Source organism: Bradyrhizobium sp. P5_C12 (genome assembly GCF_054049735.1).
This window is the reverse complement of the sequence record NZ_JBFULU010000005.1, coordinates 171,752-228,770: the sequence shown is the minus strand read 5'-3', so window position 1 is coordinate 228,770 and position 57,019 is coordinate 171,752. Positions and strand designations below refer to the sequence as shown.

52 protein-coding genes (2 of these 52 cut by a window edge) are annotated in these 57,019 nt (G+C 65.6%); 11 read left to right on the top strand and 41 right to left on the bottom strand.

Going from position 1 to position 57,019, the window contains the following annotated elements; genetic code table 11:
- The 6 genes from tsaE to ubiE form a co-directional block, all read right to left on the bottom strand.
- On the bottom strand, positions 1-396 hold the beginning of the coding sequence (gene tsaE / locus ACXJMY_RS06790) for a tRNA (adenosine(37)-N6)-threonylcarbamoyltransferase complex ATPase subunit type 1 TsaE (RefSeq protein ID WP_456618538.1). 1,137 nt of this gene lie to the left of the window's left edge; only the first 396 of its 1,533 coding nucleotides appear in the window; it begins with the start codon at positions 394-396; the stop codon falls past the left edge of the window.
- A complete protein-coding gene (locus ACXJMY_RS06785; protein WP_456618537.1) occupies positions 393-2,897 on the bottom strand; it encodes an ATP-binding protein in 2,505 nt (834 codons plus the stop codon). Before ACXJMY_RS06785 ends, tsaE begins: the two co-directional genes overlap by 4 nt.
- 374 nt (positions 2,898-3,271) lie before the next feature.
- Entirely contained in the window at positions 3,272-3,730 is a 459-nt protein-coding gene (dut, locus tag ACXJMY_RS06780; protein WP_456618536.1) for a dUTP diphosphatase, read from the bottom strand.
- Positions 3,727-5,178 (bottom strand): bifunctional phosphopantothenoylcysteine decarboxylase/phosphopantothenate--cysteine ligase CoaBC, encoded by a 1,452-nt coding sequence (coaBC, locus tag ACXJMY_RS06775; protein WP_456618535.1) that lies wholly within the window; start codon positions 5,176-5,178, stop codon positions 3,727-3,729. The genes dut and coaBC overlap by 4 nt, the downstream gene beginning before the upstream one ends.
- Positions 5,179-5,234: 56 nt before the next feature.
- Positions 5,235-6,809 carry a 2-polyprenylphenol 6-hydroxylase gene (ubiB, locus tag ACXJMY_RS06770; protein ID WP_456618534.1) on the bottom strand — a complete coding sequence of 525 codons (1,575 nt, stop codon included), beginning with the start codon at positions 6,807-6,809 and terminating at the stop codon, positions 5,235-5,237.
- On the bottom strand, positions 6,806-7,567 hold the full coding sequence (ubiE, locus tag ACXJMY_RS06765; protein WP_456618533.1) for a bifunctional demethylmenaquinone methyltransferase/2-methoxy-6-polyprenyl-1,4-benzoquinol methylase UbiE: 762 nt from the start codon (positions 7,565-7,567) through the stop codon (positions 6,806-6,808). The genes ubiB and ubiE overlap by 4 nt, the downstream gene beginning before the upstream one ends.
- A gap of 80 nt (positions 7,568-7,647) precedes the next feature.
- Between ubiE and mutM the strand changes: the two genes are divergently transcribed.
- A complete protein-coding gene (mutM, locus tag ACXJMY_RS06760; RefSeq protein ID WP_456618532.1) occupies positions 7,648-8,529 on the top strand; it encodes a bifunctional DNA-formamidopyrimidine glycosylase/DNA-(apurinic or apyrimidinic site) lyase in 882 nt (293 codons plus the stop codon).
- Between the two features lie 220 nt (positions 8,530-8,749).
- Here mutM and ACXJMY_RS06755 read toward each other — a convergent pair whose 3' ends face one another.
- A complete protein-coding gene (locus ACXJMY_RS06755) occupies positions 8,750-9,490 on the bottom strand; it encodes a nucleotide-binding protein (protein ID WP_456618531.1) in 741 nt (246 codons plus the stop codon).
- Between the two features lie 241 nt (positions 9,491-9,731).
- On the opposite strand from ACXJMY_RS06755, the gene ggt reads away from it, so the two are divergent.
- The gene (gene ggt, locus ACXJMY_RS06750) at positions 9,732-11,411 is read left to right on the top strand and encodes a gamma-glutamyltransferase (protein ID WP_456618530.1); all 1,680 of its coding nucleotides are present in this window, start codon (positions 9,732-9,734) and stop codon (positions 11,409-11,411) included.
- Positions 11,412-11,486: 75 nt separating this feature from the next.
- Here ggt and ACXJMY_RS06745 read toward each other — a convergent pair whose 3' ends face one another.
- Complete coding sequence (locus tag ACXJMY_RS06745; RefSeq protein WP_456618529.1) at positions 11,487-12,848, bottom strand: serine protease; 1,362 nt, start codon at positions 12,846-12,848, stop codon at positions 11,487-11,489.
- Between the two features lie 264 nt (positions 12,849-13,112).
- Between ACXJMY_RS06745 and ACXJMY_RS06740 the strand changes: the two genes are divergently transcribed.
- Entirely contained in the window at positions 13,113-13,916 is an 804-nt protein-coding gene (locus tag ACXJMY_RS06740; protein WP_456618528.1) for a HesA/MoeB/ThiF family protein, read from the top strand.
- 9 nt (positions 13,917-13,925) lie between these two features.
- On the opposite strand, the gene ACXJMY_RS06735 is transcribed toward ACXJMY_RS06740, so the two are convergent.
- Entirely contained in the window at positions 13,926-14,933 is a 1,008-nt protein-coding gene (locus tag ACXJMY_RS06735) for an aldo/keto reductase (protein ID WP_456618527.1), read from the bottom strand.
- 119 nt (positions 14,934-15,052) lie between these two features.
- Here ACXJMY_RS06735 and ACXJMY_RS06730 point away from each other — a divergent pair, with 119 nt between their 5' ends.
- On the top strand, positions 15,053-15,964 hold the full coding sequence (locus tag ACXJMY_RS06730; RefSeq protein ID WP_456618526.1) for a LysR family transcriptional regulator: 912 nt from the start codon (positions 15,053-15,055) through the stop codon (positions 15,962-15,964).
- Between the two features lie 3 nt (positions 15,965-15,967).
- Here the strand turns inward: ACXJMY_RS06730 and ACXJMY_RS06725 are convergent, their stop codons facing one another.
- Positions 15,968-16,969 carry a 2-hydroxyacid dehydrogenase gene (locus ACXJMY_RS06725; RefSeq protein ID WP_456618525.1) on the bottom strand — a complete coding sequence of 334 codons (1,002 nt, stop codon included), beginning with the start codon at positions 16,967-16,969 and terminating at the stop codon, positions 15,968-15,970.
- Positions 16,970-17,290: 321 nt separating this feature from the next.
- Here ACXJMY_RS06725 and ACXJMY_RS06720 point away from each other — a divergent pair, with 321 nt between their 5' ends.
- A complete protein-coding gene (locus ACXJMY_RS06720; protein WP_456618524.1) occupies positions 17,291-17,821 on the top strand; it encodes an SH3 domain-containing protein in 531 nt (176 codons plus the stop codon).
- Between the two features lie 157 nt (positions 17,822-17,978).
- Here the strand turns inward: ACXJMY_RS06720 and irrA are convergent, their stop codons facing one another.
- A complete protein-coding gene (irrA, locus tag ACXJMY_RS06715; RefSeq protein ID WP_456618523.1) occupies positions 17,979-18,470 on the bottom strand; it encodes an iron response transcriptional regulator IrrA in 492 nt (163 codons plus the stop codon).
- 354 nt (positions 18,471-18,824) lie between these two features.
- Between irrA and fabA the strand changes: the two genes are divergently transcribed.
- The 3 genes from fabA to fabI all read left to right on the top strand — a co-directional run bounded on the left by fabA (position 18,825) and on the right by fabI (position 21,546).
- Complete coding sequence (fabA, locus tag ACXJMY_RS06710; protein WP_456618522.1) at positions 18,825-19,346, top strand: bifunctional 3-hydroxydecanoyl-ACP dehydratase/trans-2-decenoyl-ACP isomerase; 522 nt, start codon at positions 18,825-18,827, stop codon at positions 19,344-19,346.
- A 40-nt stretch (positions 19,347-19,386) separates the two neighbouring features.
- Complete coding sequence (gene fabB / locus ACXJMY_RS06705) at positions 19,387-20,610, top strand: beta-ketoacyl-ACP synthase I (RefSeq protein ID WP_456618521.1); 1,224 nt, start codon at positions 19,387-19,389, stop codon at positions 20,608-20,610.
- 135 nt (positions 20,611-20,745) lie between these two features.
- Positions 20,746-21,546 (top strand): enoyl-ACP reductase FabI, encoded by an 801-nt coding sequence (gene fabI, locus ACXJMY_RS06700; protein WP_456618520.1) that lies wholly within the window; start codon positions 20,746-20,748, stop codon positions 21,544-21,546.
- 117 nt (positions 21,547-21,663) lie between these two features.
- On the opposite strand, the gene ACXJMY_RS06695 is transcribed toward fabI, so the two are convergent.
- From ACXJMY_RS06695 to ACXJMY_RS06675, 5 genes are all read right to left on the bottom strand, one after another.
- Positions 21,664-22,260, bottom strand: coding sequence for a glutathione S-transferase family protein (locus ACXJMY_RS06695; RefSeq protein WP_456618519.1), 597 nt, complete (start codon positions 22,258-22,260; stop codon positions 21,664-21,666).
- A 114-nt stretch (positions 22,261-22,374) separates the two neighbouring features.
- Positions 22,375-23,334 carry a hypothetical protein gene (locus tag ACXJMY_RS06690; protein ID WP_456618518.1) on the bottom strand — a complete coding sequence of 320 codons (960 nt, stop codon included), beginning with the start codon at positions 23,332-23,334 and terminating at the stop codon, positions 22,375-22,377.
- Between the two features lie 6 nt (positions 23,335-23,340).
- On the bottom strand, positions 23,341-24,177 hold the full coding sequence (locus tag ACXJMY_RS06685; protein ID WP_456618517.1) for a hypothetical protein: 837 nt from the start codon (positions 24,175-24,177) through the stop codon (positions 23,341-23,343).
- Between the two features lie 91 nt (positions 24,178-24,268).
- Positions 24,269-24,733, bottom strand: a complete 465-nt coding sequence (locus tag ACXJMY_RS06680; protein WP_456618516.1) for a GNAT family N-acetyltransferase — start codon at positions 24,731-24,733, stop codon at positions 24,269-24,271.
- 7 nt (positions 24,734-24,740) lie between these two features.
- Positions 24,741-25,667: a LysR substrate-binding domain-containing protein gene (locus tag ACXJMY_RS06675; RefSeq protein WP_456618515.1), complete on the bottom strand. Its 927-nt coding sequence runs from the start codon at positions 25,665-25,667 to the stop codon at positions 24,741-24,743.
- Positions 25,668-25,781: 114 nt separating this feature from the next.
- On the opposite strand from ACXJMY_RS06675, the gene katG reads away from it, so the two are divergent.
- Entirely contained in the window at positions 25,782-27,947 is a 2,166-nt protein-coding gene (gene katG / locus ACXJMY_RS06670; RefSeq protein WP_456618514.1) for a catalase/peroxidase HPI, read from the top strand.
- Positions 27,948-28,149: 202 nt separating this feature from the next.
- Here katG and pnp read toward each other — a convergent pair whose 3' ends face one another.
- The 8 genes from pnp to rimP form a co-directional block, all read right to left on the bottom strand.
- Positions 28,150-30,306, bottom strand: a complete 2,157-nt coding sequence (gene pnp / locus ACXJMY_RS06665) for a polyribonucleotide nucleotidyltransferase (RefSeq protein WP_456618513.1) — start codon at positions 30,304-30,306, stop codon at positions 28,150-28,152.
- A 463-nt stretch (positions 30,307-30,769) separates the two neighbouring features.
- A complete protein-coding gene (gene rpsO / locus ACXJMY_RS06660; RefSeq protein WP_018644188.1) occupies positions 30,770-31,039 on the bottom strand; it encodes a 30S ribosomal protein S15 in 270 nt (89 codons plus the stop codon).
- Between the two features lie 2 nt (positions 31,040-31,041).
- A complete protein-coding gene (gene truB, locus ACXJMY_RS06655) occupies positions 31,042-32,160 on the bottom strand; it encodes a tRNA pseudouridine(55) synthase TruB (protein WP_456618512.1) in 1,119 nt (372 codons plus the stop codon).
- Positions 32,157-32,588, bottom strand: coding sequence for a 30S ribosome-binding factor RbfA (rbfA, locus tag ACXJMY_RS06650; protein WP_456618511.1), 432 nt, complete (start codon positions 32,586-32,588; stop codon positions 32,157-32,159). Before rbfA ends, truB begins: the two co-directional genes overlap by 4 nt.
- A 155-nt stretch (positions 32,589-32,743) precedes the next feature.
- A complete protein-coding gene (infB, locus tag ACXJMY_RS06645) occupies positions 32,744-35,431 on the bottom strand; it encodes a translation initiation factor IF-2 (protein ID WP_456618510.1) in 2,688 nt (895 codons plus the stop codon).
- A 72-nt stretch (positions 35,432-35,503) separates the two neighbouring features.
- Positions 35,504-36,187 (bottom strand): RNA-binding protein, encoded by a 684-nt coding sequence (locus ACXJMY_RS06640; protein WP_456618509.1) that lies wholly within the window; start codon positions 36,185-36,187, stop codon positions 35,504-35,506.
- 23 nt (positions 36,188-36,210) lie between these two features.
- On the bottom strand, positions 36,211-37,821 hold the full coding sequence (gene nusA, locus ACXJMY_RS06635; protein WP_456618508.1) for a transcription termination factor NusA: 1,611 nt from the start codon (positions 37,819-37,821) through the stop codon (positions 36,211-36,213).
- Positions 37,822-37,823: 2 nt separating this feature from the next.
- A complete protein-coding gene (rimP, locus tag ACXJMY_RS06630; RefSeq protein WP_456618507.1) occupies positions 37,824-38,582 on the bottom strand; it encodes a ribosome maturation factor RimP in 759 nt (252 codons plus the stop codon).
- Positions 38,583-38,948: 366 nt separating this feature from the next.
- Here rimP and ACXJMY_RS06625 point away from each other — a divergent pair, with 366 nt between their 5' ends.
- Positions 38,949-40,031 (top strand): DUF2336 domain-containing protein, encoded by a 1,083-nt coding sequence (locus ACXJMY_RS06625; RefSeq protein ID WP_456618506.1) that lies wholly within the window; start codon positions 38,949-38,951, stop codon positions 40,029-40,031.
- A gap of 93 nt (positions 40,032-40,124) precedes the next feature.
- On the opposite strand, the gene ACXJMY_RS06620 is transcribed toward ACXJMY_RS06625, so the two are convergent.
- The 16 genes from ACXJMY_RS06620 to murJ form a co-directional block, all read right to left on the bottom strand.
- Positions 40,125-40,835, bottom strand: a complete 711-nt coding sequence (locus ACXJMY_RS06620) for a tRNA (guanine(46)-N(7))-methyltransferase TrmB (RefSeq protein WP_456618505.1) — start codon at positions 40,833-40,835, stop codon at positions 40,125-40,127.
- Complete coding sequence (locus ACXJMY_RS06615; protein ID WP_456618504.1) at positions 40,832-41,989, bottom strand: M20 family metallopeptidase; 1,158 nt, start codon at positions 41,987-41,989, stop codon at positions 40,832-40,834. The genes ACXJMY_RS06620 and ACXJMY_RS06615 overlap by 4 nt, the downstream gene beginning before the upstream one ends.
- Positions 41,990-42,074: 85 nt before the next feature.
- Positions 42,075-42,488: a helix-turn-helix domain-containing protein gene (locus ACXJMY_RS06610; RefSeq protein WP_456618503.1), complete on the bottom strand. Its 414-nt coding sequence runs from the start codon at positions 42,486-42,488 to the stop codon at positions 42,075-42,077.
- A gap of 220 nt (positions 42,489-42,708) precedes the next feature.
- Entirely contained in the window at positions 42,709-44,322 is a 1,614-nt protein-coding gene (gene lnt, locus ACXJMY_RS06605; protein ID WP_456618502.1) for an apolipoprotein N-acyltransferase, read from the bottom strand.
- Positions 44,319-45,437, bottom strand: coding sequence for a hemolysin family protein (locus tag ACXJMY_RS06600; RefSeq protein WP_456618501.1), 1,119 nt, complete (start codon positions 45,435-45,437; stop codon positions 44,319-44,321). Before ACXJMY_RS06600 ends, lnt begins: the two co-directional genes overlap by 4 nt.
- A gap of 13 nt (positions 45,438-45,450) precedes the next feature.
- The gene (gene ybeY / locus ACXJMY_RS06595) at positions 45,451-45,948 is read right to left on the bottom strand and encodes an rRNA maturation RNase YbeY (protein ID WP_456618500.1); all 498 of its coding nucleotides are present in this window, start codon (positions 45,946-45,948) and stop codon (positions 45,451-45,453) included.
- Between the two features lie 58 nt (positions 45,949-46,006).
- Complete coding sequence (locus ACXJMY_RS06590; protein WP_456618499.1) at positions 46,007-47,002, bottom strand: PhoH family protein; 996 nt, start codon at positions 47,000-47,002, stop codon at positions 46,007-46,009.
- 64 nt (positions 47,003-47,066) lie between these two features.
- Entirely contained in the window at positions 47,067-48,464 is a 1,398-nt protein-coding gene (miaB, locus tag ACXJMY_RS06585) for a tRNA (N6-isopentenyl adenosine(37)-C2)-methylthiotransferase MiaB (RefSeq protein WP_456618498.1), read from the bottom strand.
- A gap of 182 nt (positions 48,465-48,646) precedes the next feature.
- Positions 48,647-49,327, bottom strand: coding sequence for an HAD family hydrolase (locus ACXJMY_RS06580; protein WP_456618497.1), 681 nt, complete (start codon positions 49,325-49,327; stop codon positions 48,647-48,649).
- A 5-nt stretch (positions 49,328-49,332) separates the two neighbouring features.
- Entirely contained in the window at positions 49,333-49,788 is a 456-nt protein-coding gene (locus ACXJMY_RS06575) for a Fur family transcriptional regulator (protein WP_094894339.1), read from the bottom strand.
- Positions 49,789-49,826: 38 nt separating this feature from the next.
- Positions 49,827-50,312, bottom strand: coding sequence for a ribosomal protein S18-alanine N-acetyltransferase (gene rimI, locus ACXJMY_RS06570; RefSeq protein ID WP_456618496.1), 486 nt, complete (start codon positions 50,310-50,312; stop codon positions 49,827-49,829).
- Positions 50,309-51,004: a tRNA (adenosine(37)-N6)-threonylcarbamoyltransferase complex dimerization subunit type 1 TsaB gene (tsaB, locus tag ACXJMY_RS06565; RefSeq protein WP_456618495.1), complete on the bottom strand. Its 696-nt coding sequence runs from the start codon at positions 51,002-51,004 to the stop codon at positions 50,309-50,311. The genes rimI and tsaB overlap by 4 nt, the downstream gene beginning before the upstream one ends.
- A gap of 334 nt (positions 51,005-51,338) precedes the next feature.
- Positions 51,339-51,908 carry a NifU family protein gene (locus ACXJMY_RS06560; protein WP_456618494.1) on the bottom strand — a complete coding sequence of 190 codons (570 nt, stop codon included), beginning with the start codon at positions 51,906-51,908 and terminating at the stop codon, positions 51,339-51,341.
- A 264-nt stretch (positions 51,909-52,172) separates the two neighbouring features.
- The gene (locus ACXJMY_RS06555; RefSeq protein WP_456618493.1) at positions 52,173-52,667 is read right to left on the bottom strand and encodes a universal stress protein; all 495 of its coding nucleotides are present in this window, start codon (positions 52,665-52,667) and stop codon (positions 52,173-52,175) included.
- A 107-nt stretch (positions 52,668-52,774) separates the two neighbouring features.
- Positions 52,775-53,827 carry a tryptophan--tRNA ligase gene (gene trpS, locus ACXJMY_RS06550; protein WP_456618492.1) on the bottom strand — a complete coding sequence of 351 codons (1,053 nt, stop codon included), beginning with the start codon at positions 53,825-53,827 and terminating at the stop codon, positions 52,775-52,777.
- Positions 53,828-53,913: 86 nt separating this feature from the next.
- Positions 53,914-55,464, bottom strand: coding sequence for a murein biosynthesis integral membrane protein MurJ (murJ, locus tag ACXJMY_RS06545; protein WP_456618491.1), 1,551 nt, complete (start codon positions 55,462-55,464; stop codon positions 53,914-53,916).
- Positions 55,465-55,649: 185 nt separating this feature from the next.
- On the opposite strand from murJ, the gene ACXJMY_RS06540 reads away from it, so the two are divergent.
- The gene (locus ACXJMY_RS06540; protein ID WP_456618490.1) at positions 55,650-56,651 is read left to right on the top strand and encodes an adenosine kinase; all 1,002 of its coding nucleotides are present in this window, start codon (positions 55,650-55,652) and stop codon (positions 56,649-56,651) included.
- A 141-nt stretch (positions 56,652-56,792) separates the two neighbouring features.
- Here ACXJMY_RS06540 and ACXJMY_RS06535 read toward each other — a convergent pair whose 3' ends face one another.
- Positions 56,793-57,019, bottom strand: the end of a protein-coding gene (locus tag ACXJMY_RS06535; RefSeq protein WP_456618489.1) for a serine hydrolase domain-containing protein. Its footprint extends 967 nt past the window's final position; 227 of the gene's 1,194 nt are visible here — the last part of the coding sequence; the start codon falls outside the window, past its right edge; the stop codon is at positions 56,793-56,795.

Sequence of the window (57,019 nt, the reverse complement as noted above, 5' to 3'; positions counted from 1 at the left end):
GATGTCGATGCGGTCTTCGGGCATGGCCGACGGCGCCCGCTCCGGCCATTCGATCAGCACGAGCGTGGCGTCCGGCAGCGGCGACAGCCCGATCTCCTCGAGCTCGCTCTCGTCCTCGACGCGATACAGATCGGCATGCATCACGGAGAATGGCGGCAGCTCGTAGCCCTGCACCAGGGTGAAGGTGGGGCTCGGCACCTCCAGCGCCCCGTCGCCGGCGAGATAGCGGATCATGGCGCGCGCCGCCGCGGTCTTGCCGGCGCCGAGATCGCCGGTGAGCGTGATGACGTCGCCGGGTCCGACCAACAACGCAAGGTCGGCCATCAGCTCTGCGGTGGCCGTCTCGTTGACGAGCGCGACGGAGAATGTCGCTGACGTGGTCGTGGGCGCGCTCATTCGGCGGCGTCGCGATGCGCCGCCTGGTCGGTCGGGAAGTCGCAGATCACGACCGTGCCGCTGCCCACGATCGAATCCACCCGCACCTTGCCACCATGCAGCTCGACAAAGGAGCGCACCAGCGACAGCCCGAGCCCGGCGCCGCGATGACGCGAGCCCTGCGAGCGGCTTTCGAACCAGTTGAACACCTTGTCCTTCATGTCGGCGGGTATTCCAGGCCCGGAATCTGTCACGGTGAAGACGACATTGCGGTCGGTTCGGCGCGCGCTGATGCCGACAGTGGAATCCTGTGGAGAGAAGCCGACGGCATTGGCCAGCAGGTTGTAGAGCACCTGCACCACGCGCTTCTCGTCGCCGGTGAAGCTGCCGACATCCGGGGCGATCTCGACCTTGAGGCGGATGCGGTCGGTGGCGAGCCGGTCCTGGATGCCTTCGGCGGCAAGTTCGATGGCCTTGGTGACGTCGACCGGTCCGAGTTCCAGCTTCATCGCGCCGGCATCGATGGTCGCAAGATCGAGGATGTTGTTGGTGAGCGCGAGCAGCGCGTTGGTCGATTTGGTGACGTAGTCGAGATATTCGGCCTGCTTCGGCGTCAGCGGGCCGGTCGAGGGATCGCTGAGGAAGTGGGCGAAGCCGATGATGGTGGTCAGCGGCGAGCGCAGCTCGTAGGAGACGTGGTGGACGAAATCCACCTTCATCTGGTCGGCGGCCTCCAGCGCCTCGTTGCGCTCGCGCAGCGCGCGCTCGACGTTCTCGGTGTCGGTGATGTCCTGGAACGTCAGCATGGTGGCGCCGTCGGGCAGCGGCCGGATCATGCCGTCGAGCACGCTGCCGTCCTTGCGCTCCAGCTTGAGCGGGACGTCGGCACGGTTCTCGATCGACGTGATGGCCTCGCGGATCTGCCGCCAGACGATCGCGTCGTCGAACAGTTGATGGCACCAGCCTTCGACGGTCTGGATGTGCGGCTCGTCGCGCATGGCGTCGCTCGACAGCTTCCACATCCGGACGAAGGCCGGATTGAACAGCTGCGCCTTGCCGTTGCTGCCGAACACCGCGACGCCCTCGGCGAGGCTGTCCAGCGTCTCGCGCTGGACCCGGATCAGGCCGTCGAAGCGGCGGGCGAGCTCGAGGCCTTCGGTGACGTCGTCGAACAGATAGGTGACGCCGCCTTCCGGGTTCGGCGTGGTGACGACGGAGAGCGCGCGGCCGTCGGGCAGGAACCAGGTGTCCTTGGTGGTCTCGACCGCGCGATAGGCCTCGTGCAGCTTGGTTTTCCAGGCGCGGAAGTCCGGTTGCTCCGGCAGTTTGCGTGCGGCGCGGAGCTGGTCGAGCACGCTGGAATCGTCGGGGCTGCCGTCGAGGAAGGTGCGGTCGAGGTCCCACAGCCGCCGGTAGGAATCGTTGTAGAAGGCGAGCCGCCGCTGGCCGTCGAACAGGGCGACCCCGGAGGAGAGCTGGTCGAGCGTGCGGCGATGCGCTTCCGCCATCCGCACCAGCGCCGAGCTCAGCGCGTCGGCCTCGCTGGCATCGATGGCGACGCCGACGCTGCCGCTGCCGACCTTGACGGCGCGCACGTCGTAGATACGCCGCTCGCCGCCGATCACGATCGGCAGCCGCGAGGTGAAGCCGGCGGCGTCCTTCAGGCCGCGTTCCATGGCGGTGCGGTCGGCACTGTCGAGCAGCTCGAGCTTGCGCTGCTGGGCATCGCCGACGCTGGTCGCCTCGGTGGCACGCACATAGGCGGGATTGGCGAAGGTCAGTGCGCCGTTCTCGCCCTTGGCCCAGATCGGCCACGGCGCCGCCGCGGCAAAGCCGCGCAGCATCTCGGTCTCGTCGGAGAGCGCCTTGTAGCGCAGATTGGTCTCGGCCAGTTCGCGGCGCAGGCCCGACAATTCGCGGATCCGGACAATGGCCTGACCGCCGATGGCGCGGCCGATGGCCTCGAGCGTGCGGCCGTTGGCCGTGGTCAGCGTGATCTGGAACCCGTCGCCGCGGTCACGAAGCGCATCGACCGCGTGATCGATCTGGAGCGCCGGTTCCGGCGGCAGCCAGGTTCCGAACGCGAGCACGCGTTGCGGAGACGAGTCGCGCGGCAGCACCATCGAGATGTCGCCGGAAATCTGCGCGCGATTGTCGCCGGCCGGCCAGGAGATCAGGATCTGCGGCTCGGCGAACAGCAGCGCGCCGAAGCGGTCGGCCTGGAGCTGCAGGTCCCCGATCCGCGTCCGCAGCCGCGCCTCGTTCGTCGCCGTGCGCACGCGCGTGCGCATCAGAAGAATCGCAGCCAGGACCGAGAAGCCGAGCAGGGCCAGTGCGGTCGCCAGCACCGCGAGTTCCTGCCGGTTGAAGTCCAGCACGATGGAGAGGGTGTCGACGAGGTCGGCCGCCTCGGCCGGCGCAGCCGGCAGCAACGCCGCGAGAGCACTTCCCACAAGGCCGTCGCGCACCAGGGATGTGCATGACAGCAGCGTCCGACGCATCGACACGATCACGCCTGACATAGTTGCCCCAAGACCGCACGGATTTGCGCGCGGCGACCCCCGTCGCGCGCGAATCAAAGGACAATACCCCCACCGTGACTCCACCGGTAAGAGTCCAGATCGTGAACGCAAACGTAGCCCCACAAAAATGCCGGCCGGGCGGTTCCAACCCACGTAATTCCTCGGGTGATTCGGCTGAAGCTGTCGTGCGTTAGCGCGTCACGCAGATTGGCTGCCACGATGCAGGTGCGCTCCCTCCCCGCTCGCGGGGGAGGGTTGGGGACAGGGTGTTTCCGCAACGGGACAATCCCCCAGAGGAAAGAGCCCTCACCCGCGTCGCTTCGCTCCGCGACCTCTCCCGCAAGCGGGAGAGGTGTATCCAACACTCAGCCCGGCTAGCGGCCGGTCGAGCCGAAGCCGCCGGCGCCGCGATCGGTCGCCGACAGCGTCGCCACGGGAACCAGCGCGGCCTGCACCATGGGTGCGATCACCATCTGCGCGATGCGCTCGCCGCGCTTGATCACGAAGGGAACCGCGCCGTGATTGATCAGGATCACCTTGATCTCGCCGCGATAGTCGGCGTCGATCGTGCCCGGCGAGTTCAGCACGGTGACGCCGTGCTTGGCGGCGAGCCCCGAGCGCGGCCGCACCTGCGCCTCGTGCCCGGGCGGCAATGCGATCGCGAGGCCCGTCGGCACCAGCGCATACTGGCCCGGGGCAAGCGTCACAGGTTCGCCGTCCGGAACCGCAGCCATCAGGTCGAGGCCCGCGGCCTCCGCGGTCTGATAGGCCGGCAGCGGCAGTCCTTCGGCATGGGCCATGCGTTGCAGTTCGACCGTGACTTTCGTGCTCAAGATGCGGGCTCCAGGGATTTGCCGATCACGCTCTTGACGATGTGCGCGATCAGTTCGGTGGCGACCTGTTCCTTGGTCATCACCGGCCAGGAATCAACCGCGATCTCGGCGTTGTTCTCGTCATTCTTGCGGCTGATGAGATGAACGGTGTTGCGGTCGCCGCCCATCACCCCGGTTGCGGGCGAAACGTCGTTGGCGACGATCCAGTCGCAGCCCTTGCGCTGGAGCTTGGACTTGGCGTTGTCGATCAGGTGCTCGGTCTCGGCGGCGAAGCCGATCACCAGCGGCGGGCGCTTGTCCTCAAGCTTCGAGATCGTGGCGAGGATATCGGGGTTCTCGACCAGCTGTAGCGGCGGCATGCCGGCCGAGGTCTTCTTCAGCTTTTGCTCGCCTTCATTGGCGACGCGCCAGTCGGCGACCGCGGCGGCGAAGATGGCGATGTCGGCTGGGAGCGATCCCTGGACCTGCTCCAGCATCTGCCGCGCCGATTCCACATGCTTCACCGTCACGCCCTGGGGATCGCCAAGATCGACCGGGCCGCTGACCAGGATCACCTCGGCCCCGGCGGCTTGGGCGGCTGCGGCAATGGCAAAGCCCTGCTTGCCGGAGGAGCGGTTGGCGATGTAGCGCACCGGATCGATCGGCTCATGGGTGGGGCCTGCGGTGATCAGCACGCGCTTGCCGGCGAGCGGGCGCGGCACCGGCGGCCGCAGCAGGCGCTCGGCGGCAGCCGCAATCTCGACCGCCTCGGACATCCGGCCGATTCCGGCTTCGCCTGCTTCGGCCATCTCGCCGGAATTGGGCCCGATCAACACCACGCCATCGCGCTGAAGCAGGCCGACATTGCGGCGCGTGGCGGCGTTGTTCCACATCAGCGGATTCATCGCCGGCGCCAGCAGCACCTTGCGGTTGGTCGCGAGCAGGATGGCGCTGGCGAGATCGTCGGCGTGGCCGTTCGCCATCTTGGCCATCAGGTCGGCGGTCGCCGGCGCCACCACGATCAGGTCGCAGTCGCGCGCCAACCGGATATGGCCGGCGTCGAACTCGCTCTGGGGATCGAACAGGTCGGTATAGACGCGCTCATGCGAGAGCGCACTGACGGCCAGCGGCGTGACGAATTGCTGTGCCGCCTTGGTCAGCACGCAGCGCACCTCGACCCGCCGCTCCTTCAGGCGGCGGATCAGGTCGAGCGACTTATAGGCGGCGATCCCGCCGCCGATGATCAGGGTGACGCTGGCCTCAGGCAGGGCGCCGGTGCGCGGGGACGTGGCCGCGGGGGATGCCGCGGGCGGCACCGCGAACGGCGTCAGCGGCTCCTCGCGGCCCTCGATCAGCTCCCGCAGGATGACCCGGACCTCTTCCTCGACCGACCGGCGGTTCTTGGCCGAGCGCAGGCGCAGATAGGTTTTGACGTTCTCGTCGAGCTTGCGGATGGTCAGGCTTGCCACGACACCCTCCAGCACGGAATGATAGCGATGCTATCATCTCTATGATTGCAGTGCAATCATAGATTCCGGACGGCGATGAGGATGCCGATGAAGGTCGCGGCGATGATCCAGAGCGCCACGGTGCGCCAGCGGTTCTTGCGGCCCTCGCTGCGGCCCATCGCCGCGATGCTCTCCGGCGACAGCCGCAGGCCCTCCCGCGTCATGGTCTCCAGCTGCTCGAGCACGATGACAGAGCGCTGCGCGATGTCGGGAAGCCGCATCAGCACGCGCGCGAGGTCGCCGGTGCCGGACAGCGCGCCCTGGACCCGGCCGATCGGACCGAGATTGCGCTCGATCCACTCGCGCACCACGGGGTCGGCGACCTTCCAGATGTCGAGCCTGGGATCGAAGGCGCGCGCCACGCCCTCGACCACGACCATGGTCTTCTGCAGCAGGATCAGCTCGGGCCGCGTCGTCATGTCGAACAGGCCGGTGACCTCGAGCAGCAGCGTCAGCAGCCGCGCCATCGAGATCTCCTCGGCGGTGCGGTTGTGGATCGGCTCGCCGATGGCGCGGATGGCCTGCGCGAAATTCTCGACCGAATGATGCGCGGGCACGTAGCCCGCCTCGAAATGCACCTCCGCGACGCGGCGATAGTCGCGGGTGATGAAGCCGAGCAGGATTTCCGCGAGGAAGCGCCGCTCCTTCATGCCGAGCCGGCCCATGATGCCGAAATCGACCGCGACGAGACGTCCGGCCTCATCCAGGAACAGATTGCCCGGATGCATGTCGGCGTGGAAGAAGCCGTCGCGCAGCGCGTGCCGCAGAAAGCTCTGGATCACCTTGCGGCCGAGATCGGGCAGATCGACCTGCGCCTCCGCCAGGCGCTTGTGATCGTTCAGCGCGATGCCGTCGATCCACTCCATCGTCAGCACGTTGTGCGTGGTGCGGTCCCAGTCGACGGTCGGCACGCGGAAATCAGGATCGTCGCCTGTGTTCTCCGCCATCTCCGACATTGCAGCCGCTTCAAGCCGCAGGTCCATCTCTATCGCGACCGAGCGCGACATCGTGTTGATGACCTCGATCAGGCGCAGCCGCCGTGCCTCCGACGAATAGGCCTCGGCCTTGTACGCGACGAAGAAGAAATCCGAGAGATCACGGCGGAAGCGCGCAGCTACGTTGGGCCGCAACACCTTGACCGCAACCGACTTGCGGACACCGTCGCGCAACACCTCGCCGCGATGCACCTGCGCGATCGAGGCGGCGGCGACCGGCTGGCCGAAGCTTGCGAACACGTCCTTGAGCGGCCGCTCCAGCGACGTCGCGATCGCAGCCTCGGCTTCTTCCTGCGAAAACGGCGGCAGGCGATCCTGGAGGCTTTCGAGGTCGCGCGCCATGATGACGCCGACGACGTCCGGGCGCGTCGCCAGGAATTGTCCGAGCTTGAGATAGGCCGGGCCCATCCGCGTCAGCGCGCGCGACAGCCGTGGCCCATGCTTGGGACCGCGCCGTTCGATCAGGCGTGCAAGCTTCAGCGCGAGCTGGCCGGGCGGCGGCACCAGGCTCGGATCGACGGAGCCGAATACGCCCTCGCGCGCGAACACGAACGCGGCGCGCATCAGGCGCGACATGTGAGTGATGGCAGAGATCACAAACGCCAGCCCGAATGCAGTGCGACGATGCCGCCGGTCAATGTCTGCCAGTTCACGCGGGCGAAGCCGGCATCGCGGATCATGTCGGCGAAGGCGGCAGGCTTTGGAAACTTGCGGATCGATTCGACCAGATATTGATAGGATTCGGCGTCGCCCGTCACCATCCGCCCGAGCRGCGGGATCACATTGAACGAGAACATGTCATAAAGCCGATCGAGGCCGGGCATCTCGACGGTGGAGAATTCCAGGCACAGGAAGCGGCTGCCGGGCTTCAGCACGCGATAGGCCTCGCGCAGCGCCAGATCGATCCGCGGCACGTTGCGAATGCCGAAAGCGATCGTATATGCGTCAAAGCTGCGGTCGGCGAAGGCAAGCGCTTCGGCATTGCCCTCGACGAAATCGACCTGGGTCTCGAGATGCCGCTTGGCGGCGCGCTCGCGGCCCACAGTCAGCATCCCGGAATTGATGTCGCAGACGGTGGCATGGAAGCCGGGGCCTGCCGCCTTGGCGGCGCGGAACGAGATGTCGCCGGTGCCGCCGGCGACGTCGAGCAGCGCGAACGGCCGCTCGCCCCTCGGCGGATCGAGCGCGGTGATCATGATGTCCTTCCAGACCCGGTGCAGGCCGCCGGACATCAGGTCATTCATCAAATCATAGCGCGAAGCCACGCTGTGAAACACATCGTTCACCAGCGTCTGCTTGTCGCCCAGGGGAACGTCCCTGAACCCAAAATGCGTGGTTTCGCCCGACCGATCCATTACTCTACTCCACGAGGCGACCATAGCGCGCCCGCCGCAATGGCGCTATCACACCACCCTCATAAGGTGAATGCCTGACCATGCCTGAATTGCCCGAAGTCGAGACCGTCCGGCGCGGCCTTCAGCCCGTCATGGAGGGTGCAAGAATCCTCGTCGCGGAGGCCCGGCGGCCGGATCTGCGCTTTCCGTTTCAGCCGGATTTCGTGGCCCGGCTCCAGGGCCAGGTCGTCACCGGGCTCGGCCGCCGTGCAAAATATCTCATGGCCGATCTCGCCTCCGGTGACGTGCTGCTGATGCATCTGGGCATGTCGGGCTCGTTTCGCGTCATCAAGCCGGACGACGAAGCGGCGCCTGGCGAGTTTCACTATCCGAAGGGTAAGGACTCCACGCATGACCACGTGCTGTTTCGGATGTCCTCGGGCGCCGACATCGTCTTCAACGATCCGCGCCGCTTCGGTTACATGAAAGTGATCGCGCGCAACGCGCTCGAAGACGAGCCGCTGTTGCGCGGGCTCGGCCCCGAGCCGCTCGGCAATGCGTTCGACGCCGCGATGCTGGCGCGCTCCTGCGCGGGCAAGGCCACGAGCCTGAAGGCCGCGCTGCTCGACCAGCGCGTGGTGGCGGGGCTCGGCAACATCTATGTCTGCGAGGCGTTGCATCGCTCGCATCTGTCACCGCGGCGGATCGCCGCGACACTCGCGACCAAAAAGGGCGAGACGACCGACCATGCCAAGCGGCTGGTCGGCGCGATCCACACCGTGCTGAACGACGCCATCAAGGCCGGCGGCTCCTCGCTCCGCGACCATCGCCAGACCACGGGCGAGCTCGGCTATTTCCAGCACGCGTTCAAGGTCTATGACCGCGAAGGCGAGACCTGCAAGACGCCTGCTTGTGGCGGCACGATCAAGCGCTTCACCCAGAACGGCCGTTCGACCTTCTGGTGTCCGAAATGTCAGAAGTGACGTAGCGCCGTAGCCCGGATGGAGCGCAGCGCGATCCGGGTCCAGCCTCTCCGCGGAGAGACTTTCCCGGATTTCGCTTCGCTTCATCCGGGCTACAAAGAGCCCGACATTGCGAGCATAGCGAAGCAATCCGGCCAGGCTGGTGGCCGGATTGCTTCGTCGCCGAGGCTCCTCGACCGGATGGCGAAGAGCCATGCTGACGCCTGAGCGGTCGCCCCGCTCAGGACGCCAGTGTCGGGGTCTCGTCCGACGCGAGCTCGGCGGCGTGCAACATGCCGTCTGCGGCCGAGATGACCTGGTCGATCAGGACATTGGTCGTGGCGCTGAGCTCGAGCCGGGTCTCGATCCACTGCCAGAGGCCGCGGATCTCGTCGGCCGACTTGCCGTTCGGCGCGAATTCGCTGACGGCGAGGCCGCTCGCGAGCGAATCCTGGTGATCGTTGCGCATCGCGATCAGCGGCCGCGCGAGCACGTCGGCGAGATCGAGCGCGGCCTCCTCGGCGAGCGTGTTGGCCGCATTGTCGATGCGCTGGCCGCGGATCGGCGTCTGGTTCAGCACGAAGCTGTAGGGCCGCTTCCAGGCGCGCGCGACGCTGAGTGTCGAGACTGTCGCCTCGATGTCGGCGACGGACGGGCGGGCCGGGATCAGGCAGAGATCGGAATGGCGGATCGCGGCGGTGGTGGCGGCGCTGAGGCCGGCCGCGGTATCGACGATCGCGAGCTGCAGGCCGCTGTCGGCCAGCATGTTCAGGCGCGGCGCGATGTCGGCAGCGTGATAGATCGGCTCGACGACGAGATCCTCGGTGGCGCGACGGCGCTGCCAGTTGGACAGGGTGCCCTGCGGGTCGGTCTCGATCAGGCGGACGGTGAAGCCGACCTGCTTGGCTGCCAGTGCGAGGCCGATGGCAAGCGTGCTCTTGCCACTACCACCCTTTTGGGTGGCCAGTACGATCGTGTGCATTGAAGATGATTCCTTTGGAGTGCTTGGGCCTTGGGGTAACGCCACGCGAACGTGCATCGCTTCTCGATGCTGAGCTCTTCTCGCTCAGGACGTGCCTTGCCCGATCCAAAGGGGACCGCGGATGTCCGAATCAACGGCAACGATGATGGCAGAATCGGGAATGCCAGCTAATCCGTACCAATACTGGACCCGTAATCGCGCGTATGATGTGCTCGCCGCCGTGAATAAAAGGGACAGGCGCATGAGCGGAAACTGGCGCGACCGGACGGCAACGACCTTTGAGTGCCAGAAAATGCCGGCGGTCTCGAGCCGCGGCATGGTGGTCAGCAACCATCCGCTGGCCTCCAGTGCCGGCGCCGAGATGCTGGCGGCCGGCGGCAACGCCATCGACGCCGCGATCGCGACGCTGTTCACGCTGACCGTGGTGGAGCCGATGATGGTCGGCATCATCGGCGGTGGCATGGCGCATATCAGGCTGGCCGACGGCAGCCATCGCTTCATCGACGGCCAGAGCACCGTGCCCTCGGCGGTGCGCGACAACACCTACACGTCTAAGCCGGGTTCTGCCCATGACGTCTTTGACACCGTCGGCAATGAAAACCTCAATGGGCCGAGAGCGGTTGCGGTGCCGGGTTCGCTAAAAGCCTGGTGCGAGACGCTGCGCCGGTTCGGCACCATGCCGCTCGCCGACATCATGCAGCCCGCGATCAAGCACGCCGCGCGCGGCTATGCGGTTACCCCCTATCTGCATGAATGCATCAGCGAGGGCGCCGTCGAGATGCGCAAGGACAAGCCGATCGCGGCGATCTACTTGCCGAACGGCGAGCCGCTGAAGGTCGGCGAGCGCGTGGTGCAGGCCGAATATGCCGAGACGCTGCGCCATATCGCCGATCACGGCGACAAAGCGCTCTACGAGGGACCGCTCGGCGACATCCTGGTCGACTACATGGAAAAGAGCGGCGGCTTCATCCGCCGCAACGATCTCACCAATTACAGGACCGTCGAGCGGCAGCCGGTCCGCGCCGACTATCGCGGCTGGACCATCCTTGGACCGCCGCCGCCCGCGGCCTCCGGCGTGCATATCGCGCAGATGCTGAACATCCTGGAGGGCTATGACATTGCCGGCCTCGGCTTCGGCACGGCGGAGACGATTCACACCCTCGCCGAAGTGCTGAAGATCGCCTTTGCCGATCGCGCCGCGGCAAGCGGCGATCCCGACTTTGTCGGCGTGCCGGTGGAGCGGCTGACCTCGAAGGCCTACGCCGAAGAGCGCCGCCGCGCGATCGATCCGGCGCGGGCGCAGGCCTGGGGCGCCGGCGTGACGCAGCTCGAAGGCGCGCACACCACGCATCTGACGGCGGCGGATTCCTTAGGCAACGTGGTCGCGACCACGCAGACCATCAACAATCTGTTCGGCGCGAAGATCATGATCCCGGGTCTGGGCGCCATCGCCAACAACTACATGAATCTGTTCGACCCGCGACCCGGCCACGCGTTGTCGCTGGCGCCGGGCAAGCGCGTCACCACCTCGATGTCGCCAATGATGGCGCTGCGCGACGGCAAGCTGCGCTATGCGCTCGGCCTGCCCGGGGGAAAACGCATCTTCCCGAGCGCGATGCAGGCGCTGGTCAATCTGATCGACCATGGCATGAGCTTGCAGGAGGCGGTCGAGGCGCCGCGGGTCTGGACCGAGGGCAACGCGCTCGAGGTCGAGCAGGCGGTGCCGGAGAGCGTGCGCGAAAAACTCGCGAGCATGGGCCACAAGGTCCAGCGCGTTGCGACCGTGGCCGGGGGAATGAATGCGATTGCGTTCCACGACGACGGCAGCATGACCGGCGCTGCCTGCTGGCGCGCGGACGGCACGCCGGTCGGGATCTCCGGCGGGCTCGCGAAGAGTGGGGTAAGGTTTAGGCTTGGCTAATGGTGCGCTAGCTGCGGGGCTCTTCAACCTCTCCCGCAAGCGGGAGAGGGGGCACACCTCTCGCGCAGCGCTCGCCTACTTCCGCACGCAGATCACGCGCACGACGGCGGCTTTTGCATCCGCAGATGCGCCGTTCGCCGTGACGCCATTCGCCTTCAGGAAATCGCGCACCGTGTCCGCGGAGACCATCACGGCCTGCGAGGCCGGCACCGCCGTTGCGGGGCCGGCAATCATCGCCGGTTTCAGCAGCGCGATGCCGGCGAACTTGCCGTCGCCGTCGATCGCGGGGCTGCCGGAAAATCCGACCGCCGGCGGCGGCGACAGCGCGGAGTCGCTGCTCGTGACCGGCGCCAGCGCGCCCTTGACGCTGGACACGCCGGCCGCGCCGCCCTGGCTCTGCGGATCGGCGATGCCGATGACATCGACACTGGTCTTCGCCGGGCCACTTGCGAGGCTGAGCGGCTTCAGGCCGCGCGCGCCGTAGATGTGCAGCAGCGCGAGATCGTGCTCCCGGTCCTCGGCGAGACGGTCGGCACTGCCGTAGCCGGCGATCGTGATCGCGAGGCAGCCATCGGTGACGAGGCGGTCGGTGAGAATCGCGCCGTCGTCGCTGACGACGATGCCGGTGCCGTATTCGACCGTCTTGCGTGGCGGCGGTCCGGCTTGCGGTCCGGACGGAAAGGCGTTGAACGCGCTCGACATCGCGATCACGACCGGCTCGACCGTGTTCTCGGTCGCCTGGTCGTAGAGGATCGTCATGATGCGAACCTCGTCACCCTTGAAGGTGCCGCGCACGTAAAACTTCTTCAGGCCCTGGAGTCCCGACAGCACGAAGAAGTCGGGTTTCACCACGGTGTAATCGACCTTGCGCCCGGCCGGCTCCTTCTTCTCCGCTTCAGCGAGCTTTGCCGTGGTCGGGTTCGCCTCCTTGCGGCGGCTGAGCAGCACCTGCACCGTGCCGGTCGGCGAGGTCCATTTCGAACCGTTGGCGTCGGTTGCCTGCTGCGGCACCAGCTTGGCGGGGACGCCGAGCCGGGCGCCGCTGGTCGGCTCCATCACGATCTTCCAGCCGACGCTGTCCTGTTTCCGTCGCGCGGTCTCCGCGAGCGCGGCACGCTCCTGCGGATTGAGCACGCCGGTGGGCTTGCCGCCCTTGATCTTCTGGTACTCCTTGATCGCGTCGACCATGCGCGCGCTGACGTCGCCGGTGATGGCGCCGTTATATTGGCCGACCCAGGCGAGGTCGGATTGCAGCGACAGCCGTTCCGCCTGCGCCATCGCGTCGGCGGTCTCCGACGGCGTCTGCAAGGCAGGTGGGCGGATCGGAACGGTCTGAACCGGCTTCGGCTTGGTGCCGGGGATCGGCGGCGTCGTCATCTGGGCGTTCGCAGCCGYGGCGGTCGCGAACATCAGTGTTGCCGCAAGCATCGATCTCATGACAAATCCAGCCAGCCCATTGAACGTGCTGTCATTGAAGCACATCTCCTTGGTCGCGAACAATGTTGGGGTGGTTCAGGCTGGCGCGAGCGGCCACAGAGCAAGATCCTCATCTGAGAGGACGAGTCATTCCGGGGCGGCTCGAAGAGCCGAACCCGGAATCTCGAGATTCCGGGTTCGATGCTTCGCATCGCCCCGGAATGACAGTGTGTGCGACTTTCGCGCTCCTCACGGGGAGCGGCAGCAATCTAGGAAGAGCTGAGAATGCTGAGCCCGGACGAACTCGAACGCTATGCCCGCCATATCGTGCTGCGCGATGTCGGTGGTCCCGGCCAGGCCGCGCTGAAGCGGGCGTCGGTGCTGGTGATCGGCGCCGGCGGGCTTGGCGCCCCGGCCCTGATGTATCTGGCCGCCGCCGGCATAGGCACGCTCGGCGTGGTCGATGACGACGTGGTGTCGCTGTCCAATCTTCAGCGCCAGGTCATCCATACGACGCCCGATATCGGCCGGCACAAGGTCGAGAGCGCCGCCGAGCGGATCACCGCGCTCAATCCGCATGTGCGCTTTGTCGGCCATGCCACCTGGCTCAATGCCGACAATGCGCTGTCGCTGGTCGGCGATTACGACCTCGTGCTCGACGGCTCCGACAATTTCTCGACCCGCTATCTGGCCTCGGACGCCTGCTTCTTCGCCAGGAAGCCGCTGATCACGGCGGCGCTCGGCACCTTCGACGGCTCGCTCACCACCATCCGCGCACATGAGAAAAACGCCGACGGCGTCTTCAATCCAACCTATCGCTGCCTGTTTCCGGAGGCGCCGCCGCCCGGCACGGTGCCGGCCTGCGCCGAGGCCGGTGTCATGGGCGCGCTTGCGGGCGTGATGGGCTCGATGATGGCGCTGGAGGCGATCCGCGAGATCGTCGGTTTTGGCGACGGACTGGTCGGCCGCCTCCTGATGATCGATGCGCGCGCGATGCGCTTCGAGACGCTGCGTTACGCGCGCGATCCGGCCAATCCGCTCAATGGCGATGGGCCGGTCATGACTGATTTGAGCGCCCATCGCACCTGATTGTCGCCGTTACGCGGTGGCCGGCTTCTCGCTGTCGAGATGTGCCATCTGCTCGGCCGCATAGCGCGTGCCGGAGGCGACATCCGGCGGGAAGGCTTTTGCCAACGCCGCAAGATGAGCCGGCGTCAGATGGACCTTGGTCGCGCCGAGTGCCTCGGCGAGACGGTTGCGGGTGCGGGCACCGACCAGCGGCACGATCTGCTGACCCTGCGCCGCCACCCAGGCGATTGCGACCTGCGCCGGCGTTGCACCGATCTCGGCGGCGATCGCGCGCAGCTGCTCCACCAGCGCGAGATTGGCGTCGAGATTCACGCCCTGGAAGCGCGGCGTCATCAGCCGGTAGTCCTTGCCGGTCTTGCCGGAGTCCTTCGACCAATGGCCGCTGATCAGGCCACGCGCCAGCACGCCATAGGCGGTGATGCCGATGCCGAGCTCGCGGCAGGTCTTCAGGATGTCGCGCTCGATGCCGCGCTCGATCAGCGAATATTCGATCTGGAGATCGACGATCGGATGCACGGCGTGCGCGCGGCGGATGGTGTCGGAGCCGACCTCGGACAGGCCGATATGCCTGATATAGCCGGCCTTCACCATCTCGGCGAGGCCGCCGATCGTCTCCTCGATGGGAACGTTGGGATCAAGGCGCGCCGGCCGGTAGATGTCGATGTAGTCGGTGCCCAAGCGCTGCAGCGAATAGGCCAGAAAATTCCTGATCGCAGCCGGCCGTGTGTCCATCCCGGCAAATTCGCCGGCGGGCCCGCGCAGCGCTCCGAACTTGACGCTGATCTGCAACCTGTCGCGCGGGCGACCCTTCAGCGCCTCGCGCACCAGCATTTCATTGTGGCCCATGGCGTAGAAATCGCCGGTGTCGAGCAGCGTGATGCCGGCATCGAGCGCTGCATGGACCGTGGCGATGCTCTCGTCGCGATCGGCCGGCCCGTAGACCTCGGACATGCCCATGCAGCCGAGGCCAAGGGCTGAGACATCGGGGCCGGTTGAACCGAGTTTGCGCTGTTCCATGTTGGCTCTCCTCAAGAGGCGGCAGGCAGATTGCGCCGCGTGACGAGGCCACATATGCGCTGGCTTCATTGCGCCGATAAGCTGGACAATCCGGAATGGCTTGTTCACCATGGCGAACAATGGCCGATCCCGATTTGCGCGATCTCGACGTCTTCCTGGCGGTCGCCCGCACCCGCAATTTCCGGCGCGCGGCGGTGGAAATTCGCGTGTCGGTGTCGAGCCTTAGCCAGCGCCTACGGGATCTCGAAGAGCGCCTCGGCGTCCGCCTGATGAACCGCACCACCCGCAGCGTGGCGCTGACCGAGGCAGGCGAGCTGCTGCTGTCGCGCGTCGCTCCGGCCCTGCGCGACGTCGGCGACGCCCTGGATCAGGTGCGGGGCCTGCGCGAGGTCGCGTCGGGCCGCCTGCGCATCAACGCGCCGCCGCCGGCGGTCGATCTCGTGCTGGCGCCGATGGTCGGGCCATTCCTGGAGGCGCATCCGCAGGTCGATCTCGACATCGTCTCCGAAAGCGGCTTCGTCGACATCGTCAGCGCCGGCTTCGACGCCGGCGTGCGCTATGGCGAGCATCTCGCGCAGGACATGGTGGCGATCCCGCTGAGCGGCCCGCAGAGCTATGTCGTCGTCGCTTCGCCCGCTTACGTCGCGCGTCGCGGCAGGCCGGGGCATCCGAAGGATCTGCTCGACCATGATTGCATTCGCGCCCGCTACTCGAGCGGCGTCATGCACGATTGGGAGTTCGAGAAGGCTGGCCAGCTGATGAAGGTCGATCCTCCGGCCAAGCTGATCTCGACCAATATGGGCCTCGCCATGCGCGCTGCGCTCGACGGCGTCGGTATATGGGCAACGCTCGATGGCTACGTCCATGAAGCGCTGAAGTCGGGCGCGCTGGTCAGCTTGCTTCAGGATTGGTGCGAGCCGTTCCCGGGCCCGTTCCTGTATTATCCGAGCCGGCGCCAGATGCCGCCGGCCTTGCGCGCTTTCATCGACTTCGTCGCGGACTGGCGCAAGCGCGAAACACGCCGCGCATAAACCTCAGAGCATGCTCGGCAGCACGCGATCCGGCGGCTTGTGCGCGTCGAGGAAGGTACGGATGTTGATGATGACCTTCTCGCCCATCTCGACGCGGCCTTCGATCGTGGCCGAGCCCATATGCGGCAGCAGCGTCACCTTGCCGGCCTTGGCGAGCCGCACCAGTTTGGGATTCACCGCGGGCTCGTGCTCGTAGACGTCGAGGCCGGCGCCGCCGATCTCGCCGGCTTCGATCAGCTTGATCAGCGTATCCTCGTCGGTGACCTCGCCGCGCGCGGTGTTGACGATGTAGGCGTCCTTGCGGATCAGCTTCAGCCGCCGCGCCGACAGCAGGTGATAGGTCGCCGGCGTGTGCGGGCAGTTCACCGAGAGGATGTCCATCCGCGCCAGCATCTGGTCGAGGCTTTCCCAATAGGTCGCCCCCAGCTCTTCGGCGATCTTCGGCGCCACCGGCCGGCGATTGTGGTAGTGGATCTGCAAGCCGAAGGCGCGGGCGCGGCGCGCCACCGCCTGGCCGATGCGGCCCATGCCGATGATGCCGAGACGCTTTCCGCCGATACGGTGGCCGAGCATCCAGGTCGGCGACCAGCCGGCCCAGGGTTTTCCTTCAGTCATGATCGATGCGCCTTCGATCAGCCGGCGCGGCACGGCCAGGATCAGCGCCATGGTCATGTCGGCGGTGTCTTCGGTCAAAACCTTCGGCGTGTTGGTGACGGTGATGCCGCGGGCGTGCGCCGCCTCGACATCGATATTGTCGACGCCGTTGCCGAAATTCGCGATCAGGCGGAGCTTGCAGTCGGGCTGGTTGACGATGTCGGCGGTGATTTGGTCGGTGACGGTCGGAACCAGCACGTCGGCGGTGCGCGCGGCCTCCGCGATCTGCTCGGCCGACATCGGCGTGTCGTCGAGATTGATCCGCGCGTCGAACAGCTCGCGCATCCGTGTCTCGATCGAATCCGGCAGCTTGCGCGTCACGACGACGAGGGGCTTTTTCTTCACCGACATGTCCTGCTCTCATCAGGCGTCGCAAGCCGCCTCTGTCGCCAAAGGCCGGCCGTTCAGGCCTCATTAACCCGGTTGTTCGACACTGCCCTTGCCGCGTCGTCCCCGGCGTTTCCTTCAAGCTCTCCCGACATTTCCACGCGGAAAATCGGGACAAACTGGTTGTTCAAGTGCCCGTCCTCTCTAGCAGAAGGCCGGGCCAAGACAAGAACCACGGACCTGGCTTCGGGAACACCCGCGGGGAGCGGGAAAGAGGGCATGCGGCAGGGTTTGGACTTTGGGGTGAGGGCCCGGCTCAGCCGGTCCTGGACAGGAGACGGGTTAATGGCGTTGGGGCGTTTTTGTGCGGTGATGGCGCTCGTTTGCGGCTGGTTGAGCGCCTCGGTCAGCCCCGGGCATTCGGCGAAGGACAATACACCGCAGACCGCCAGCGGCCTGCCGGTGCCGCGCTATGTCAGCCTCAAATCGGATCACGTGAACGTCCGCGCCGGCCCGACCAAGGACAATGACGTGGCCTGGGTCTACACCCGCTCTGGCCTGCCGGTCGAAATCACCGCCGAGTTCGAGAACTGGCGCCGGGTGCGCGACTCCGAAGGCGCCGAAGGCTGGGTCTATCACTCGCTGCTGTCGGGCCGCCGCACTGCGGTCGTGACCATGAAGCACAAGGACGACCTCGCGCCGATCTACGACCGTGCCGATCCTGACAGCGCGATTGCGGCAAAGCTCCAGGCCGGTGTCGTTACGCAAGTGAAGAAGTGCAGCGCAAACTGGTGCCGCGTCAGCGGCAACGGGTTTGACGGCTGGATCCAGCAGGAGCGCCTCTGGGGCGTCTACTCGGACGAGCAGGTGAATTGACGCCGCAGGCGTCATCCCGGGATGGCGCGAAGCGCCGGACCCGGGATCTCGAGATTCCGGGTTCGGTGCTACGCACCGCCCCGGAATGACCATGCAAATAGCAATGGCCGGGACAAGCCCGGCCATGATGACTAAATCAGCAGTTTAGGATTGATTCTCAGCGCTTCTTGCGCAGCCGCACGACCATGTCGATGCGCGCGATCTCGTAACCCTCGGGCACCTCCGGCATCTTGGACAGCGCCAGATGCGGATCCTCGATATCGACCAGCTCATGGCTGTTCTCGAGGTAATAATGGTGATGCGTGGTGACGTTGGTGTCGAAATAGGTCTTGGTGCCGTCGACGCTGACCTGACGCAGCAGGCCGGCATCGGTGAGCTGATTCAGCGTGTTGTAGACGGTGGCGAGCGAGACCGGAACCTTGGCCAGGGTCGCTTCCTCATAGAGCATTTCAGCCGTGAGGTGGCGTGCTCCCTTGCCGAACAGCAGCCAGCCAAGCGCCATCCTTTGCCGCGTCGGGCGAAGGCCGGCGGACTGGAGCATTTCGTTGACGTCGTGCCAGGGGCAGCCGGTCAGGGCCGGCTGGCGTCCGGACAGAAGGGCCGCCGTGTGGGCGTCTTCGTCATGATGGGGCGCGTTGTTTTCGCTCATTTCCAAATTCGGGCACGCGTGAACACTGTCTCTCCAATATAATATATGGAGAGATAGATGCAGATGCAAGTTTCTCGCAACTAGAGCGGTTCTAATCGGACGAGGAACCGGGCCACGTCCCGGTCATTTTACCTTCATGTGTGCGCTTTGCTACCCGAAAAGGCCTGTGTTAGAGAGCGCGCGGTTCCGCTTAACCGATTTTGGCGCGGTCAGGCATTGAGGCCGGCCCGTAGCCGATCCGGGCTCTCGGCATTCACGCCTGTTGACGGCAATGGGCGTTGCTTTCCGAACAGGGACGGGGCCCATTTTCGCCAGAAACGCCGCTCAATCGGGTTCGAACACAGAGGTTTCCGCATGCTGAACAGGCGTAACGGTTACGAATTTGAAGATTTACTGGCATGTGCCCGCGGCGAGATGTTTGGCCCGGGCAATGCACAATTGCCGCTGCCGCCCATGCTCATGTTCGACCGCATTTCGGACATCAACGAGACCGGCGGCGAATTCGGCAAGGGGCTGGTGCGCGCCGAGCTGGATGTGAAGCCCGATCTCTGGTTTTTCGGCTGCCACTTCAAGAACGATCCGGTGATGCCCGGCTGCCTCGGCCTCGATGCTCTCTGGCAAATGGTCGGCTTTTATCTGGGCTGGAGCGGCGGCGAAGGTCGCGGCCGCGCGCTTGGCCTGAGCGAGCTGAAGTTTGGCGGCCAGGTGCTGCCCGAGGCCCGCAAGGTTGTGTACAACGTCGATATCAAGCGGGTGATGCGTTCAAAGCTCGTGCTCGGTATCGCCGATGGATGGCTTTCGGTCGACGACCAGATTATTTATCGCGCGAAGGATCTGAAAGTCGGCTTGTTCAAGCAGGGCACGAGCCTGAGCTGAACGCATCACCAAGAAAGACAACGATTTAGGCGAGGCTGTCATGAGGCGGGTTGTGGTCACCGGGATGGGCATTGTCTCCTCCATCGGAAACAACACCCAGGAAGTGCTTGCGAGCCTCCACGAGGCGAAGTCAGGCATCACGCGGGCGGAGAAATATGCCGAGCTCGGGTTCCGTTCGCAGGTTCAGGGCGAACCGACGCTGGATCCTTCGACGGTGATCGACCGGCGCGCGATGCGTTTCCTCGGCCAGGGTGCGGCGTGGAATCACATCGCGATGGAGCAGGCGATCCAGGATTCCGGTCTCGGGCCCGACGAAGTCTCCAACATCCGCACCGGCATCATCATGGGCTCCGGCGGTCCGTCGGCCCGCACCATCGTCGAAGCCGCCGACATCACCCGCAGCAAGGGACCGAAGCGCGTCGGACCGTTTGCAGTGCCGAAGGCGATGTCGTCGACGGCGTCGGCGACGCTTGCGACCTGGTTCAAGATCAAGGGCGTGAACTATTCGATCTCGTCGGCCTGCGCGACGTCGAACCATTGCGTCGGCAATGCCTATGAGACGATCCAGATCGGCAAGCAGGACGTCATCTTCGCCGGCGGCTGCGAGGAGCTCGACTGGTCGCTGTCGGTGCTGTTCGACGCCATGGGCGCGATGTCCTCGAAATACAACGACACGCCGGCGACCGCCTCGCGTCCCTACGACGTCAACCGCGACGGTTTCGTCATCGCCGGCGGCGCCGGCGTGCTGGTGCTGGAAGAGCTCGAACATGCCAAGGCGCGCGGCGCGCGGATCTATGGCGAGATCGTCGGCTACGGCGCGACATCGGACGGCTACGACATGGTCGCTCCTTCCGGCGAAGGCGCCGAGCGCTGCATGCGCATGGCGATGTCGACGGTGAAGACCAAGGTCGACTACATCAATCCGCACGCGACCTCGACGCCGGCCGGCGATCCGCCGGAGATCGATGCGCTGCGCCGCGTGTTCGGCGCCGGCGAGAAGTGCCCGCCGATCTCGGCGACCAAGGCGCTGACCGGCCATTCGCTCGGCGCGACCGGCGTGCAGGAGGCGATCTATTCGCTGCTGATGATGAACAACGGCTTCATCTGCGAAAGCGCGCACATCCAGGAGCTCGACCCTGTGTTCGCCGACATGCCGATCGTGCGCAAGCGCATCGACAACGTCAAAATCGGCACCGTGCTGTCGAACTCGTTCGGGTTCGGCGGCACCAACGCCACGCTGGTGTTCAGCCGGCTCGATGCGTGAGCCCAGCACTCTGTCATGCCCCGCGAAGGCGGGGCATCCAGTACGCCGCGGCCTTGCGATTACCATGACTGTCTCGGAATACTGGATCGCCCGCCTGCGCGGGCGATGACGTCGAAAATGGGAGTGACGGCTGCAATGGAAGGTTTGATGAAGGGCAAGCGCGGTCTGATCATGGGCATCGCCAATGATCATTCGATCGCCTGGGGCATGGCGAAGACGCTGCATGCCCATGGCGCAGAGCTTGCCTTCACCTTCCAGGGCGATGCCCAGGGCAGGCGCGTCAAGCCGCTGGCGGAGCAGCTCGGCGTGGAGCTGGTGCTGCCTTGCGACGTCGAGGATATCGCCAGCGTCGATGCCACCTTCGCCACGCTCCGTGAGACATGGGGCCAGCTCGACTTCGTGATTCATGCGATCGGCTTTGCCGACAAGAACGAGCTGAAGGGACGCTACGCCGACACCAGCCGCGAGAATTTTTCGCGCACCATGGTGATCTCCTGCTTCTCGTTCACGGAGGTGGCAAAACGCGCCGCCGAGCTGATGCCGCAGGGCGGCAGCATGATCACGCTGACCTACGGCGCCTCGATGCGCGCGATGCCGAACTACAACGTGATGGGCGTCGCCAAGGCGGCGCTGGAAGCCTCCGTGCGCTATCTCGCCACGGATTTCGGACCGCGCGGCATCCGCGTCAATGCGATTTCCGCCGGCCCCGTGCGCACGCTCGCCGGCTCCGGCATCGGCGAGGCGCGTGCGATGTTCGCGTTCCAGCAGAAGCACTCGCCGCTCGGCCGCGGCGTCACGCTCGACGAGCTCGGCGGCTCGGCGCTGTATCTGTTGTCGGACCTCTCCGGCGGCGTGACCGGCGAGATCCATTATGTCGATTCCGGCTACAACATCGTCCTGATGCCGAAGCCGGGGGATTTGAAATCGTCGGACTAGCTTCGTAGGGTGGGCAAAGGCGCGCTCTTCGCGCGCCGTGCCCACCATTTCTCGGCGATCGCGATACAAGTGGTGGGCACGCTTCACTTTGCCCACCCTGCGGATCTCTGAGCTTGCTTAACCCGCCGCGATCTTCTCCGCGCGCTGGAACGCAGGCCGTGCCATGCAGCGCGCGAGATAGGCATCGAAGGCCGGGCGCGACGGCACCATCTTGAACAGGCGCACCGCGAAGTTGAGGCCGGAGCCGACCGTGATGTCGGCGGCGGAAAATTCCTCGCCGAGAATCCACGGGCCCTTGGTGAGCGCAGCTTCCAGCACGTCGAAGACCTGCGTTGCGCTGCCCCAGGCCGCGGTCGAGGTCGGGATCTCGATCTTGGTGAAGATCTGGATGATGGCGGGCTCGATGCAGCCCGGCGAGAAGAACAGCCATTGCAGATAGCGCGCGCGGCGCGGATCGGTCACCGCGGGCGCGAGCTTGGTCTCGGGATAACGGTCGGCAATGTAGGCGCAGATCGCCGCGGCTTCGGCGAGCGCGGCATTGCCGTCGGCGAGTGCCGGCACCTTGCCCATCGGATTGATCTTGAGGAAATCCGGCGCCTTCTGCGCGCCGGTCGAGATGTCGGTCAGCACGCGCTCATAGGGCAGGCCGCTCTCCTCCATCAGCCAGAGCGTCGTGAACGAGCGCGAGCGGGGCGACCAGTAGAGCTTGATCATGGCGCGGAACCTTCTATCGGCGGGAGGCGAACAGCGCAATTCATGCCGCGTTTGCCGCGCATTCGCAACGCACTACGCCTAGGCAGAAGGCAAGCGGCGTGAACGACATGTGGATCAACGTTCTTTGGCGTCGCTTTGACTCGCTGCTGATCGAACACCGAGCAAAAGCGGCAGCGTCTTGTCGAGGCTTTCGGTCAGCATGGCGCGCACGCCGTCGCGCAGTGCGGGATTGTCGGCGGCATCTTCAGGGCGCGTTGGAAACGATTCTGCGGGTAATTCGCGATAGGGGCCGCCGATTTGCCTGCCCAGAAGCCTCTGCACCACCAGGGAATGATGCACGTTGATCAGCGCAGAGCTCTGTCTGACAACGGAGAAGTCGCGCCCGTCAAAGATGCGGATAAACGCCAGGGCATAAAGATAGATGCGACGCCCTAGCACTACATCCTGGTTGAGGATGCCGAAACCGCGGACCGTATAGTTCGATGTCCCGATAGGGCTGATTGAATTGAGGATCTGGATGTAGTGCCGGCAATTCGTTCCTTTCACGACCTCGCGCATGTATCCGGCCAGCTCCGCGTTGAGATCGCGGAACAACCTGTCCTTCAATGTGTCCTTGGACTCATCGCGGGGAGGAAATTTCGCCGGGGTGTAGGGGATTCTCAGAACGGACACTCCGGCAGGGATCGCGGCGCGAGTCCGCGCGAAGATCAGATCGTTGAGCCCCCAGCCCGGGATCGGGATCACCATCTTCTTGTTCTGGAATACGGTGAGGCCGGTCGTCAGCACGGTGAACTCATCGCCGGTGGTGACCACGACACCGAAGTCGCACGAGCCGCCGACCACGGGAGCGGGCTTGCCCGTCGCTTCACGCCCCGTAGTCGACTTGCTTTTGGCTTGCTTGACGGCCGGTCCTGCCGTTTGCGTCCCTGGTGGTCCCGATTTGGTCTGCGCCGAAGTAGATGTCGAAAAGCACGACAGGACAGCCGCAACGACGACCAACCGGGCCAGAACGTCAAATGCGGCCCAGCCGCAGGAAGCGGACGAGCGGTATCCTTTGTCGCGTCCCGTCGGCAAGGGTGCTTACTCGCCCTTGATGTATGCTGGTAGATACTTGTCCAACTGGGCCGTGAGCAGGTTGCGTGTGCTGTCACGCAGCAATGCACTGTTGGTCACCTGTTCAGGAGTCTTGGGAAACTCGAGATTGTTGAGAATTTGCATATTGTCGTTCTTGTTGGAAAAACTCGAAGCAAGCACATCTCCGAAGCTCCGGGTGGGCGCTCGATGGATGTCGAAAGTCCGTCCGTCAAAAACGTTGATACGGAAATAGGCAACCACGACGCCGCGCCCGGAAGGGCTCGCCCAATTCTTGTAGACCCCGAGGCCCTCTATTGACTGATTGGTGCCATCAACCGAAACGCGGGCCTTCGTGGCTACGACGTAGCGTTCGCAATTTGCAGTTCCGGCGATCTGCCGCACCAGGGCTATCAGGTCGTCGCGGTCATTGCGGAACAGTTTCGCTTCCGGATGATAGTAAGGCTTGAAGGCTCCGCTTGCGTAAGCGATTTTTCGGACAGCCGTGCCGGGAGCCGCGGCTCGAACCTTCGCGACGAACAGATCATCGATGCCCCACGTCTCGATCGGCGCCTCCAAATACTCGTTGCCGAACATCGTAAGGCCGACATGTTGCACCGAGAAACGGTCTCCGATCGCGGAAATGACGCCGATCTGACACGGGCCGCTCTCCGCCGCTGCAGGCTGTTGTGCAGCCGGTTTGGCCTTCGGCGCTGCCTTCTTGACCGCCGGCTTGGCCGGCGCCGCAGTCCGAGCGGGAGGCGCGGCGGGTGTTGTAGGAGTTTGCGCGGCTGCCGAGGTCCAAATGGACGAGAGCACGATCAGCGAGACAGCAATGCGGAGCATGGATTCCGGGAAAACAGAGGCAAGAGGTCATCGGTCTCGCCACACTAGGTGGGGATCGTGACAACCGCAAGCTGCAGCCGGAGATCGCTGTCTATTCGCTGGGCCGTTGCCGCTTCCACCGGTAGTATTTCATCACGAACCCGTTCGACGGTTCGATCTCTTCCTTCTCGAACACAAAACCCTCGCGCTCATACCAGCGCCAGGCCTTTTCGTTCTCGCGCACGCAGCGCAGATAGATTTCATCCGGCATTTGCGTGCGCGCGAAGGCGAGCAATTGCCGGCCGAGCGATTGACCCTGATAGGCGGGCGCGACGAACAGCATGTCGAGATAGCGTTTTGGCAGGTGCAGCGCCAGCATCGCGGCGATCGTGCCGTTGTCGTCGGCGACGAACAGGCTCCAGCCGCCTTCGATCTCGCGTCGGATCCGCGCGCGCAGGTTCGCGAGCAGGAAGTTGCTGGCTTCGGCGAGCCCGGTGGAGACCCAGCTCTCCATCCAGACGCGGCCGATCTCGTCATATTCGTCGGCGCGGGCGGGACGGATGATCGGATGCGACATCGGGGCCTCAGGCCCGTTGGCCGCGCACGGACGGCGGTGCGCGGACCTTGCCGGCCGACAGGCACACCACCTCGGAGATTTGCAGGAGCTGCCGCGCCAGCGGGCTGGTCTTGCGCCAGACCATGCCGATGGTGCGCGAGGGCTGCGGGTCGCGGAAGCGCGACAGCGAGACCGAGGCCGATCGGGTCTCCACCGGCACGGCCATCTCCGGAATCAGCGTGACGCCGATGCCGGCGCTGACCATCTGGACCAGCGTCGACAGTGAATTCGCATCCAGCATCTCGCGGGGCGGCGCCGATTGCATGTTGCAGAACGACAGCGCCTGATCGCGGAAGCAGTGGCCTTCCTCCAGCAGCAACAGCCGCATCTCCCGCATCATCTCCCGGGAGGGCACCGGCGTTCCCTCGTCCGCGCCCGGCCGGACCAGCAGGAACTTCTCATCGAACAGCGCGACCTCGGTGAGCGAGGGCTCGGACACCGGCAGCGCGACGATGGCGGTGTCGAGCCGACCTTCCACCAGTTCCTGGATCAGCCGCGGCGTCATCGTCTCGCGCACGCGGATGTCGAGCTCCGGATGCAGGCGCGTGAGATTCTTGGTGATCTTGGGCAGGAGATAGGGCGCGATCGTCGGGATCATGCCGATGCGCAGGCGGCCGGCGAAGCGGTCCTGCGAGGCGCGGGCGAAATCGCCGAGCTCATCGACCGAGCGCAGGATGTCGCGGACGCGAGGGGCGAGTTCCTCGCCGAACCGGGTCAGCGCGACCTGCCGGGCGCTGCGCTCCAGCAGCAGGCCGCCAAGCGCCTCCTCGAGTTCCTTGATCTGCATCGACAGGGCCGGCTGCGAGATCGAGCACGCCTCCGCCGCGCGGCCGAAATGGCCGTGGCGCGCCAGCGCGTCGAAATACCGGAGCTGGCGGACCGTCACGTTGACCATCAGAAAATCCTATCGCAGCGATCATTAAAGTCAACTTCCCCTGATGGAATGCGAGGCTTAGAGTGGTTCTACCTGGTCAAAGGCGCGAGTTCGACGCCACCAGAGGAGGTATTCATGGACGACAATTCAAAGTGCCCGTTTTCGGGTGGAAAACGCGTGCCGGCGAACCGCGATTGGTGGCCAACCCAGCTCAGCATCGAGATGCTGCACAAGAATTCCGGCCTGTCCGATCCGATGGGCGAGGGATTCGACTATGCCAAGGAGTTCAAGACCCTCGACCTGAACGCGGTCATCAAGGACCTGACCGCCTTGATGACGGACTCGCAGGAGTGGTGGCCCGCCGATTTCGGCCATTACGGCGGTCTCATGATCCGCATGGCCTGGCACAGCGCCGGTACCTACCGCATCACCGATGGCCGTGGCGGCGCCGGTGCCGGTCAGCAGCGTTTCGCGCCGCTCAACAGCTGGCCCGACAACGCCAACCTCGACAAGGCGCGCCGTCTGCTGTGGCCGATCAAGCAGAAATATGGCCGCAAGATCTCCTGGGCCGACCTGATGGTGCTCGCCGGCAACGTCGCGCTGGAGTCGATGGGCTTCAAGACGTTCGGTTTCGCCGGTGGCCGCGCCGACGTCTGGGAGCCGGAAGAGCTCTATTGGGGTCCCGAAGGCACGTGGCTGGGCGATGAACGCTACAGCGGCGAGCGTCAGCTCGCCGAGCCGCTGGGCGCGGTGCAGATGGGCCTCATCTACGTCAATCCGGAAGGCCCGAACGGCAAGCCGGATCCGATCGCCGCGGCCAAGGACATCCGCGAAACGTTCTTCCGCATGGCGATGAACGACGAGGAAACCGTGGCGCTGATCGCCGGCGGCCATACCTTCGGCAAGACCCATGGTGCCGGCGATCCGTCGCTGGTCGGAGCGGAGCCGGAAGCGGGCGCGCTCGAGCAGCAGGGCCTCGGCTGGAAGAGCAAGCACGCTTCGGGCATTGCGGGCGATTCCATCACCAGCGGTCTCGAGGTGACCTGGACGACGACGCCGACGAAGTGGAGCAACAACTTCTTCGAAAACCTGTTCAAGTACGAATGGGAGCTGACGAAGAGCCCGGGCGGTGCGCATCAGTGGACGGCCAAGGGCGCCGACGCGATCATTCCCGACGCGTTCGACAAGTCGAAGAAGCATCGGCCGACGATGCTGACCACCGACCTCTCGCTGCGCCTCGATCCGGCCTATGAGAAGATCTCGCGGCGCTTCCATGAGAACCCGGATCAGTTCGCGGACGCCTTTGCCCGCGCCTGGTTCAAGCTCACCCACCGCGACATGGGCCCGATCGTGCGCTATCTCGGCCCGCTGGTGCCGAAGGAGACGCTGATCTGGCAGGATCCGATCCCGGCCGTGAATCACGAGCTGGCCAGCGAGCAGGACATCGCCGCGCTGAAGGCGAAGATCCTGGCCTCGGGCCTCTCGGTCTCCGAACTGGTCTCGACGGCGTGGGCGTCGGCCTCGACGTTCCGCGGCTCCGACAAGCGTGGCGGCGCCAACGGCGCGCGCATCCGGCTCGCACCACAGAAGGACTGGGAGGTGAACCAGCCGGCTCAGCTCTCGAAGGTGCTCGGCAAGCTCGAAGCGATCCAGAAGGAGTTCAACGCCTCGGCCGGCGCGAAGAAGATCTCGCTCGCCGACCTGATCGTGCTCGGCGGCACCGCAGCGGTCGAAAAGGCTGCCAAGGATGCCGGCGTCGAGGTGAAGGTCGCCTTCACGCCGGGCCGCATGGATGCCTCGCAGGAGCAGACGGACACTGCCTCCTTCGCGCCGCTGGAGCCGCGGGCCGATGGCTTCCGCAACTATGTCGGCAAGAAGCATCAGTTCCTGCAGCAGGAGGAAGCTCTCGTCGATCGCGCCCAGCTTCTGAAGCTGAGCGGACCTGAGCTGACGGTGCTGGTCGGTGGCCTGCGTGTGCTCGGCGCCAATGCGAACGGGTCGAAGCACGGCGTCCTCACCGCGAAGGCGGGCACGCTGAGCAACGACTTCTTCGTCAACCTGCTCGACATGAGCGCGCAGTGGACCCCGGCGGCTGACGGCACATACGAAGCCCGCGACCGCAAGACCAATGCGGTGAAGTGGACCGGCACGCGCGCCGATCTGATCTTCGGCGCGCACTCGCAGCTCCGCGCCTTCGCCGAGGTCTATGCCACCTCGGACTCGAAGGAGAAGTTCGTAAAGGACTTCGCCAAGGCCTGGACCAAGGTGATGAACCTCGACCGGTTCGACATCACGGGCTGAGTTGCTGCACCTCTCCCGCTTGCGGGAGAGGTCGCGCCGTAGGCGCGGGTGAGGGTTCTCTCCTCGTTGGGAGTCTCTCTGCGGAGACACCCTCTCCCCGACCCTCTCCCGCGAGCGGGAGCGCAGCGCTCCCGAAGTAAGCGGCAAACAAAAAGGGCGGCCTCTCGGCCGCCCTTCGTGTTTCCGATGTGCGGAGCGAGACTTACTCGCCGGCCGCTTCGCGCGGAGCCTTCTCGCCGTCGCCGCCCTTGGCCTCGAGGTCCTCGCCGGTGGTCTGGTCGACCACCTTCATCGACAGCCGGGTCTTGCCGCGGTCGTCGAAGCCGAGCAGCTTGACCTTGACCTTGTCGCCTTCCTTGACGACGTCGGAGGTCTTCTGCACGCGCGCCGAAGCGAGCTGGCTGATGTGGACGAGGCCGTCCTTGGAGCCGAAGAAGTTCACGAAGGCGCCGAACTCCATCACCTTGACGACGGTGCCCTCATAGATCTGGCCGACTTCCGGCTCGGACGCGATCGACTTGATCCACTTGATCGCGGCCTTCATCGCCTCGCCGTCGCTGGAGGCGACCTTCACGGTGCCGTCGTCCTCGATGTTGACCTTGGCGCCGGTCTTCTCGACGATCTCGCGGATCACCTTGCCGCCGGTGCCGATCACTTCGCGGATCTTGTCGGTCGGGATCTTGAAGGTCTCGATGCGCGGCGCGTATTCGCCGAGCTCGGCGCGGGCGTTGGTGAGCGCCTTGGCCATTTCGCCGAGGATGTGGATACGCCCATCCTTGGCCTGACCGAGCGCGACCTTCATGATCTCCTCGGTGATGCCCTCGATCTTGATGTCCATCTGGAGCGAGGTGATGCCCGCTTCGGTGCCGGCGACCTTGAAGTCCATGTCGCCGAGATGGTCCTCGTCACCGAGGATGTCGGAGAGCACCGCGAAGCGCTTGTCTTCGAGGATCAGGCCCATCGCGATGCCCGCGGTCGGCCGCTTCAACGGCACGCCGGCGTCCATCAGCGCGAGCGAGGCGCCGCAGACCGAAGCCATCGACGAGGAGCCGTTGGATTCGGTGATCTCCGAGACCACGCGGATCGTGTAGGGGAACTCGTGATGCGGCGGCAGCACCGGGTGGATCGCGCGCCAGGCGAGCTTGCCGTGGCCGATCTCGCGGCGCTTGGTGCCGCCGAGGCGTCCGGTCTCACCGACCGAGTAGGGAGGGAAGTTGTAGTGCAGCAGGAACGTCTCTTTGTACGTTCCCGACAGCGCGTCGATATACTGCTCGTCCTCGCCGGTGCCGAGCGTGGTCACGACCATCGCCTGGGTCTCGCCGCGGGTGAACAGCGCCGAGCCGTGGGCGCGGGGCAGCACGCCGACTTCGGCGATGATGTTGCGCACGGTCTTGCTGTCGCGGCCGTCGATGCGCTTGCCGGTGTCCAGGATGTTCCAGCGAACGATCTTGGCTTCGAGCTCCTTGAACACGCCGCCGATGCGCAGCTTGTCGTATTTCGGCTCCTGCCCTTCGGGGAAATAATGGGCGATCACCTTTTCCTTGACCTTGCCGACCGCGGCGTAGCGATCCTGCTTGATCGGAATGGCGTAGGCGGCGCGCAGTTCCTGCTCGACGAGGCCGAGCATTTCCTTCTCGAGCGCCGCATTGTCGATCACGGTGACCTCGCGCGGCTCCTTCGCGGCCTTCTCGGCGAGATCGATGATCGCGTTGATCACCGGCTGGAAGTGACGGTGACCGAACATCACCGCACCGAGCATGATGTCTTCGTTCAGTTCCTTGGCTTCCGATTCCACCATCAGCACCGCGTCGGCGGTGCCGGCGACGACGAGGTCGAGCTGGGTGTCGACCATCTCGTCGAGCGTCGGGTTGAGCACATATTCGTCATTGACGAAGCCGACGCGCGCGGCGCCGATCGGGCCCTTGAACGGAGCGCCCGACAGGGTCAGCGCAGCCGATGAGGCCACCAGCGCCACGATATCGGGATCGTTCTCCATGTCGTGCGACAGCACGGTGACGATCACCTGGGTCTCGTTGCGCCAGCCGTCGACGAACAGCGGACGGATCGGGCGGTCGATCAGGCGGGAGACCAGCGTCTCCTTCTCGGTCGGACGGCCCTCGCGCTTGAAGTAGCCGCCGGGAATGCGGCCCGCGGCGTAGGTCTTCTCCTGGTAGTCGACGGTCAGCGGCAGGAAGTCGACGCCTTCGCGCGGCGCCTTCGCGGCCACCACGGTGGCGAGCACCACGGTCTCGCCGTAGGTCGCGACGACGGCGCCGTCGGCCTGGCGCGCGATCTTGCCGGTTTCAAGCTTGAGAGGGCGTCCACCCCAGTCGATCTCGACTGAATGCTTATTGAACATAGAGGTCTTCTTTCATGGGTTCTCGAAAGAAGGGACGGCTCGAAAAACAAAAACCATGCGCAAGATTGCGGGACGCCGATCGAAGCGGCGATCAGCGTCCTGCGATCCTGCCATGGTTTCTGGATTTCGGATGGCGTCCATCCTTTCGGGTCATACGGGCGCCTTGCCCGTTGCGCCCAGCCGCCGGATTGCTGCTGGACTGTCAGTCGGCACGAACGCGAACACCGAACCTCGGTCTTCGCCCATCATGCCCCGGATGCGAATCATCACTCGAGTATGATCCGGAAAAGTGCGAAGCGGTTTTCCGAAAAGATCATGCTCAAACAACAATCCAAAGTGCGATTCTTATCGCGCTTTGGGCCCGCACCCGACGCGTACGCAGCCTCGATCAAAAACCTTTAAACAAACGCTTTCGTTCGAAACCACGCGCGAAAACGCGCGCCGTTGGCGCGCGCAGGAACACTTAACGACGAATGTTGTGCTTCTCGAGCAGCGCCTTGTAACGCGCCTCGTCCCGCTTCTTCAGGTAGTCGAGGAGCGAACGGCGGGTCGAGACCAGCTTCAAGAGGCCGCGACGCGAATGGTTGTCCTTCACGTGGGTCTTGAAATGGTTGGTGAGGTTGTTGATGCGTTCCGACAGGATCGCGACCTGAACCTCCGGCGAGCCGGTATCGCCGGCCTTGGTGGCATTCGTCTTGATGACTTCCGCTTTGCGTTCTGCGGCAATCGACATCGTCAATTTCTCTCGTTGCGACCGGAGCTGGCAGTCAGGCCGGTCAGGTTGAACACACGCTTGGGGATGATTTCGCCATTGCCAACTTCAGCAAGCGCGAGAAGCCGGCCTGCCACCGTGACATAGACTGTGCCGCTACAATTGGGCGCATCCCGTCCGCGCAACAAAACGGCCTGGCCCCGATGGAGCCTTGCCGCATCAGCCCGAGTGACGGCCAGTGCCGGGATGTCGTCCAGCGCGGTCTCAACGGGCATAAGCGCGTCGGCGAGGCTGCCCTCGCCGGACGCGGCTCTATCGCACAAAGCCTCCAACTGATCCAGCGGAATCATGTCGTTTTCGCCGAATGGGCCGACCAGCGTCCGCCGCAGCGCGCAGATATGGCCGTAAGTGCCGAGAATCCGGCCCATATCGCGGGCCAGGGCGCGCACATAGGTGCCCTTGCCGCACTCCGCCTCGAACGTGGACCTGTCGCTATCCGGTTGATCTACAAGGGATAAATGGTGAATCTCGACCGGGCGGGGGGCCAGTTCCACGATCTCGCCGTCGCGGGCGAGGTCATAGGCGCGCTCGCCCTGGATCTTGATCGCGGAATAGCGCGGGGGAACCTGCTCGATCACCCCGGTGAAGCGGGGCAGCAGGGCCTCGATGGCCTCCCGGGTCGGGCGCTGGTCGGAGGTCGCGGTGATCCGGCCCTCGATGTCGTCGGTATCGCGCTCCTCGCCCCAGCAGACGGTGAAGCGGTAGCGCTTGCGGCCGTCCATGACGAAGGGAACCGTCTTGGTCGCCTCGCCGAGCGCGATCGGCAGGCCGCCGGAGGCGAGCGGATCGAGCGTACCGGCGTGTCCCGCGCGCTTGGCCTGGAACAGGCGCTTGAGCACGGCGACGGCCTGCGTCGAGGTCATGCCGATCGGCTTGTCCAGCACGACCCAGCCATGGACGTCGCGCCGGTCGCGGCGCGGCTGATTGCCCTTCTGCTTGTTGGCCCGAGGATCGTTGTTGACGCGGCGCGGCTCCTGATGCGGCTGCGTATCGCCGCCGATTTCCGCAAAATTATTTTTCTGCACATCGCGCGCATCGGGCTCGTCGCCGCCGATCGTGCCGTGAGCCGGGTCCATCATCATCGCTCTTCTTCCCGATCCGTATCCGGATCCTGTTCCAGGTCCTTCTGCACCGCAGGCGTTCGCAAAAGCTTCTCGATCCGTTCCGCCTCGTCGAATCGTTCGTCGACGCGGAAGCGAAGGTCGGGTGCAAATTTCAGGTTAACGCGCCGCGCGACTTCGCCGCGCAGGAATTTCTTGTTGCGCTCGAGCGCCGCGATGACGACCTCGGTGTCGCGGCCACCGAGCGGCATCACGTAGATTGTCGCGAGCTTCAGGTCGGGCGACATCCGCACCTCCGGTACGGTGATGATGTGACCTTCGAGGTCCGCATCATGCACAATGCCTTGCGCCAGAATATCGGCCAACGCATGGCGAACCTGCTCGCCGACGCGCAACTGGCGTTGCGAGCCGCCGGTGGCGGAACTCTTCTTCTGATGGTGGCGGGGCATGGTTCGAAAATCACCTCGTCATGCCCGTGTTTGGGACACGAGCATTGTCATTTGTCCTGTTGAAACGAATGAGGCGGATGGCCGGAAAAAATCCGGCCATCGCACTCCCGCAATTTCAGCTCAAAAAGATCCGGGCGCTTCGGTAAGATTTGGACTTACAGGGAGCGCTGGATCGTCTCCACGCGGTAACACTCGATCACGTCACCTGCACGCATGTCGTGATAGTTCTCGAAGGCCATGCCGCATTCCTGGCCGGACTGGACTTCCTTCACTTCGTCCTTGAAGCGCTTCAGCGTCGACAGCTTGCCTTCGTGCACGACGACGTTGTCGCGGATCAGGCGCACATTGGCGCCGCGTTCCACGGTGCCGTCGGTGACGCGGCAGCCGGCGACCTTGCCGACCTTGGAGATGTTGAAGATCTCCAGGATCGCGGCGTTGCCGAGCATGGTCTCGCGCAAGGTCGGCGCGAGCAGGCCGCTCATCGCCTTCTTCACGTCGTCCACGAGGTCGTAGATGATGTTGTAGTAGCGGATCTCGATGCCGTTGCGCTTGGCGGCCGCGGCGGCCTCCTTGTTGGCACGGACCGAGAAGCCGATGATCGCGGCGTTGAAGCCTTCCGCGAGCGTCACGTCGGATTCCGAGATGCCGCCGACGCCGGCATGCAGGATGCGGGCGGCGACTTCGTCGGTGCCGAGCTTCTCCAGCGAGCCGAGGATCGCTTCCAGCGAGCCCTGCACGTCGGCCTTGATGATCAGCGGGAATTCCTTGCGGCCCGCCGTCTTCAATTGCGACATCATCTGCTCGAGCGAGCCGCGCATGCCGGAGATCGAGGCAGCCGCGTTCTCGCGCTTCTGGTGCGCGCGGTAGCTCGTGATCTGGCGGGCGCGGGCTTCGTTCTCGACCACGGCGAGACGATCGCCGGCTTCCGGCGGACCGTTGAAGCCGAGCACCTCGACCGGCACCGACGGGCCGGCCTCGTCCACGGTCTCGCCCTGATCCGAGATCAGCGCACGGACGCGGCCCATCTCGGCGCCGGCAACGATGATGTCGCCGACACGGAGCGTGCCACGCTGAACCAGCACGGTCGCGACCGGACCGCGGCCGCGGTCGAGCTTGGCCTCGATCACGGTGCCTTCGGCCGGGCGCTCCGAATTGGTCTTCAGGTCGAGGATGTCGGCCTGCAGCGCGATCATCTCGAGCAGCTTGTCGAGATTGGTCTTGTTCTTGGCGGACACTTCGACGTCGACGACGTCGCCGCCGAAGGATTCGACCTGCACCTCGTGCTGGAGCAACTCGGTGCGCACGCGCTCGGGCTTGGCGTCGGGCTTGTCGATCTTGTTGATGGCAACGATGATCGGCACCCGCGCCGCCTTGGCGTGGTTGATGGCTTCGACCGTCTGCGGCATCACGCCGTCATCGGCCGCAACCACCAGCACGACGATGTCGGTGACCTTGGCGCCGCGGGCGCGCATCGCGGTGAACGCGGCGTGGCCGGGCGTGTCGATGAAGGTGATCTTCTTGCCGCTTTCCGGCGACAGCACCTGATAGGCGCCGATATGCTGGGTGATGCCGCCGGCTTCGCCGGAGACGACGTTGGCATGACGAAGCGCGTCGAGCAGCGAGGTCTTGCCGTGGTCGACGTGACCCATCACGGTCACGACCGGCGAGCGCGTCTCGGTGTCGGTGGAATCGTCGGTGGCGTCGAACAGGCCTTCTTCGACGTCGGACGCGGCCACGCGCTTCACGGTGTGGCCGAGCTCCTCGGCGATCAGCTGCGCGGTGTCGGCATCGATCACGTCGGTGATCTTGTGCATCGCGCCCTGCTTCATCAGCATGCGGATGACGTCGACCGCGCGCTCGGCCATGCGGTTGGCGAGTTCCTGGATGGTGATCGCTTCCGGAATGATCACCTCGCGGATCAGCTTTTCCTTCGGCTCGTTCGAGGCGTGACCCTTCAGGCGCTGGGTACGGCGGCGGAACGACGCGATCGAGCGCTCGCGCACTTCGTCGGCATTGAGCGCGGTGACGAGCGTCAGGCGGCMGCGTTCCTTCTGCGGGCCCGGCTTGTGGGTGGTCTTGGGGGCTGCGACGGGCCGCATGGCACCGCCGGGACCGCGGCGGATCTGCCGCGGACCGTCATCCTCGTCCGGTCCGGCTGCGACGCCGGGGGCACGACCCGGCGCGGCCGGCCGCTGCGCGGTCGTCGTCGCCGGTCGGGCGGTGGTGGTTGCAGGTCGCGACGTGGTCGTCGCGGGCCGCGGCGCGCTGGTCGCCGGCGCGGCGGTCGCCGCGCGTGCCGCGGATTGCGACTGCTCACCCTCGCCAAAACGCTTCTTGGCCTCGGTCTCGGCCTTGCGCTTGGCTTCCTCTTCGTGGCGATGGCGCTCGTCCTCGGCCTTGCGGCGGGCTTCGGCGGCCTCGCGCTCGACGCGCTCGGCGCTTTCGCGGACGGCGCGGCGCTGGGCTTCCTCTTCGGCCTGGCGTCGCTCCTCGACCTCACGCACCTTGGCGTCGGCGAGCGCGCTGGCGCGGGCCGAACGTTCATCCTCGGTCAGGGTGCGCAGCACCACGCCGGAACCGGCGTTGCGCGGCGGGGCAGGCTTCGGCGCGGGACGCGGCGCTGCGGCGGCGGGCGCGGCCGGCGCCGGCTTCGCAACCTCGGCTGCCTGCGGCTCAGGGGTGCCGTCGATGCGGCGCTTACCGCGCTTCTCGACCACGACCTGCTTGCTGCGGCCGTGGCTGAAGCTCTGGCGCACGGTGCCCGTTTCGACGCGCGGCTTGAGCGATAGCGTCTTGCTCGGAACGCTCAGCTTCTTGTCGCCAGGGGTCTTGGTATCAACCATTCAGCAGTCCTAATCCTGATCTTTGTTAACGTTGTGCGTTGCCGCACCGTCCTATCGGGTGGTCGTTGTCTCTCAGAAATCCTGGCCGCGCTTGTCGGCAGTCTTGTCATCGTCCGCCAGCCGGTATCGGACCAGCATCTGGCTACGTGACAGGAATGACCTGCTCGCCGGGCCCGCGAGCAGCGCAGCATGTATCACATTTGACCGGGTAAGTGCCAAATCCAATTCTACCGATTTCAGCGCGGTTATGACGGGAATCGGCGGCTTGGCGCCGCGATTTCCGTCATTTTGACGCGCCAGCATGTCCAATTTGCGGATTCCGTCCGCAGCCCCGTCGCTGGCGTGGATCAGGACCTCGACCGTGCCTTCCCGCAGGGCGCTCTCGACCTTGCCGAAGCCGGCCACGATCTGGCCCGCCTTGGCGGCAATCCCAAGGGCTTCCGTCACGCTCCGAACCAGGAGCGCCTCGATGTCGTCGGGAAGCGTCTGAGGGATGCGCAGCTCGCGCTTGAAGGCCTTGCTAAATTGGTGACGACGGACGGCTTCCGCAACCGTCTGTCGCGAGGCCGATATCCACATGCCGCGCCCGGGCAGCTTGCGCTTGAGATCGGGAACTATGTGGGCTTCCGGCGAGACGACGAAGCGGATCAGCTCGTCGATCGGCCGGACCTCGCGGCTGACCGCACACATCCGCATGGTCGCGGACCTTTCGGTCCGCGGTCCATGGTCGAGATCGTGGTCGGTATCAGCGAGCATCCGGGCGACATCTCCTAAAACCCTTAAGCCGGCTGATCTTCGGTCGCCTCGGCCTCTTCGGCCGGCTTGGCCAAATCGGCTTCGGTGATCCAGCCGGCCTTGACGCGCGCCTGCATGATCATGGCTTCCGCGTCGTCGCGGGTGATGTCGATGCCTTCGAGCGCGCCAGCGTACTTGGTCTGCTCGCCGCCTTCCTTGCGCTCGGTCCAGCCGACCAGATCGTCGGTGGCGCAGCCGGCGAGGTCATCGACCGACTTGATGTCGTTCTCGCCGAACTTCACCAGCATCTTCGAGGTCACGCCGGGCACGTCCTTGACGGCGTCCTCGACGCCGAGTTCCTTGCGCCGGGCCTCGAGCTCGGCTTCCTGCTGCTCGAGATACTCGCGGGCACGGTTCTGGAGCTCCTGGGCGGTCTCCTCGTCGAAGCCCTCGATGCCGGCGAGCTCCTTGATGTCCACCATCGCGAGTTCCTCGACCGAGGTGAAGCCCTCGGACGCCAGCAACTGGCCGACGACCTCGTCGACATTGAGCGATTCCATGAAGACGCGGGTGGAATTCTCGAAGTCGGCCTGACGGCGCTCCGATTCCTCCTGCTCGGTCAGGATGTCGATGTCCCAGCCGGTGAGCTGCGAGGCGAGACGGACGTTCTGGCCGCGGCGGCCGATCGCCAGCGACAGCTGGTTGTTGGTGTCGGGCACCACGACCTCGATGCGCTCGCGGTCCTCGTCGATGACGACCTTGGACACTTCGGCCGGCGCCAGCGCGTTGACCACGAAGGTCGCGATGTCGGGCGACCACGGAATGATGTCGATCTTCTCGCCCTGCAATTCGTTCACCACCGCCTGCACGCGCGAGCCGCGCATACCGACGCAGGCGCCGACCGGATCGACCGAGGAATCCCGGGAAATCACGCCGATTTTGGCGCGCGAGCCGGGATCGCGGGCAACCGCCTTGATCTCGACGATGCCGTCATAGATTTCCGGCACTTCCTGCGCAAACAGTTTTGCCATGAACTGCGGATGGGTGCGGGAGAGGAAGATCTGCGGGCCGCGGGTTTCGCGGCGGACGTCGAAGATGTAGGCGCGGACGCGGTCGCCGTTGCGGAACACCTCGCGCGGCAGCATCTCGTCGCGGCGGATGATGGCCTCGCCACGGCCGAGATCGACGATCACGCTGCCATATTCGACGCGCTTGACGACGCCGTTGACGATGTCGCCGATGCGGTCCTTGAATTCCTGATATTGCCGGTCGCGTTCGGCCTCGCGCACCTTCTGCACGATGACCTGCTTGGCCGACTGCGCGGCGATGCGGCCGTATTCCAGCGGCGGCAGGGTGTCGGCGATGGTGTCGCCGACCTGGGCGCCGGGATTGGCGCGTTGCGCATCTACCAGCGAGATCTGGTTGGAATGGTTTTCGACGTTCTCGACCACCAGCATGTGGCGCGACAGCCGCAGCTCGCCCTTCTTCGGGTCGATCTCGGCATGAACGTCAGTCTCGCTGCCGTAACGCGCCCGCGCCGCCTTGGCGATGGCGTCCTCCATCGCCGCGATGACGATGCCGCGGTCGATCGATTTCTCGCGCGCAACGGCGTCGGCGATCTGGAGCAGTTCAAGTCGATTGGCGCTGACTGCCATGGCTAGTCTCCTTCGTCAGGCTCGATCTCGCCGCGCCGCGCACGTTCGGCAGCAAGGCGATGTTTCTTTGTATTGGTCGGGGCCGGCTTCTTCTTCGCCGGCTTGGTATTCTTGGTGATCTTCGCGCTGATCTCCGCGTGCGGTGCAGCCGGCGGCTCCAGCCCGAGATCGCGGCGCATCTCGCGCGCCTGGGCCTTGCCGCGGCGCATCGATTCCGCGATCAGCTCGTCGGTCAGCACCAGCCGTGCCTCGCCGATATCCTCCATCACCAGGAGAACCTCGGTCTCGTCGTCGGTCTTGACGTCGTCGCGCATCACGCGCACGCGGTCGCCCTCGACGCCGGCAAGCGTGCCGCGGAACCGCTTCCGCCCCTCATGGGCGGTCGCCATCTCGACCTTGACCAGATGGCCAGTATACCGCTCGAAATCGGAACGACGCACCAGCGGGCGGTCGATTCCCGGCGAGGAAATCTCCAGCCGGTAGGCGCGGTCGATCGGGTCGGCGACGTCGAGCACCGGCGACAGCGCCCGTGAGATCGCCTCGCAATCCTCGATCTGCATCGAGCCGTCCGGCCGCTCGGCCATGATCTGCACGGTGCAGCCGGCCTCTCCGGAAATACGGATCCGCACCAGCCGGTAGCCCATGCCCTGGAGCACGGGGCCCGCGACCGCCGACACCCGCGCCGCAGCGCCCGGCTCGACCACGAGCCGCGGCTCGGCCAGCAACTCGGCATCCATGGAACCAAGGTTCGGTTCGGTCATATCCAGGGTCAAGGCGCTCGATGGTTAAGGCTTGGTTACGATGTCAGAGCCTGCTTCGGAACTCTCCGTCCGACAGATCGTCGGACCGCGCATCTTCCGCCAAGCCGCGCTCAGGTAATAAAAAAGAGCGGGTCCTTTCGGGCCCACTCTCACTACGCGGATCGTATGAGAAGATGAATTGGCGCTGATATAGCGCTTTCCACCCTCCCGGACAAGGCCCATCGCAGGCGGCAATGGGCTTTTTGCGCCCCGGTTCGCGGCTGCTGGCGCAACGCTTCCTTCATCAAGGGGGCCTAGATTCCCCGGTTGTGGGGCGGCTTGAGCCTATGGCGCGCCCACGGCGTGCCAGATTCGAGTTTGCGTTCCATGACCGTTGCCACGTCGCTCATTCCTGGACTGGACGATATCGTCAAGCGCGGCGATCCCCGACGTCGCGGCGAGGTGGCGCGCGCCATCGCCGAATTGTTCTTCCACGACGCCGCAAGGCTCCGCCCCGACCTCGTCGATCTCTTCGACAATCTCCTGATCGATCTCGTCCCGCATGCGGAGCTGGCCTCGCGCGTCGACCTCGCCGAGCGCTTCTCGCGGCTCGACAACGCGCCGCGCCATCTGGTCGGTCAGCTTGCGCGTGAAAACGAAATCGCGGTGGCAGGCCCGGTGCTGCGCCGCTCGCCCGTGCTCGACGAGGCGGCGCTGGTCGAGATCGCGCGGCTGAAGGGCCAGGGCCATCTGCTGGCGATGACGGAGCGGCCGGCCTTGTCGGTGAAGCTCACCGACGTGCTGGTCGAGCGTGGCGATCGCGACGTGGTGCGCCGTGCCGTCGGCAATGCCGGCGCGGCGTTCTCGCCCGGCGGTTACTCGGAGCTGATCAAACGCGCTGCCCAGGACGGCGTGCTGACGCTCAAGATCGGCCAGCGCGAGGATCTCTCCGGCGAGCATCTGAAGGAGCTCCTGAACGGCACGCTCGATGTGATCCGCCGCCGCCTGTCCAGCGTGGTCAACCCGGTTCGGCAGGTCGAGATCAAGCGCGCGATGGCCTCGATCGAGGAGGCCACGCTGCCGCCCGGGCCGCGGCGCGATTATTCGGGAGCGCAGCGCACCGTGCTCGGCCTGCATCGCGACGGTCATCTCGGCGAAAGCGCGCTGCTCGGATTCGCCAAGGCCAACAAGTACGAAGAGACGATCGCCTCGCTCTCGGCGATGTCCGGCGTCAGGCTCTCGATCCTCGACCGCCTGATCGCGGGCGACCGCTACGATCCGATCCTGATCCTGGGGCGGATGTTGAATTTGGGCTGGCCCACGGTGCGTGCGCTCATCCTGTTGTGGTACGGGCCGCATCGCACGCCGGCTGACGCCGACATCGAGGCGGCGCGCATGAACTTCACGCGCCTGATGCCGGCAACCGCCGAGCGCGTCGTGAAATTCTGGCGCAACCGGCAGACGATCTGAAATTATCTCTCTTGTCATTCCGGGGCGCGCGAAGCGCGAACCCGGAATCTCGAGATTCCGGGTTCGATGCTGCGCATCGCCCCGGAACGACAATCAGCTTCTTCTGAACCGCAGATACGCCGCCTTGCGGCCCTCGCGCGCGGCTTTCCGGCCATAACGCGTCATGGTGTAGCCGTCCCAGGGCTGCCGGAAATCGTCGGCGCGCTCCGCGAGCCATTGGAAATCCGGCGCGCGTGCAAGATGCGACAGTGTCCAGGCGCAGTAATCGTCGATGTCGCAGACGAATCGGAATTCGCCGCCCGCCTTCAGCACGCGCGCCATCGCGGCGATCGTCCTGTCCTGAACGAAGCGCCGCTTCCAGTGCCGCCGCTTCGGCCAGGGATCGGGATGGATCAGGTCGATCCGCGACAGCGAGGCCTTCGGCAGCCAGGCCAGCAGCTCGGCGGCATCGCCCGCGAACAGGCGGATATTGCCGATGTTGCCAGCCTCGATCTGCGCCAGGATTTTCGCCATGCCGTTGACATAGGGCTCGCAGCCGATGAAGCCGGTTGCGGGAAAGCCCTGCGCCTCCGCCGCAAGATGCTCGCCGCCGCCGAAGCCGATCTCGAGCCGCACATCGTCGGCTGCGGGATCGAAGATCTCGCCCGCATTCGCCGGCGCTGCAGCTGCGATGTCGAGCGCGAGATGCGGCAGCAGATGATCGATCAGCTCGGCCTGGTGCTGCCTGAGCTTGTGGCCCTTGCGGCGTCCGAAGAAGGCGCGTTCGCTGTCGTCGCGACCTGGATCTGATTTGCGCTCGCTCATTGCAGCGTCTGATACAGGCGATAGAGCAGCCGCGCGCGCGGTTCGAGCGAGGAGACGTAGAGCTGCTCATAATGGGTGTGCGCGCCCTTGCCGTCGACGCCGAGCCCGTCGAGCGTGCCGGTATCGGCCGCCGTGAAATTGCCGTCCGAGCCGCCGCCGGTGTGGGTGTCGATCAGCTCGAAGCCGATCTCGGCTGCCAGCGTCTTCGCATGCTCGTACAGCGAAGCACCGGAATTGCTTTTCTCATAGGGCGGACGATTGAGCTCGCCCGTGACCTTGACCGTGACGCCGTCCGTCTTCGACGTCAGTCCGAGGATCTTGCCGACGAATTCGTCCGCATCGGTGAAGCTCGGCACGCGCAGATCGATTTCGGCATAGGCCTCTTCCGGCGTCACGTTGGGCCGCGTGCCGCCGCGCACCACGCCGACATTGACGGTGACGCCGCGCTTCAAATCGTTCATCCCCTCGAGCGCCTGGATGACGTTGGCGAGCTCGCGGACGGCGCTGCGGCCGTCTTCAGGCCGCGTCCCGGCATGGGCGGGCACGCCCTTGATGAACACCTGGAAGCGTCCGACGCCCTTGCGCCCGGTGACGATCTTGCCGCCGTCGCGCGCCGGCTCCGTGACCAGCACGTATTTGGCCTTGCGTCCTTCCTGCTCGATCAGCGCGCGCGAGGTGGGGCTGCCGATCTCTTCGTCGGACGTGAACAGATGCGTGATGCAGAGCGGTGAACGCTCGGCCGTGGCGCACAGCGCGCGGAAGGCGTGATGGGCGATGTAGGCGCCGCCCTTCATGTCGTAGATGCCGGGACCGAACGCGCTGTCGCCTTCGACCCTGAACGGCAGGCGCGCGATGAATCCCATGGGATGAACGGTATCGAGGTGGCTCAGCACCAGGATGCCCGGCCGGTCCTGGCCCCAGGTCGAGCGTGCCACGAGATGATCGCCGCAACCATCGACGCCATCGACGCGCTCGAGCGTGACCGGCAGATCGCGATATTGCTCCGCGACCATCGAGATCAGCTTGTTGACTTGGTCAGGCGCTTCCGTCGGCGTCTCGATCTCCACCCAGCGGCGGATGCCATCGAGAATAGTTTGGGAATCGAACCAATTGGAGCTCGCCATGGACGCATCTGTGCCTTTGAATCGCATCATCTGTGAGGGCGCGCATCAAGACGCGCCCGCAAATGACGACATAGGCCAGATTTGGCGCAGTCTCAAATCGGAATGAGGTTGCGCGTCAGCGTTTGTCGGGGCCTTCGCGGGCGGCGATCTGCTCGACCAGATCGACGATGGAGCGGCGCAGCTTCGAATCGGTGATTCGGGTGAACGCCTTGGTCAAGGCGAGCCCTTCGGAGGTCGCGAGAAAATCGGAGACGTAGGACGGCGAGGCGCCTTCGGCGAAGCCGTCCGGACCCGGCACGCCGCTCGGGCCGCCCTCGAACAGGAACGACACGGGCACGTGGAGGATTTCGGCGATCTGCTGGATTCGGCTCGCGCCGACCCGGTTGGTGCCCTTCTCGTATTTCTGGATCTGCTGGAAAGTCAGGCCCAAAGCTTCACCGAGCTTTTCCTGGCTCATGCCCAACATGATGCGGCGCATGCGCACGCGACTGCCGACATATTTGTCAACAGGGTTGGGCGCTTTCGACATTTCCTCAGCCCTCCAAACACCACCGTCGGCGCAATCAGTATTGCCTCAGGTGACAGCGACGTCAAAACTTCACTCTGATTGGGGAAACATTGCGGAGAAATTTAGCAATGCACCGCTGTCTTATTGCAGCGGGCTCAGAATGAGGAGCCCGCCTGCGGTCTGTCAACCGTGGGACTACGGTTGTCAAAGGTTTCCGGCCGCTTCGGCAAAGACGGCGCGATCAGGGGTGCCGTTTGGCAACACGTCGCCGGACCGCCAGCAGCACAGCCAGCGCAACGAGCATGGCCGCGGGCGCGTCGCCGACCCTCGCATAGATGGTCGGCGGGATTGCGGCGGGCAGACTTGCATCCAAAATGCCTTCGATTCCAAGACCGAGGCTGGCAACCGTTCGGCCCACCGGATCGATCACCGCCGATACGCCGGTGTTGGCGGAGCGCACCAGCGGCAGCCCGAGCTCGATCGCGCGCATCCGCGCCTGCTCCAGATGCTGATAGGGGCCGGTCGAAACGCCGAACCAGCCGTCATTGGTGAGGTTCACGATCCAGCCCGGGCGCTCGTTGCGCGCCCCGACCTCGCCGGGAAAGATCGCCTCGTAGCAAATCAGCGGTAGCGCCGGCGGCGCGCCCGGCACCGGCAACGCATGCCGCACGCTGCCCGGAATGAAGCCGCCGCGGACCCGCGTGAGTTGTTCGAAGCCGAGCTTCTCCATCGTGTCCTGGAAGGGAAGATATTCTCCGAACGGCACCAGATGCAGCTTGTCGTAGACTGCGAGCACGCTGCCGTCGTGGTCCATCACATAGATCGAATTATAGGCGCGTGTGATCGGCTTGCCCGGCGGCAGGTCGGGGGCGCGCACCGATCCCGTGATCAGCACCGTGCCCTTGGGCAGGAGCTCGGCGATTTGCGCCATCACGTCGGCTTCGCGGGTCAGAAAGAACGGAAACGCGGATTCCGGCCAGATCAGGATGGTGGCATCGCGCACGCCGGTCGATTGCGGCCCCGAGGCGCGGTCCGACAGCGCGAGATATTTCTTCATCACCTCCGCTTTCGCGGAGTAGTTGAATTTTGCGTCCTGCTGGAGGTTCGGCTGCATCAGGCGCAGCTTGGCGCCCGCGACCATCGTGGTCGGATGCAGCGACAGGCGAATCGCGCCGAAGATGCCCATGACAATCAGCAGTGCGACCGCTGCGGCCGGCACACGCCACGCCAGGCGGCGATCCCGCGTGCGGTCGATCAGCACCGCGGGGCTCGCGAAGATCGCAACGGTGAGGAACGTCATGCCCCACAAGCCGATCAGGGACGCCGTCTGCGCCAGCGGCAGCGGCTCCGACAGCGCATAGCCGAAGGCGTTCCACGGAAAGCCGGTGAGCGCGTGACCACGCAGCCATTCGGCGACGGTGAGGCTCGCGGCGAGCGCGAGAATGCGCGTGGCGTCCTTGCTCCAGAGCAGGCGGGCCAGCGCGAAGCCGATCGCCGTGAAGATCGAGAGATAGGCCGGCAGGCCCAGCACGGCGAAGGGCGTCAGCCAGGCAAACACGTCGGCGTCGACGAAGAAGGCGTAGCCGATCCAGTACAGGCCGGGCACGAAATAGCCGAGCCCGAACCAATAGCCGGTCAGGGCCGCGGCGGGAACGCCGCCATATCGTCCGGCGCCAGCGCCGTCGATCAGCCAGACCAGCACCGGGAAGGTGATGAACAGCACCGGGAAGAGGTTGAACGGCGCCAGCGCCAGCACCGACAGCGCACCGCACCCCATCGCAATGAGCGCGCGTTTCCATCCCCAGGTCAGGATGATGGCAAGCGCGATCTGTCGCAAACGCTGGAAGGGACTCACTGCGGGCCGGTCCCGTCGCTTGGCGGCGGGGTCGGCGTGTCACTGGAAGGCGGCTGGCCGCTCTCCGGCGTAGCCTCGCGGCGGCGGCTCTCACGCTGGGTGCGGGGGGCGGGGCGTTCTTTCCGCGTCGAGATGCGCAGCCGCTTGACGCGGCGCGGATCGGCATCGAGCACCTCGACCTCGTAATTGCCGGGACCGGAGATCACCTCGCCGCGCACCGGCAGGCGGCCGACGAAACTGACGAGATAGCCGCCCAGCGTCTCCACCTCCTCGCCGGCCTCGCCGGTGACGAAGTCCTCGCCGATCACCGAGCGGACGTCGTCGAGGCTGGCGCGGGCGTCTGCAATGAAGGCGTTGTCGGGCAGGCGCACGATCGAGGGCGGCTCGTCGCTGTCGTGCTCGTCGTCGATCTCGCCGACGATCTGCTCGACGATGTCCTCGAGCGAAACCAGCCCGTCGCTGCCGCCATATTCGTCGACCACCAGCGCGAGGTGGATGCGCGTGGCCTGCATCTGCGCGAGCAGGTCGATCGCCCGCATCGACGGCGGCACGTAGAGCAGCTTGCGGATGATGCGCGCATCCTGAAGCGGCAGCGCGAGATCGACGGCGCGCAGATCGAGGCCTGCCGGCAGCGGCTTCTTGCGTTTGGTCTTGGTGGTTTCCGATACGCGGGCGCGCGCGGTCATGAAGGCGAGCAGGTCGCGGATGTGGACGATGCCGACGGGATCGTCGAGCGTCTCGTTGTAGACGACGAGGCGCGAATGGCCGGCGCTCTCGAAACGGTCCATCAGCTCGCCGAGCGGGATGTCGCGCTTCACCGCGATGATGTCGGCGCGATGCACCATGACGTCGGCGATGCGGCGCTCATGCAGGCTGAGGATGTTGCGCAGCATGGTGCGCTCGACGGTCGAGAACCCGGTGTCGTCGGGTGTCGTGGCGTCGAGCACGACCTGGAGATCGTCGCGCACCGATCCGGCCTTCCAGCCGAACAGCGTGCGGATGGCGCGCAGCAGCCAGCCTTCGGCGGTCGGACGCAGCACCTCGCCGGGCGTCACCACGGCCGGCAGGTTGGGCGTGTGGCGCGGATTGTCGTGGGTCGGGTCGGAATCCGGCATCTCAATCCATCCGTCAGCGGTCGGCATAGGGGTCGGGGATGCCGAGATGAGCCAGGATCTGCGTTTCGAGCGCTTCCATCTCCTCCGCGTCGTCGTCGTTCTCGTGGTCGTAGCCGATCAGATGCAGGAAACCATGCACGGCGAGATGGCTCAAATGATGGTCGAACGGTTTCTGCTCCTCGTCCGCCTCGCGCCGCATCGTTTCATAGGCGATGGCGATGTCGCCGAGCATGCGCGGCGCATCGCCCGGCTTCCATTCGCCCTCCGGCTGGAGCGCCGGAAACGACAGCACGTTGGTCGGCTTGTCGAGGCCGCGCCAGTTGCCGTTGAGGGTGCGGATGCCGGCATCATCGGTCAGCATCACGGCCACTTCGGCTTCGGCGACGTCTTCGTCGACCGATTCGGCGGCGGCCGCGACCGCGCGCCGGATCACGGCTTCGGCGTCGGGCTCGCTCTGCCAGCAATCGGCGACGACGAGGACCTCGGTCATGGGAAGGTTGGGGTGTGACATTCTGTTTGTTCGGAACGAAAGGGCGCTATGCCCGCGCCCGCATGGTCCGCTTGTCTCGTCAGGATTTGCCGGCCGCCGGCCGCTGCGGCAGCCCTTCATAGGCTGAGACGATCCGCGCCACGAGCTCGTGCCGGATCACGTCCTCGGCGGTGAAATGAACTTGCGCAATGCCCTCGACGCCGTTCAGCAGCCGGGTCGCTTCCGCGAGGCCCGAGGTCTGGCCGTTCGGCAGGTCGATCTGCGAGGGGTCGCCGGTCACGATCATGCGGCTGTTCTCGCCGAGACGGGTCAGGAACATCTTCATCTGCATCGATGTGGTGTTCTGGGCCTCGTCCAGGATGATGGCGGCATTGGTGAGCGTGCGGCCGCGCATGAAGGCGAGCGGCGCGATCTCGATCTCGCCGGTCTGGAGCGCGCGCTCGACGATGCGCGCGTCCATCAGGTCATAGAGCGCGTCGTAGATCGGGCGCAGATAGGGATCGACCTTCTCGCGCAGGTCGCCGGGCAGGAAGCCGAGCCGCTCGCCGGCTTCCACCGCCGGGCGCGACAGGATGATCTTGTCGACCTCCTTGCGCTCGAACAATTGCGCGGCATGTGCGACCGCGAGCCAGGTCTTGCCGGTGCCGGCGGGGCCGACGCCGAACACCAGCTCGTGGCGCTTCAGCGCGCGGATGTAGGAATCCTGCGCGGCGGTGCGCGCCCGCACGGGGCGCTTGCGCAGATTGATGCTCTCGAAGGTCGTCTTGGCCGACTTGGCGTCGAACTCGAACAGCGAGCCCTGCGCGATCACGGCGCGAATCGCGCCTTCGACCTCGCCCTGGTCGAGATCCTGCCCCTTCACCGCCTGGGCGTAGAGCGTTTCCAGCACGCGGCGCGCGGCATCGCAGCCGTCGCGCGAGCCGCCGATGGTGATGTGGTTGCCCTTGGAATCCACCACCACGCCGAGCCGCCGCTCGATCTGCGCGAGGTTCTGGCCATAGGGGCCGACCAGCGCGGATGCGGCGCGGTTGTCGTCGAAATCGATGACGACCTGGGTCTCGGGCGGAACTTGCATGTCGCGGTCAAATTTGCGGCTGGGAGCGAACGAAGGCGAATCCGATGCGCTTTTTGGCAAGGGTTCAGGCTCCAGTGGCAATGGGTGATAAAGCGGGTTCGTGCGCAAGGCGCGGCGTTACGAGTTCGCCGAGGAAGCTGTAGCGCTCGAGGCTGTCGATCCGGACCGGCAGGATAGTTCCGATGATGTCGGGCGAGGCCATCACATGCGCAGGCTGCAGGAAGGCCGTCCGGCCGACGATCTGGCCGTCCTTGCGCGCCGCCCGTTCGAACAGCACGTCGACGGTTGTGCCAATCGCGGCCTTGTTGAAGGCCGATTGCTGGCTGTCGATCAGTTCCTGGAGCCGCTCCAATCGCTGGTCCATCTCGGCGGGGGACACCGTCTCCTGCATGTCCGCGGCCGGCGTTCCCGGCCGGGCGGAGTATTTGAACGAATAAGCCGCAGCGTAGCCGATTTGCGTGACAAGCGCGAGGGTGGCGAGAAAATCTTGCTCGCTCTCCCCCGGAAAGCCGACGATGAAATCTGATGAAAAAGCAATGTCTTGGCGCGCGGCCCGGAATCGGTCGACGACACGCCGATAATCATCGGCGGTATGTTTCCGGTTCATGGCCGCCAGAATCCGGTCCGAGCCCGACTGCACCGGCAGGTGCACGAACGGCATCAGCGCGTCGAGATCGCGGTGGGCGGCGATCAGACTGTCATCGACATCGCGGGGATGGCTGGTCGAATAGCGCAGCCGGGCGATGCCGGGGATGCGCGCCAGATGTTCGAGCAATTTGCCGAGCGGCCAGCTTTTTCCGTCGGGCCCGTCGCCGTGATAGGCGTTGACGTTTTGCCCGATCAGCGTGAGCTCGCGCACGCCGTTGTCGGCAAGCCGCTTCACGTCGTCGACGATCTTCGCCACCGGCCGCGACACCTCGGCGCCCCGCGTGTAGGGCACGACGCAGAAGGTGCAGAACTTGTCGCAGCCTTCCTGCACCGTGACGAAGGCGGAAATGCCGCGGGCGCGGATGGCGTCGGGCTTCGGCGGGGCGAGGAAACCGAACTTGTCGGCGGCGGGAAACTCGGTCTCGATGGCGCGGCCTTGGTGGCTCGCGCGCTTCAGCAGCTCCGGCAGATGATGATAGCTCTGCGGGCCGACCACGACGTCGACGACCGGGGCGCGGCGCACGATCTCTTCGCCCTCGGCCTGCGCCACGCAGCCCGCGACCGCGATCTGCATCGCGCGGCCGGTGCGCGCGGCCTCGTCCTTGGCGAGGCGCAGCCGGCCGAGCTCGGAATACACCTTTTCGGAGGCCTTCTCGCGGATGTGGCAGGTGTTGAGGATGACGAGGTCGGCGTCCTCGGCGCTGGCGGTCTCCACGAATCCTTCCGGGGCCAGCGTGTCCACCATGCGCTGGGCATCGTAGACGTTCATCTGGCAGCCAAATGATTTGATGTGCAGCTTGCGCGGCGGCTTCATGGAACCCGGAATTGAGGTGGAGGACGACCCCCAGATATAGGCTGGAGCGTCGGAAATCCAGCGATTGGAGCCCCTGAACCGTCATTCCGGGGCGCCCGCGAAGCGGGCGAACCCGGAATCCAGAGGTTTTGGGCGAGATTCCGGGTTCGATGCTGCGCATCGCCCCGGAATGACGGCGATGGCTAGCCCGCCAGGGCGTCCGCCTCGACTCGCCGGACCAGATCCGGCAATTGCCGCATGTCGGCAAAGATCAGGTCGGCGCCGGCCCGGCGCAGCGTCTCGTCGTAACCGTCGCGGCAATGGCTGCCGCCGTGGAAGCCGAACACGGTCATCCCGGCCGCCCGCGCGCCGGCAATGCCGGCCAGACTGTCCTCGATCACGACACAGCGCTCTGGCGGCACGCCCATTTCGTTGGCTGCGAACAAGAACAGGTCCGGCGCCGGCTTGCCGTTCCTCACCTGCGAGGCCGAGAAGATGTTCGGTGCGAGGCGCTCATGAAGAGCGGTGCTTCCGAGGCTCACGCGCATGCGCTGATGCGAGCCGCTGGAGGCGACGCAGACGCGCTGCGTGACGATATCGAGCACGTCGTGGATGCCGCGGATCGCTTCGAGATCGGCCTCGAACGAACGGAACAGCTCGTCCTGCAAGTCGCCGTGATAGGCCTCCGGCAGCTTGCGACCGAGCTCGGACTCGATCTCGAGATTGGCCTGCCGCGTGGAGCGGCCGAGAAAGCGCTCGAACACCTGCTCCGAGGTGATGGGATAGCCGTGCCGGCTCAATACGTCCGCATGCGCGCGGCAGGAGATGACCTCGCTGTCCACGAGCACGCCGTCGCAATCGAAGATGATGAGATCGATGGGCACTGAACTTAAGACGTCGGCTTGTCGTCGTCGAGCGGGACGCAATAGAGCTCGAGCCGATGGTCGACCAATTTGTAGCCGAGCTTGCGGGCGATCTCCGCCTGGAGCTTCTCGATCTCTTCGGAGGTGAACTCGATCACCTTGCCGTCGCGCAGGTTGATGAGGTGGTCGTGATGGCTGTCGCGCATCTGCTCGTAGCGCGCGCGGCCCTCGCGGAAATCGTGGCGTTCGATGATGCCGGCATCCTCGAACAGCTTGACGGTGCGATAGACCGTCGAGATCGAGATCTTGTCGTCGACGGCGACGCAGCGCCGATACAATTCCTCGACGTCGGGATGATCGACCGCCTCCGCAAGCACGCGGGCGATGACACGGCGCTGCTCGGTCATGCGCATGCCGGTGGCGGCACAGCGTGCCTCGATGCCGGATGCCTTGGATGCAGAAGAAGGTTTCAGTGCGGTCATGGATTGTCTGCCTGACGGGGCGCTTTGTGCCAACAATGTTACGACAAGTCACGTCGCATCAGAAGTGCGTTCAATTGTTCCCCGTTCGGCTGCTTATAATAGCGTTCGCGGCGCCCGACCACCATGAATCCGGCCCGGTCATAGAGCCGCCGCGCCGGCTGGTTGTTCTCCTCGACCTCGAGAAATATCGTGCGCACCCCGCGTCCCGCGAGATGGCCGAGATGGGTCATCAGCAGCGCGCGGGACAGACCGCGGCCGCGATGAGCTTGATCGACGGCAATGGAGAGGATTTCCGCTTCATCCGCGCCGATCCGCGACACCGCAAATCCGATCGTCTTGCGGCCCAGGCGCAGCCGATGCACGAGCGTGTTGCGCTCGCCGATCATGGTCTCGAACTCGCCTTCGCCCCAGCCGTGCGCGAAGGATGCGCCGTGAAGCTGCGCCAGCCGCGCCGCATCCCGTACGGATGCGGGCTCGACGGCGGCGGTGCCGCCGCGCCACCACTCCGACAACCATCTCATCACGAGGTTGCGGCTTGTGCTGCGCGTGGCGGCATGGCTGCCGGCTTTGCATCGGGCGCGCGCAGATAAAACGGCCGCGCCGGCGTCGTTTCGGGATCGGCGGCCGCGCCGAGCCACGCGACCCAGCCGATGTCGGGCGCGGCCTGCGCATCGACTGCAACCGGTTGCGGTGCGTCCTTTGGCCAGCGCTCGGCGAGGATTTTTGCGGCATTGCCGACCAGATGCGGCGCGCCGAATTGCGAGGCCGCAATCGCCTCGTCGATGCTGGCGACTTTCGGCCGCACCAGCTGGCCGCCGTCGCCGGCGACGATCTGGAAATAGACGTGATCGTGCCGCGCGTCGATCGCCGAGATCACGGGCGCCGTTCCGCTTTGGCCCACGACGGTGGCGGCGTAGGCCGACAACGTCGTCAGCCCGACGGCCGGCCGCCTGGCCGCGAGCGCAAGTCCGCGCGCCGCCGAAATGCCGACGCGCAAGCCGGTGAAACTGCCGGGGCCGACGGTGACGGCGATGCGGTCGAGCGAGGTGAATGCGAGATTGGCGGACTGCATGACACGCGCGATCATCGGCATCAGCGCCTCGGCGTGGCCGCGCTTCATGAGAAGCTGCTCCTGCGCAAGCAGCTCGCCGGCGTCGGTGTCGAGAACGGCGGCCGCGCATGCTTCCAGCGCGGTGTCGATGGCAAGGATCAGCATGAGACAGCGAATGGCGAGTGGCGAATAACGAGGAGTGTAGCGAACCACGCGCCAATCCGCCATTCTTCACGCACGATTCGTAGCCCCCTGATATCGCCGCGCTTCGTAGGGTGGGCAAAGCGAAGCATGCCCACCACGGCTGTTTCATCTTGGTTGGTGGGCACGGCGCAAGAGCGCCTTTGCCCACCCTACGGCGCTGCCGCTCACATCGGCCGCCCTTCTGTCATTCCGGGATGGTGCGTCAGCACCAGACCCGGAATCTCGAGATTCTCAGGCACGCAACTGCGCGCCGGGGCTCGGTCCTTCGGACCGCCCCGGAATGACGACTTCGTCGTCACATCGGCCGGACTTCGACCACGTCGGGCACGAAATGCTTCAACAGGTTCTGGATGCCGTGCTGCAGCGTCGCGGTCGATGACGGGCAGCCGGAGCAGGAGCCCTTCATGTTAAGATAGACGACGCCGTCCTTGAAGCCGCGGAAGGTGATGTCGCCGCCGTCATTGGCGACCGCCGGGCGCACGCGGGTCTCGATCAGGTCCTTGATCATGTCGACCGTCTCGGCGTCGGCCTCGTCGAAGAACTCGTTCTCGTCGTCGAGATCGGCATCGCTTTGGGCTGCACCGTCGGCGAGCAGCGGCGCGCCGGACATGTAGTGCTCCATGATGGCGCCGAGGATCGCGGGCTTGAGCTGCTGCCATTCACCGCTCGCCTTGGTCACGGTGATGAAGTCCGATCCGTAGAACACGCCGGTGACGCCGGGCACCTCGAACAGCTTTTCGGCGAGCGGCGACTGCGCCGCGGTTTCGCGGCTTGCAAACTCCACCGGGCTGCCGTCGACGACGACGCGGCCGGGAATGAACTTGAGCGTGGCGGGATTGGGGGTGGCTTCGGTTTGAATGAACATGGTTTTCTCCGGACGTCGCCGGTTCAAGGCCGGCGCGTAGCTATCCAGTAGCAGATGGCGACGGCGAACGCACGGTCAAGGGGTAAGGAGCGCGTTTCGTTGTTATATCAGCGGGTTAGGATACTCAAATAGTCCCGCGCCGTCATGGCCGGGCTTGTCCCGGCCATCCACGCGTTACTTCCCCCCGGTCCCAAGAACGTGGATGCCCGGGACAAGCCCGGGCATGACGAGAAGCTGGTTGGCCATTCGCCCAGACCAGGAGAGCTACGACAGCGAATCCACGCTCTGGTCGCTCAGTGCCCCGGAGATGATCGTCACCGGAACGGGGAACGTGCCCAGCGCGTGCGCCAGCAGCGAGACCAGCGGCCCCGGACCTTCCGCGCCGGGATTGGCGGCGAGCACCAGCATGGCGATGTCGGGGTCCTCGTCGATCACCGCGAGCAGCTGTTCCATCGCGGCACCTTCGCGGATGACCCGCTCCGGCGTGATCGCGGCGATGCCGTTGGCGCGGCCTGCGGCACGGTCGAGCGCGGCCTCCGCCGCTTCATTCGCCTCGGCCCTCATGATGTCGGCGACCCCCAGCCATTGCTGGTTCTGGTCCTCGATCTCGATGATACGCAGCATCACCACGCCGCCGCCGGCACGGATCGCCCAGCGGCTGGCGTAATAGACCGCGCGATCCCATTCGGCGGTGTCGTCGACGACGACGAGGCATTTGGGCTTGTGACCCGGCTCGAAGCAAAGTCGCTTGCTGGTCATGCATGTCCCGGCGTGTGCGCGGCCGACATGCTGCCACACTCTCCGTGGGTTTGGGAGAGGGGACGTCGGCCGGCGCCGTGGCGCTGGCCGTCTTGTGAACGCAACAATCAGCGCCGGCGGATGAAGCCGACGATGTCCTTCGACAGCCTCATGGTCTCGTCGGCGATCGCGCGGGCCCGGTCGGCGCCGTCGTTCAGGATCGCGTCGATATGGCCGGGATCGGCGACGAGGCGCTTCATCTCGCCGGCGATCGGCGCGAGCTTGGTGACGCACAGCTCTGCCAGCGCGTTCTTGAAGCTGGAGAACTGTCCGCCGCCGAATTCGCGCAGCACCTCGGCCTTGCTGCGGCCGGAGAGCGCGGCAAAGATGCCGACGAGATTGTCGGCCTCGGGGCGCGCTTCCAGGCCCTTTTCCTCGGTCGGCAGCGGCTCCGGATCGGTCTTCGCCTTGCGGATCTTCTGCGCAATGGTGTCGGCGTCGTCGGTCAGATTGATGCGTGAATTGTCCGACGCATCCGACTTCGACATCTTCTTGGTGCCGTCGCGCAGGCTCATCACGCGCGTCGCCGGGCCCGTGATCAGGGGTTCCGGCAGCGGGAAGAACAGGCCGTCATTGGCGCCCTGGCTTCGGATCGAGTCGCCGAAATCATTGTTGAACTTCTGCGCGATGTCGCGCGAGAGCTCGAGATGCTGCTTCTGGTCCTCGCCGACCGGAACATGGGTGGCGCGGTACAGCAAAATGTCGGCCGCCATCAGCACGGGGTAGTCGAACAGCCCGACGGACGCATTCTCGCGGTCCTTGCCGGCCTTCTCCTTGAACTGGGTCATGCGGCCCAGCCAACCCATGCGCGCGACGCAGTTGAAGATCCAGGCGAGCTCGGCATGGCCCGAGACCTGGCTCTGGTTGAACACGATGTGCTTGTTCGGATCGATGCCGCTGGCGATGAACGCCGCGGTCACCTCGCGGGTGTTGCGCGCGAGCTCGGCCGGTCCGCCCCAGACGTCGACCCCTTGCGTGATCGCGTGCATGTCGACGACGCAATAGATGCAGTTGTGGGTTTCCTGCATCTTCACGAAGTTGACGATCGCGCCGAGGTAATTGCCGAGATGCAGATTGCCCGTCGGCTGGACGCCCGAAAAGACCCGTTCAACGAATGGCATGGTAAGCTGTCCTGGCAAGCCTTCCTGAGATATTCGGCCGTCGTTTCCAACAGCGGCGCTGCCCCGTCAAGGGTAATTCCATCGCCTTACGCGCCGAGGTCGGGCCGGGCAGGCCGCTTCAGGGCATTGGCCGCCTCGCGCCAGGACGCGACGCCGAGAATTTGCAGGATCAGCCCGTAGACGGCGATCCCCGCCGCGATCTGCAGGCCCAGCACGATGAAGCGGATGAGGCCATGGGCCTCGGCGGGCATCAGACCCGCGGTCAGCCAGAGCAGGGCGCCCATGGCGAGCGCGGCGAGCACGATTCGCGGCAGCCGCTTGCGGGCGGCTGCGTCGACCGAGAAGCCGAATTCGGTGGTGCCGGTCCGGAGCAGGGCGAGCGCGCTGCTCCAGGCCCCGGCGGCAATGCTCGCCGCGATCCCGCTTGCGCCGAAAAAATGGCCGAGCAGGACCGCGAGCGCGACCGCGACCACAAGCCCTTTGGCGGTCGCCAAGAGCGGCGTCATGGTGTCGCTGCGGGCGAAGAAGGCCGGCGACAGCGCCTTGATCAGCACGTGGGCCGGCAGGCCCAGCGCCAGCCACATCAGCGCGCGCGCGGTGGCCGTGCTGTCATCTGCGCCGAAGGCGCCATGCTCGAACAACAGCCGCACGATCGGCTCGGCCAGCACGACCAGTCCGAGCGTGGCGGGCAGCGCCAGCCCGGTCGCAAGCTCCAGCGCGCGCGATTCCGCGTGCGCCACCGCGTCACGGTCGCCGCTCGCCACCGCGCGCGTCAGCTCCGGCACCAGCACCGTGCCCATGGCGACGCCGACGATGCCGAGCGGCAGCTCGATCAGGCGGTTGGCGAAATAGAGCCAGGAGACGGCGGAGGGTGTCGCGGACGCAATGATCGCACCGGCCACCATCAGCCATTGCGGGCCCGAGCTTGCGATCATGCCGGGGATAGCCTTGGCAAGGAAGCCGCGCATGTCCGTGTCGAAGTTTGCGCGCAACGGTGTCGCAAGGCGCCCGCTTCGCCGCGACAGCAGCATCACGAGCTGCAGCAGGCCGGCGACGCCGACGGTGGCGGCCAGCATCCACGCGGCGAAGGCCGCATCGGCGTGCCAGAGCAGCAGGGCCGCGATCGCGGCGATCAGGGCGATGTTGAACAGCAGCGGCGAGAACGCCGTGAGCGCAAACCGTCCCTGCGCATTGAGCAGTCCCATCAGCACCGTGACGGGGCCGGCAAAGGCGAGATAGGGCAGCATCAGCCGCGCGTTCTGGACGGCGAGATCGAGCGTGGGGCTGCCGAGAAAACCCGGCGCGACGAGCGTGATGATCAGCGGCATTGCGAGCGCGATGACGATCGAGATCGCGATCAGGGCCGCGCTGACCGTACCGAGCACGCGTCCCGCGAACGCCGCTGCGGCCGCCTCGCCATCGCGGTCACGGACGCGCAGCCAGGCCGGGATCAGCGCCGCATTCAGCGCCCCTTCGCTGAGCAGCCGCCGCACCACGTTGACGAGCTGGAACGCCGCCAGAAAGGCATCCGCCACGGCACCGGTGCCCAGCAGCGCCGCGATCAGGGAATCGCGCGCAAAGCCCAGCAGCCGCGAGGCCAGTGTTCCCGTCGAGACGGTCAGGAAGGAGCGGATCATCGGGCGTTCATACCATGGCGTTTTCGGGCGAGCTGGCCCCGGTTCGCGTCAAGAAAACGCGTCAAAAGATAACCCTCGTTGCTTGCTCGCGCGGCCCCGGTCGTGATAGGCCGCGAGCTGCATTTTCAGGCCGACAGGAAGCGGATTTTCCGCGAGATCGCAATCGGGCAACGGGATCAAAGTGAATGGCTGACGTGAAATACGACGTTCTCGGGATCGGCAACGCGCTGTTCGACGTGCTGGTCAGGACCGATGAAGCCTTTTTGGCCAGGCACGCCATGACCAAGGGCAGCATGTCCCTGATCGACGAGGCGCGGGCTGCCGCCATCTACAAGGACATGGGCCCGGCGACCGAGGTCTCGGGCGGCTCGGCCGCCAACACCATCGTCGGCATCGGCAGCCTGGGGGCCCGAGCCGCCTATGTCGGCAAGGTCAAGGACGACCAGATCGGCAAGCTCTATGTCCACGACATCCGCGCCGCCGGTGTCGCCTTCAACACGCCCGCGGCGAAAGACGGCCCGGCCACCGGCTGTTCCTACATCCTGGTGACGGGCGACGGCGAGCGCACCATGAACACCTATCTCGGCGCCGCGCAGGATCTGTCGCCCGCCGACATCGATCCGGCCGAGATCGCGAGCGCCGGCATCGTCTATCTCGAGGGCTATCTCTGGGACCCCAAGAACGCCAAGGACGCCTTCGTCAAGGCCGCCAAGATCGCCCATGATGCCAAGCGCAAGGTGGCGCTGACGCTGTCGGATTCCTTCTGTGTCGACCGCTATCGCGACGAGTTTCTCGCGTTGATGCGCAACGGCACCGTCGACATCGTCTTCGCCAACGAGTCCGAGCTGCATTCGCTCTACATGACCTCGGACTTCGACACCGCGCTGAAGCAGCTGCGCAACGACGTCAATCTCGGCGTCGTCACCCGCAGCGAGAAGGGCTGCGTGGTGGTGTCGCCGGAAGACGCCGTCGCCGCACCTGCGTTCCCCATCACGCAGCTGGTCGACACCACCGGCGCCGGCGACCTCTTCGCCGCCGGCTTCCTGTTCGGACTGGCGCGCGAGCTGCCGTACAAGCAGTGCGGCCAGCTCGGCGCACTCGCCGCCGCCGAAGTGATCCAGCACATCGGCGCACGGCCGCAAGTGTCGCTGAAGGAGCTCGCCCAGCAGCGCGGGCTGACGGGGTAGCGCGAAGTCGCCTCATTCTCGCTGTCATCGCCCGGCTTGACCGGGCGATCCAGTACTCCGAGACGTCAGTGGTTTATCGGCGTACTGGATTCCCCGCTTTCGCGGGGAATGACAGTTTTCGTGTGGCGAGAGTTGCGCCCCTCACGCCGCCTTCTGCCCGCTGCCCGCATCGAGCCCGGCATAGACGCCGCGCTCGAATCCCGCGAAAGCCTCCAGGCATTTGGCGTCGACGAACGGCAACACCTGCATCAGGATCACGCCGGCAACATCGCGCGCCGGGTCGATCCAGAAATAGGTATTGGCGAGACCAGCCCAGGCGAGGCTGCCGGCGCTGCGGCCCTCCGGCGTCTTGGCAGTGTTGATCAGGA

Excerpts from the sequence above, each read along its gene's own strand:
- ACXJMY_RS06785 (WP_456618537.1), bottom strand. The coding sequence starts at position 2,897 with ATGTCAGGCGTGATCGTGTCGATGCGTCGGACGCTGCTGTCATGCACA.
- mutM (WP_456618532.1), top strand. The coding sequence starts at position 7,648 with ATGCCTGAATTGCCCGAAGTCGAGACCGTCCGGCGCGGCCTTCAGCCC.
- ACXJMY_RS06755 (WP_456618531.1), bottom strand. The coding sequence starts at position 9,490 with ATGCACACGATCGTACTGGCCACCCAAAAGGGTGGTAGTGGCAAGAGC.
- ggt (WP_456618530.1), top strand. The coding sequence starts at position 9,732 with ATGAGCGGAAACTGGCGCGACCGGACGGCAACGACCTTTGAGTGCCAG.
- ACXJMY_RS06740 (WP_456618528.1), top strand. The coding sequence starts at position 13,113 with ATGCTGAGCCCGGACGAACTCGAACGCTATGCCCGCCATATCGTGCTG.
- ACXJMY_RS06735 (WP_456618527.1), bottom strand. The coding sequence starts at position 14,933 with ATGGAACAGCGCAAACTCGGTTCAACCGGCCCCGATGTCTCAGCCCTT.
- ACXJMY_RS06730 (WP_456618526.1), top strand. The coding sequence starts at position 15,053 with ATGGCCGATCCCGATTTGCGCGATCTCGACGTCTTCCTGGCGGTCGCC.
- ACXJMY_RS06725 (WP_456618525.1), bottom strand. The coding sequence starts at position 16,969 with ATGTCGGTGAAGAAAAAGCCCCTCGTCGTCGTGACGCGCAAGCTGCCG.
- ACXJMY_RS06720 (WP_456618524.1), top strand. The coding sequence starts at position 17,291 with ATGGCGTTGGGGCGTTTTTGTGCGGTGATGGCGCTCGTTTGCGGCTGG.
- irrA (WP_456618523.1), bottom strand. The coding sequence starts at position 18,470 with ATGAGCGAAAACAACGCGCCCCATCATGACGAAGACGCCCACACGGCG.
- fabA (WP_456618522.1), top strand. The coding sequence starts at position 18,825 with ATGCTGAACAGGCGTAACGGTTACGAATTTGAAGATTTACTGGCATGT.
- fabB (WP_456618521.1), top strand. The coding sequence starts at position 19,387 with ATGAGGCGGGTTGTGGTCACCGGGATGGGCATTGTCTCCTCCATCGGA.
- fabI (WP_456618520.1), top strand. The coding sequence starts at position 20,746 with ATGGAAGGTTTGATGAAGGGCAAGCGCGGTCTGATCATGGGCATCGCC.
- ACXJMY_RS06695 (WP_456618519.1), bottom strand. The coding sequence starts at position 22,260 with ATGATCAAGCTCTACTGGTCGCCCCGCTCGCGCTCGTTCACGACGCTC.
- ACXJMY_RS06685 (WP_456618517.1), bottom strand. The coding sequence starts at position 24,177 with ATGCTCCGCATTGCTGTCTCGCTGATCGTGCTCTCGTCCATTTGGACC.
- ACXJMY_RS06680 (WP_456618516.1), bottom strand. The coding sequence starts at position 24,733 with ATGTCGCATCCGATCATCCGTCCCGCCCGCGCCGACGAATATGACGAG.
- ACXJMY_RS06675 (WP_456618515.1), bottom strand. The coding sequence starts at position 25,667 with ATGGTCAACGTGACGGTCCGCCAGCTCCGGTATTTCGACGCGCTGGCG.
- katG (WP_456618514.1), top strand. The coding sequence starts at position 25,782 with ATGGACGACAATTCAAAGTGCCCGTTTTCGGGTGGAAAACGCGTGCCG.
- pnp (WP_456618513.1), bottom strand. The coding sequence starts at position 30,306 with ATGTTCAATAAGCATTCAGTCGAGATCGACTGGGGTGGACGCCCTCTC.
- rpsO (WP_018644188.1), bottom strand. The coding sequence starts at position 31,039 with ATGTCGATTGCCGCAGAACGCAAAGCGGAAGTCATCAAGACGAATGCC.
- truB (WP_456618512.1), bottom strand. The coding sequence starts at position 32,160 with ATGATGATGGACCCGGCTCACGGCACGATCGGCGGCGACGAGCCCGAT.
- rbfA (WP_456618511.1), bottom strand. The coding sequence starts at position 32,588 with ATGCCCCGCCACCATCAGAAGAAGAGTTCCGCCACCGGCGGCTCGCAA.
- ACXJMY_RS06640 (WP_456618509.1), bottom strand. The coding sequence starts at position 36,187 with ATGCTCGCTGATACCGACCACGATCTCGACCATGGACCGCGGACCGAA.
- nusA (WP_456618508.1), bottom strand. The coding sequence starts at position 37,821 with ATGGCAGTCAGCGCCAATCGACTTGAACTGCTCCAGATCGCCGACGCC.
- rimP (WP_456618507.1), bottom strand. The coding sequence starts at position 38,582 with ATGACCGAACCGAACCTTGGTTCCATGGATGCCGAGTTGCTGGCCGAG.
- ACXJMY_RS06625 (WP_456618506.1), top strand. The coding sequence starts at position 38,949 with ATGACCGTTGCCACGTCGCTCATTCCTGGACTGGACGATATCGTCAAG.
- ACXJMY_RS06620 (WP_456618505.1), bottom strand. The coding sequence starts at position 40,835 with ATGAGCGAGCGCAAATCAGATCCAGGTCGCGACGACAGCGAACGCGCC.
- ACXJMY_RS06615 (WP_456618504.1), bottom strand. The coding sequence starts at position 41,989 with ATGATGCGATTCAAAGGCACAGATGCGTCCATGGCGAGCTCCAATTGG.
- ACXJMY_RS06610 (WP_456618503.1), bottom strand. The coding sequence starts at position 42,488 with ATGTCGAAAGCGCCCAACCCTGTTGACAAATATGTCGGCAGTCGCGTG.
- ACXJMY_RS06600 (WP_456618501.1), bottom strand. The coding sequence starts at position 45,437 with ATGCCGGATTCCGACCCGACCCACGACAATCCGCGCCACACGCCCAAC.
- ybeY (WP_456618500.1), bottom strand. The coding sequence starts at position 45,948 with ATGTCACACCCCAACCTTCCCATGACCGAGGTCCTCGTCGTCGCCGAT.
- ACXJMY_RS06590 (WP_456618499.1), bottom strand. The coding sequence starts at position 47,002 with ATGCAAGTTCCGCCCGAGACCCAGGTCGTCATCGATTTCGACGACAAC.
- miaB (WP_456618498.1), bottom strand. The coding sequence starts at position 48,464 with ATGAAGCCGCCGCGCAAGCTGCACATCAAATCATTTGGCTGCCAGATG.
- ACXJMY_RS06575 (WP_094894339.1), bottom strand. The coding sequence starts at position 49,788 with ATGACCGCACTGAAACCTTCTTCTGCATCCAAGGCATCCGGCATCGAG.
- tsaB (WP_456618495.1), bottom strand. The coding sequence starts at position 51,004 with ATGCTGATCCTTGCCATCGACACCGCGCTGGAAGCATGCGCGGCCGCC.
- ACXJMY_RS06560 (WP_456618494.1), bottom strand. The coding sequence starts at position 51,908 with ATGTTCATTCAAACCGAAGCCACCCCCAATCCCGCCACGCTCAAGTTC.
- ACXJMY_RS06555 (WP_456618493.1), bottom strand. The coding sequence starts at position 52,667 with ATGACCAGCAAGCGACTTTGCTTCGAGCCGGGTCACAAGCCCAAATGC.
- trpS (WP_456618492.1), bottom strand. The coding sequence starts at position 53,827 with ATGCCATTCGTTGAACGGGTCTTTTCGGGCGTCCAGCCGACGGGCAAT.
- murJ (WP_456618491.1), bottom strand. The coding sequence starts at position 55,464 with ATGATCCGCTCCTTCCTGACCGTCTCGACGGGAACACTGGCCTCGCGG.
- ACXJMY_RS06540 (WP_456618490.1), top strand. The coding sequence starts at position 55,650 with ATGGCTGACGTGAAATACGACGTTCTCGGGATCGGCAACGCGCTGTTC.